Source organism: Shewanella schlegeliana (assembly GCF_016765635.1).
Lineage (GTDB): Bacteria > Pseudomonadota > Gammaproteobacteria > Enterobacterales > Shewanellaceae > Shewanella > Shewanella schlegeliana.
Genome location: NZ_JAESVD010000004.1, coordinates 288,357 through 346,027, shown reverse-complemented (window position 1 = coordinate 346,027; position 57,671 = coordinate 288,357). Strand labels below are relative to the sequence as shown.

Genomic DNA, 57,671 nt, shown 5'->3' with positions numbered 1-57,671 from the left:
TGGGTTTAAAGGCGGTACTTGCCGCGACCCTTGCCAACTTAATGAGTGCAGCACTGGCAGGCATTTTTATTAGTCTGTAATTAAACTGACGTTGCATTTTCTTCAGGATATTCAAGTATAAAAAAGAGCAGCTGAGCTGCTCTTTTTTGATCAATTATTTTTAAAGCGTGCTCAGTGACTAGTGTTTTTGCATCTGGTATTTGCTGATCACATCTTGGGCAACGGCTTGACCCCATTGCTGACCGGCCATCATTGACTCTTGCATGATAAGCGGCTGAACCTTGATGAGCTTCTTACCTGCTGGCGTGTCGTAGAAGCTGTTTAGCGCCTGGACTTCCTCTTCACTCAGGTACTTCTGATAGATAGGCACGGTCATTTCCACTAAATCATCAGGGTTAAACGCAGCCATGTAGTCGCTCCAAAACGTTTCTGGTGCATCAGGGATCAGGTTTTTAAGGGCTGGTAGCATCTGATTCATGGCTTGTATCCCTAGTTCACCCGCGCCAGTTTTATGCATCAGTTGCTTAACACTTTCAGCAGAAGCGGGCTCTGCGAAAGTCGTTGCTGAAAACGATGTTGAAAAAGTTATAAGTGCTAGAAGGGGGAGAGTTGCAAGTTTCATATTGAGCGTCCTGCTATTAATGGAGTCTATTGCTTAGCTATTAGAGTTAGTTATTAGGCTAAGCCACTTTAACTAAAAGCGGGTTAAAAGCTATAAAAAACTGGCTAAGATTTGCTGAGTTATCAAATTGATGATTCTTGTATGTATGCTGACAGCATAGAACAGAGCGTGTCTTAGTCAAAGTAAATAATTCATCCCTATGACCCTGGTTCGATAATTGGATTTTAATCGGTAGAGAGTTAAACTTAATTAAATTCGACAGACTGAAAATGTGGATTATCGATACAGACGTGAAGGCTTGCGATGTCATCAAGGATAATCAGTTGAGTTAGGGCGAGGCCGTTATTGGCATCATCATCTTCACGAACATCAGCGCCAGTATTTGGGCCGTCTTGGTAGGTTAGTTTGATACACTCCCGTTTTTTAGCGTCACGCGTTGTATCTAGGGCGATACCGTTAATGGTTTCACCGCTTTTAAGCTTGAGTGCTATCGGATAGCGATATAAACAGACGATTTCGATATAATCGTATTGATTGCAACTGATCATCTTTTCCCCGCTTCTCCCTCTTTAAGTAAGGCTCACTAAACCTAAGTCGCCTAAACCTAGATTAGCACAGATAATAAATGATAGAGGTGAGCGCTGATGTTTGTTTTATGGCTTCTGTTATAAGGGGCTGCAGTTTTACCTACGACTGAGTTTTATAGTGTCAGAGGCAGAAACAGAGCCAAAGCGGCGCTTTAAGTTTGTGGCAAGTCTATTTGAGTAGGACGATTGCGATATAGATAGCAGGAAGTTCACGCAAGGCTGAGGAGGGGATAAGACTCATGATTGCCTTGCGTGATGGCCACTCACAAAGTAAGTAGCCTAGCAGTCAGAACTAGAAGTAGTAGTTAAGGCTGATGTTGAATAGAGAGTGGAAATCATCATCTTGGTTCTCGATACCAAGACCTTGCTGACCGCCAATCCATACTGCATTCTTACCGTAGATATGGTCTACAAAGATAAAGAAGTCAGACACAGCAATGCTCATACCTGTTGTGTTGATAACAGAGTCATTCAAGTTAGCGTTAACATCGGTATTTGGCGTCAAGTGGCTGTAGTCGTTATACAGAGTAACAGTACCCCAGTCATAACCGATAGATTTAGCGACGTTGGCAGCAAAGATTTGACCTTTAGCTGCAACTTCATAAGCGCCGCCGCCCATCTTCATTGCATACAGACCATCTTTATTCGCTTGATACTGGTCGTAGTCATAATCAACCATCTGTAGCTGTAGCTGGTAACCGCTGTACTGAGCATCTAAGTGCACAGCGTAAGCTGTCGATGTACCGTGGTCATCGTGAACTGCGTCGTATAACTGACCGTATTCTAGTGATGCACCTAGTTGAACAGTTAGCTCGTCAAAGTCTAGAACGTAAGATTGACGAATGTTGAACGTATTGGTTTCTTCGTTGTTGTAGGTATTGTCACCAACAGAACCTGTGAAGCCATCTGCGCCGTAACCACGGGTATCCGATGATGAGTATTCACTGTTCTTGAAGAAGGCCACTTCAGAGGTCCAGTTGCCTGAGCTATAGATAGCCTTAGCACCTAGATCGTATTCATCTTCAAAGCCCATGTAGTAGTTGATACTTTCCCACCAGTTGTGAGAGATGAAGCTCTTATTACCGAATGGCTTGCTGATAACACCACCCTGGAACTGCCAATCTTCAACACCATTGTATGCAGCATAAGCATACTTGATGAAATGGTTGCTTGAAGAGTTCTTGAAAATGTACTTAGCACTTGCTGTCCAGTTTTCAGTGATCTGACTATCGATATCAAGCTCTAATGCGTCAAATGCAAATGTACCGCCATTTGATTTAGAGGCTTCGTTAGCATCATCAACAAAATATTTAACTTTAACCGCACCGCCTAAATCAACAGAAGGTTTGAATTCATCAGCCATTACAACCGTAGGAGCGCCAAGTAACGCACCAATTAATATAGATAATTTTAGCTTTTTCACTTTTTATTCTCGTTTGTATAATCCGACATTGGACTAAGGAGATGAATAATATCTACAATTGAATATTAGATTGTGACGGAATACGCAATCACAGCAGCGACAGTGCTTCGATTGATTAATATTGTGAACTAGATGAGATTTTTGAGGGGAGCTTATTAGTTTTGCTAATGCCACATGCTGCTAAAATAACTATGCGTTCGAGTATAGGATGCCGTGTTTTAGGAAAGGCCCGAGATGCGGGCCTTTGATAGGTATGCTTGTAAGACTAATTAGGCTTTGAAGCGATTCTGCAGGTAATCGAATACCGCACGAATACCGAATGCTTCACCGCCGACGGGTCGACCTGGCAATTTACGCACATTGTAGGCCATGACATCAAAATGGCTCCAGCTGATATCTTTATCGACAAACTCCTCTAAATAAAGCGCCGCCGTAATTGCACCGCCAAATGGCGTCGTGGCGCAGTTAGCAATATCGGCAATATCGCTGCCAGTCAGCGCCATATAGGGCTTGTGTAGTGGCATGCGCCATACAGGATCGTCGACCTTAAGACCCGATGCGGTAAACCCTGCTGCCACCTCATCATCATTACTGAAGAAACCCGGTAGCTCTGTACCTAGCGCGATACGCATTGCGCCCGTGAGTGTAGCAAAGTCGATGACCAGCTCTGGTTTGTCGCTGTTAGCCTCAGTTAGTGCGTCACACAAAACTAAACGCCCCTCTGCGTCTGTGTTGTCGATCTCAACGGTAATGCCTTTGCGTGTGGTGATCACATCGCCCGGTCTAAAGGCGTTAGCCGATACTGCGTTTTCAACCGCTGGTACTAAGACTCGCAGTCTCACAGGCAGTTTGTGGGCCATGATCAACTGAGCAAGACCGATGACGTGCGCCGCGCCGCCCATATCTTTCTTCATTAAGCGCATGCCTGAGCCCGGTTTCAGATCTAGGCCGCCAGAGTCGAAACAGACACCTTTACCGACTAAGGTAAGCTTAGGTGCTGACTCATCACCCCAAGTCAGATCGATTAAGCGCGGCAGGTTTTCACTGGCACGGCCAACCATATGTATGGTGGGGTAGTTTTGATCGAGCAGCTCATCACCAACAATTTGGGTGACGCTTGCACCGAATTCCTGTGACATGGCAATCATGATGTCACCTAAGTGCTGCGGCATCATATCGGCAGCAGGGGTGTTAACCAGATCGCGTACCAATGATACCGAGCGGATAAATTTATTTGCTTCGTCTGCCTGAGCCTGAGTTGGCACCACTAGTACAGGTAACGCTTTTTCGCTCTTCTTATAACGGTCGAACTGATAAGCGCCTAGCCCCCAGCTAAATGCCGCAGTTCTTATCAGCTGCTCATCGCCATTTAGTTGATATTGTCCTGCTGGAAGTTGGTTGACCAAATCACCACAAAGCCAGTAGGAGTCATCGCTATCGCTGACAAAAATCACTTGCTCTAGCTCGCCTTCAGGGCCTGGAATTAAGCTTACGCCTTTGCTTTTAAATTGGGTATTACTGAGCCAGTTTTGAATGCGCGGCGTTTGTTGTTCGCGCCAAGCGGCAAATGTGTCGCTGTTAAAAATAGATAAAGGGATGCCAGAAGCACCAGAGATAATAAGGTTGCTCATGTAAGGACTCTTTTTTGTTATTAAAAGATGAGGATTGCTTAGGGGGTAGAGTATCAGGCAATAGGTATAGGAGAAAGCTAACGGCGGAAATTTAGCAATTCAGTGCTGAGCATTGCTTTTAAGAAACAGCTATTTTATCTGCTCAGAGCTGGCTTGTAATCTTGCTTCGCTGGCAACGCGTCTGATATTAGCTTTACGCTCAGACATATTATTAAACGAGCTAGGCAGCACGTCGACGCCGACAATCTTACCTAGCTTCACAACCAGTGGAATTGTGATTGGCGCAAAGGGCAATACGGCAAACATACCCAGACCTAGGCCTTTTAATAGATCGGCAAATTGCTTGTTCGCTTCAATCAGTTCTTCCTTTGACGCTTGTCTACAGGTATAGCGCTTATAGGCGACTAACATATCTTTAGTCTCCTGCTTCTCTTGAGACAGCGCATCTTTCAACACTAACATGTCGCGCTTTAAACGCAGCCAAAAACGGCGTCTTCCGATACGGATAACGCGAATAGGGGCTTTATGTAAGTGGACATAGATTTTCATGGCGGCGATTGTCGCACAGCTGACACGTTATACCTAATTCACCAAGGGAATAATCGTTAATAAACGTGTCGCCGAGCGTTTTTGAGCAAGGTTGTTGAGGAGTTAACCTGCACGTAGGCTAAGAATGTCAGCCAGTACAATAGGCTCAGGGTAACGACAAAAAGCACTGTCTTTTTGGTCGATGGCATAAATTGACATGCGATCGGCCAGCTCGTTGCCCTCGATGCCAACGTGAGCAGCAACATGCTGAATCGCCAATTTATCCTTTAACGCATCATAGAGTTCATGGGACTGCTGAATGATATCTAAGTTTTTGATATCTCCAGCAACTTGTCGCTTCCAGCCTTTGGCTTTCCAGCCGTAAGCCCAATTAGTGATACAGTTTATCGAGTACTGGGAGTCACTTAAAATCTGCACCGTCAGCCCTTGCTTGAGCGCCTTGTCGGCAATCAGTAGCGCCTGATGCAGGGCATTTAGCTCGGCTGAATTGTTAGTGCCGTTGGCGTTATAAAGGCCGTAATACAGCTCGGCAAGCTGGGCATTATGATAAACCGCGACGCCTGAGCCCGCTTCACCTGGGTTGGGTTCACAGCCACCGTCGGTAAAAATAGATAGATCGCAGCGGTTAAGATCGATATCGACACTGGCTTTGGCGGCTGTTTTGGCTTTCGCGGCACCTGCCGTTGGCTTTTTAGTGCCACTGCTATAACTGGGCGCCTTAGCAAAGGCTGCCTTAGCTTCAGCTTCTGTGGGGAAGGACTTATATTTGGCCTGTGGAAATTTATCGACCTGTTTTTTCGTGTAATCCCAGCTAGTAAAAATGCCGGTTTCACGTCCAGCCCAGACCACGTAATATTTTTTAGCCATGAAGCTTATGTCCTAAATCTAAATTAATCATTGTTTGGCTGCCGCAGGCTCGGGGTAGCCACTAAATTGGGGTTATTGACCTTTTTTACAGTGCGCAAGTAGTTTTACAAAGAACTCGCTGCCTTTACGTTCGGCAAAGGCGATGTTGCGCTCAGGGATCGTTTCCGGCTCATCATAAGTCGATAGGGCTAACTCCATACTGGCCTCGCGAATAATGTGTAGCGTAGGATAAGGAGAGCGATTGGTATAGTTCGCTGCCGAGTCTTGTGGCTCATCCTCAAAGCAGTAGTCTGGATGAAAACTCGCGAGCTGGTATTCACCTTCATAACCTTGTTCAATCAATAGCTCGTTGGCGATATCGACTAAGTCTAAATAGAGATAGAAGCCTTCGAATCCACGAGGCATGATAAACAGAGTCGTTTCAATGTCTGGATTTTCATCGAGATAAACACACTCATCAATCAGTGCCTGCAACACATCTTGCATGCGTGATTCATCGATGACGGCATACCTGATACTGGCGCGCTCAACTTCACGGCGGGCAAAAGGGCAGATGTTATATTTCATAATCACCTGCTTTACCCAGTTTTCGGTTTCTGTTGCGTACGCTTGTAATTCTGGATCCATTAACTGAGTCATGGGCTATCGTCTTTAAAGGATTATGGCGCGATCATAGGTAGGATCGATAGCACAAGCAAGAGTGCCATGGTGACATTGAAGATTTTCTGCTGTTTTGGCTTCTTTAATATTCGCTTTAAGGCAACTCCAAACCCTAGCCAAATAAAGGCGCTGGGGACTGCAACCGCAAAAAAGACGAGAGAGATAGTCATAACTTGAGGGGCTAACGCTTGGCTCATGGTTGTGAAGGTGGCAACAGCGCCAATTCCCATCACCCAAGCTTTGGGATTAACCCATTGAAAGGCGGCGGCTTGTATAAAAGAGAGTGGACTAGCCGTTTCTTTACCATTCATCTTGGTGCTGCTGTTGGCGATAAGCCAAGCCAGATACAGTAAGTAGGCGATCCCGACATACTTAATAATTACATGTAGTAGTGGATAGGCTTGAAACACAGTGCTTAGACCTAATCCTATGGCTAGCACCATGGCTGGAAACCCGATACAGATCCCGCTGAGATGAGGAATGCTTCGCTTTACGCCAAAGTTTACCCCGGAAGACATCAACATGATGTTGTTTGGTCCGGGGGTGATCCCCGATGAGAATGCAAATAATGCGATGGTAAAAATGAGTTCCATAGCCCATAAGTCAACATGAAAACAAGCGCTCATTTTAGCGCGATAAAGCAAATGGGGTAAAACCAATATTTGGATGGATTGAGTGAATTTATTCTCAATGGTTCGACTTTAGGTCTAAGTAATAGCTTTTAGTTATAAGTGGTGAATGCCTAATTACTTCTGCATAGGTATTCACTTTGATTGCGGTCTTAATCTCCACTTTCATAATCTCTGCTCCTAAGTCTCAGTATTTAAGGTGGATCTGTCATTTCTTTGACTCTTGAATGTTAATTCAAATATGTAGTTTTAAGTTAATACGTCAATCTGGTATTGAGTAATTTTTAAGCTTGATTGTGAATATTGTATAAATTATAACTTAACGAGGGTTAACAAGTCGTTAACATTTAGCGCTGTAAAAACTATATGCGGCAGCGTTGGTACAAGCCATCCATATCTCACTTTCCTGCATTAGGTGATTTAAGGACATAGTCGCAAACAATTGGAGTCAAACATGTCAACAGAATCATCTAAGCCACAAACTCAACGAGGTAAGTTTAAAGTTCATGCTTTAGCGCTTGCCTGTTCGGCAGTCCTCTTTCCAGGCGCCGTATTGGCGACCTCTGAGCCAGCACCAACGGCCAAAGAATCATCTAAAGCGGCTCATGGTAAAGAGTTGAAGAGCCGCTTTGAAAAAGGCGCCAATATTCCTGGGCAGCAGAAAGGGACAGAAAAAAATCAACGCCAGCATCCTACCAAGGGGAAGGCTGAAAAAAAGATTGAAGGGCCGACGGGCGCATCCGGTCCCGCCGCTGAGGCCGAAGAAAACATGTGTAGCAGTGAGTTAGCTAGCCTAAGCGGTGAAGCCTTGTTTGATGCCGTTAGACAAGCTGAGATCTCATGTATTTCTGAGTTGTACTCTAGAAATGATGCCGTTTCGGTTGCCGCCTATCAGACAGAGAATGTGGTTGCGGTTGCTAATCGAGCAGCGGCCATCGCAGCAACTTATGACAGCAGCACAGGTTACGAAATGCGTAACTTGTTCTACTTCCTGCGCGGCGCATTTTACATTGAGTTTTACAATGATGATTTAACTTATAGCGATACCCAAGCCGCGGATGCCGTTTATGGTGCGTTAGTTGAGTATTCGAAGAACCCAAAGCTATTTGAAATCACTCATTCTGCAGGTGATACCCTGATGGAGTTCTTCACATCATGGGCGAGCGCCGATCATATTCTTGAAAGCGTGCCAGTGATCACCGATTACTTGCAGATGTTTAATGCAGACTTTTTAGCGAGTAATCGCCATCGCGCCGCGATGACTAGTGCGCTAACCACACTTTACTACGGTAGTTGGGCTGAAGATTACAACAGCAAAGCTATGGAGCATGGTGAGCTGATCGATGCGCTACTGAACATTGCCACTGCTGATTATATTATTAACTCTGACTATCAATATGAGTCCACCGATGCCTTTCATGAGTTTGGTCGCTTCTACGAGTATCAAGCATACTGGGATCTACCGCAAAGCTTGAAAACACGCCTTAATGACGGCGTTGAACTCTATATGAGCAAGTTTGAGCGCATGTCTGCTGAGTGGGCTGACGGTGCTGGCTACCTAGATTATTACAACCCGGGTGAGTGTGAACTGTTCGGCATTTGTGGTTGGGAAGAGGAGCTTGAGCAAACGGCGCTACCCATCAACTATAGCTGTAGCGATACCATCTACATTCGCGCCCAACAGTTAACTAACGATGAGCTCCAGGCGTCTTGTGATCTTATGGGCGGTGAAGAGGTACTGTTCCATGATGTGCTTGCTACGGGTTATCAGCCAGTAGCTGATGACTTGAATGAAAGTCTTGAAGTGAACATCTTCGACAGCTACGACGATTATGCCCAGTACGCTAGCGTGATTTTTGGGATCAATACCAATAATGGCGGCATGTACCTTGAAGGCACGCCATCACAAGAGGGCAATCAGGCACGCTTTATCGCCCATGAAGCTACTTGGACCGATGAGATCTTGGTATGGAACTTAAAGCATGAGTATGTGCATTACCTCGATGGTCGTTTTAATCTTTATGGTGCGTTTAATTATTTCGATATTGATACTGGCAAGTCGGTATGGTGGACAGAAGGTCTAGCCGAATATATCTCGAAGCAAAACCGTAATGACGGTGCTATCGATATGGGGCGCTCACAAGCTTATAGCTTAAGTGAAATTCTCTCTAATACCTATGACAGTGGTTCAGATCGAGTCTATAGCTGGGGTTATTTAGCGGTTCGCTTCCTGTTTGAGAAGCACAGAAGTGATGTCGATGCGTTATTAGTGCTGGCTCGCGGTGGCGATGCTGATGGCTGGTTAGCCTATATCGATAATACCATTGGTCAAAACTATAACAGTGAGTGGAACACTTGGCTGGCGACAGTGACCAGTAACGATGACTCGATTGCTAGCGGTATTTTACCCCCCGTTGATTCTGATGGAGATGGCGTTGTCGATAGCCAAGATGCGTTCCCACATGATCCAACAGAGACGCGTGACACTGACGGTGATGGAGTCGGTGATAACGCCGATGCGTTCCCAAATGATGCCAATGAGACTGTCGATACCGACGGCGATGGTGTGGGTGACAATGGCGATGTGTTCCCAACCGATCCGAGTGAGTGGGCCGATTCTGATGGTGATGGCGTAGGTGATAATGCCGATACCGATGGCCCTGTAGCTCCTGTCGAGCATTGCGGCGCGGTAACGATTACCGACGGTAAGTTAACTCACGATAAAGTTGAGTGTGTTGCAGGAACCGATATCAATTACTTCTACACCTATATTGAAGAAGATAACACGCCGCTTTATATCACGACATCAGGTGGTGAAGGTGATGTTGACCTGTTCTTCAACCAAGAAATTTGGGCCAAGCCATCGGCTTATACCGCTAAAGCGACAGCAGCAGGTAATGACGAACAGCTAAACGTTATCGCTAACCAAGGTTGGGTATACATTAGCCTTGTGGCAACTGCTGAGTATGAAGGGGTTAGTTTAAGTGTGAGCTTAACTGATGGTGCTGATACTGGTACGGCTCCGGTTGCAGTAGAAGATGCGTGTGCGACACAATCTCCTTATAGCTATGGTGGTGTCGAGTTCGGTGAAGCCGTCTGTATTGCAGACGGTCACTCAAGCTACTACTTCTATGTTCCGGCGGGTACTGAAGAGATTAGCGTAGCCAGTGGTCATGGCAGCGGCGATGTGAACCTTTATGGCAATAGCCAAACATGGGCTGGAGTTGACTCGTACGAGGTGAAATCTGAGAGTAGCGGTAACGTAGAGAGTCTAATCATTGCCTCTCCAGCGGAAGGTTGGTACTACATCAGTGCCGATGGTGCCCCCTCGAGTGAAGGTGCAAGCTTAGTGGTCAACATTAAGTAAGCAGCGACGATATACGAACAATCGTTTGATTATTAGCAACTAAAGCCGACTCCGAAAGAGTCGGCTTTTTATTTTGGAGTAAAAATCTACTAACTATCCATAACAAGATAAATTAACCTAAACGGTCGACAGCACACAGTGAGTCAGGTTAGGTTAATGTTTTAAGTGCTACGTTGGAGCTGGATAATAAGAGGGATTTTCAACCTATGATTAAAAAATATGTGTTATTGCTACTAACAGGGCTAACGCTAATGGCTGGCTGCAGTACAACCGATAGTGCTGAAGCTGAGATGGCCTCGACACGTACGACTATGGTGACGACAGGCGATCTTGAACTGCTTAGCCACTCCACAAAAGCCTTTGCCTGGCACCCTAATATGTTTGCGGTTCACGCTAGTGATGAAGTCGATAGCCAAGCGGTGATCAAGCATATGCAAGCAGCGATTGCTCAGGTTATGCAGGCAAAGGGCTATCATTTAGCTACTGCCAATGAGAAACCGAGTGTGTTAGTTGGTTTTGGTGTGGCGCTTGAATCTGAGATGAGTGATAAAGAGATCTTGAAAAGAGCGGGTTTAGTCGCAGGTTTGTCGACCGAAGGCATAGATAAGCACTATGAAAAGGGCTCTGTATTAGTGGCGCTGTTTTCTCCCCATAATCCTATGCCTGTGTGGCGCGTTCTTGCTCAAGGCTTTACGGATCTAGATAATAGCCCTGAGAAGAGAGAACAACGTTTTGAGCGTTTGCTATCCGCTATGCTCAAGCCAGTCCCAGCGATTTAATGTTAAAGTAAACTGGAATAGGCGGATATTTCTCAATATTGCCACCGGATACGTATTGGTACCATTCTAGGTTCATAAGGATAGTAAATGATTTTACGACTCGTTAATGTCGCAGCATTGGCTCTCATCATCTTGGGCTCGTCAGCGGTACAGGCAAGTGATTGGATTCAGATCAGTGAGAAAACGGTTAACTACAAAACGGAAACCGACACTGTTACGCCTAAAAAAGCTGAAAAACAGGTTAGTCATGTAAAGCTTAAATGCGTTCAAGGCACAGTTAATATGCATAAAATCATATTAATTATGGCAGATGGTAATAGGAAAGAGGTCGACAACTTAGGCGTATTGACTAAGGGCTTATCGAGCCGCAGCATTAGCGTCCCCGATGGTGATTTAAAATCCATTGAATTGACCTACGATAGTGTCGGCAGTCAGACATTAGGAGTGGTTGGTGCGACTAAGAAAGGGAAGTTAAAGATAATGGGAAAAACCAGCAACGACGGTTAAATCGTATGTTTATATCACCCCTCATTTTGATATAGAAAGAGAAAGGCCCTGCAATTATTTATCACTAATTGCAGGGCCTTTTAGTTAACACTATGTGTTAAAAGTCATGGAGTTAATAATAGTATTCCGGCTGAGCTTCAGCTTTAAGCTAGCCTTTATCTTAAAAAAGGGCTAATAACTGACACTCACTTCATAAGAGCCAAATTTACGCACATTAATTACTCCTGTATCGAAGATCAGGTACTGGCCTTTTATACCCTTTAAAATACCCGAGACCTCAGGGTTTTTGTCAAAGTTGTGCGAGCTTATCTTGGTTGGAAACTCACTCACTGGATAGTTGATGGTTTGAATCGACTCATCGAGCTGTGATATTGCAAATTCACCGTGTTCGGCGGTGATCTCTTTTAAGCGTTCAGCTATCTGCGGAATGAGCGTTTCAGCCTGCAGTTTAAGATCCAGCTCTTCAGCGTTGCCTTTAAGCATAGTGCGCCAGTTAGTCTTGTCGGCAATCATTTTTGCCAACTCAGTTTCCACTAGGCCTGAAAGTAGGCGGGTTTCAACCTTAAAAATTGGCAGGCCTTGAGTCGCGCCCTGATCTATCCAACGAGTCGGTAGCTGCGTATGGCGTGTAATGCCCACTTTAACTCCAGAGGTATTTGACAGGTAGACATAATGTGGCACGAAGCAGTTTGCTTCACCCCAAGAGGGCTCACGGCAAGTACCAGCGGCGTAGTGGCAGGTCTCCGGCTTCATGATACACATATCGCAGCTCGCCAGTTTTTGCATACATACGTAGCAGTGGCCCTGAGAGTAGCTTTTCTTGGTTTTCTTACCACAGCTACAACAGAAGATTTTTCCAGTATGGGTGAGCGAAATTTGGTGGCCAATGAGTGGGTTGAGATCCAGTAGTTCTTCGCCAACGGGTAGTTGGTATTGCACCACTTGGTTTTCATCCAAGTAGCTGCGCATTTTTCTTAAGGTTCCAAGCATGACATTTCATTTTTTATCGGTGTTTGCACTAGTCTACCAGATTGTTAAACCAGCTTTGGAGTGGTTTTTTCGATTGCTAATGCAGGAATGCTTGATTGAAATGTTGCAAAGTAAATGATGATAGTCATGACTCAGATAATCAAAAGGCAAAGGGAACTCCATATGTTATTGATTATGGGAGCTTGGTCTTTTGGCTTAAGTATAACTCTTTAACAATACTAATCTCACCACGAAGCGCTGCACTGCCACGAAGAACACCAAGGTAAGGATAAACTCCTTAACTGGCTTGAGCTGTTGCTTTTCTTCGTGCCCTCAGTGTCCTTCGTAGTGAGTTGCTTTTGTCCATTTCTGAGACAGTCTAGCTCATCACTCAAAGCATTATTTGTGTTCGACATATATAGCAGTGCTGTGTTCGAACAGCGGCTGCTGGTTTGAGTTCTCTGCAATGCGCCATGCATAGTTGACCCGCTGGTTGCCATCGAAGAAGTTCATATCCAGAGTTAAGCCGCCAGCATGATATTTAACGGCTGCGGCAACACTGCCAAACCAAGTGTTATCTCCAGTGCAGCTTGATCTAACCGTAGTGTCAGGATAAACGTTTAACCTACACTTGCGTTCACCTTCTGGGTGATTCCAGATAGTGTAGATATTGACCCAGCCGACAGTTGGTTGCATATCTAGTACGGTGACATCGTCACTATGCGTTACATAGTATCGCACGCTTGGGTAGGGTATTAGGCGTGACTGCTCTTCTGCCTTACCAGTGATGACATGGTGCATGTCAATTGTATCTGTTTGCTTATGGATCTCATGGGCTGAGATATTCACGTTAGCCACTTGTGGCACATCGGGAATAGGCGTTATTGGCGTATCTTCCTCGTGAGGAGGTGTGTCTCCGCCACAGCCATAAGTACATGGATCCTCAATTGGCAAGCCATTATCGGGTAGAACAGGTGGCTTTTCAGGTGCGGGGACGCTGCGGTCGGGCAGGTTCGCTACTGGTGGTGGGTTATCGATTTTACTGTCACTATTACAGGCTGAGACACCTAATGACAGAAAAAGAATTAAAGAGATGTGGTTAAGTTTCATAGAGAAAGCCTTTTAGCGAATTAAAGTAATAGCACTAATTTACATTGAGAGGGAGATAAACTAAATTGACTAAAGCTTATCTCGTAGATAAGCGCTGTTTATCTTGGGAGGTGTTATGTCATTCGATAAGTTTGATCTCAATCTACTTAAAATCTTTTCTAAGGTGATGGAAACGGGTAGCTATGTGAAGGCGAGTGAAGCGCTAGAGATCTCCCCGCCTGCGGTAAGTATTGCCATGAAGAGACTACAAACATCATTAGATAAAGAGTTCTTTGTTCGAGGGGGCGGGCAGATCCAGTCTACAGCAGCGGCAAAAGCGTTCTATCGAAATATACGCTTAGAATTTTTATCTATAGAAAAAGTGATTAGGTCGTACGGAGAGTTTGAGCCTCATTCATCTAAGGTACACTTTACCTTAAGCAGCCCTGAGGAGTATAACTCTACGTTACTGTCGGCATTTGCAACTGAGGCAAACAGTGGGTTGACCTATAGTTTGAAACAGCAAGCTAGCACCGATGAAGAAGCGATCACTAGCTTACGGACACGAGCAACAGACCTAGTGATTGACAGTGTGATGTTAGCGGACAGTAGCATTGAGAGTGAGCTGCTTTTTGAAGATAGGATCGTCATAATTGCTGCAAATGCTAATCACACCATAGGTGAATCATTAACTCTTGAGCAATACCAACAATTGCCACAATCTGTGTTGAGTATGCGGCGAAATGGTAAGTTGGCTCTGGATATGTTTCGTGAAGATGAGTTCGAAATACAAAGAAATATTAGCCATGAAGCTGGCTCCTTGATGGCAAATATATTGATCGTGAGTCAAACTATGCTGTTCGGCCATGTGCCACTTAGGTTGGCTTTACGTTATCAAGACCAACTCTCATTAAAAATCATCGAACCGCCAATCAAGTTAAAGTCTGTGCCGATTATTATGCAGTGGCATAAATCAAACTCGATAGACCCTAGTCATATTTGGTTGCGTAATAGAATAAAGCAGATACTTAATAGCGTAAATTGACATTACACTTAAGAGTGATAGATAACAGAAAAGTAATTATAAATACCACAGTGGCATGAGTTGGGGTATTATCCTGCGCCACTGAGCACCCCTTCATCTATTTACTGTTATATCACCGATTTAGAGTGCTTTTATTTGAGGGGCCTCAAGGGGAAAGATGTTTTTAAATGGGCGCTTATCCTTTTAGCGTTCTTTTGTTCGATTATCGCTGACTGTTGTCGCCAGTAAAACGTTATTAGTACACAGAATGAGACAAACTATTCAAAACCTTGGGCGACTAAACACAGTCATCCTCATTACTGCTATATCGGCTTTTACCTCTGTTTTGATCACTTTTTTGGCGTTCTATCTTAGGCAGAATAGTGGCATTACCAGTATCGCTCTTTTTTTAGCAACCCTTATCCCTTTGACCGTAACACCTTTAGTTTCATGGCATCTTATTGGGCTGCTGATGAACATCGATAAGCTTGAAAAAGAGATGAGGTTATTGGCATCGCTTGATCCTTTGACCGATGTTCTCAATCGAAGAGCCTTTTTTCAAGATGCCGCACAACATATTCATCGTGCCGAGCAGGAGCGAAGAGTGGTATCTGTGATTGCGTTAGATCTGGATAGGTTTAAGGTGGTTAACGATAGGTATGGGCACAGTGCGGGTGACTTAGTGCTCAGACATTTCGCGGCAACGATTAAAGCCAACTGTAGAACAACGGATCTAATTGGTCGTTTAGGTGGTGAGGAGTTTGCTTTGTTGCTGCCAAATACATCGGCAGCGGCCGCCTATGCTCTCGCCCAGAGACTGTACCTGACACTAAGGCAGTCAGTTATTAGGCACGAACACTCAAAAATCGGCTATACCGTTAGTGTTGGGGTTATATCACTGGTTCCACGAGAAGCGGACACTATTGAGACCTTGCTCAATAAAGCCGATCGGTCACTCTATCTGGCAAAAGAAACGGGGCGAAACTGTACGGTGGTCTTTGATGGTTAAAGTGGCTAAGCTTTTATAGCCGTTGAATAAAAGAGCCTATTGAGTTTGGCTACTTTAGCCTTATCTCACCTGCGTCGGCCTAGGACTGTTAACGCTAGCCAAACTCAATACTCAGTCTGGCTAGCATTAAACTTAAGACGATAGATTATCGAGCACGACATCATCACCTATGCCGTGAAGGGCTTGAGTTAACCGCTCTTCATCCTGACTATCTTGCATGCTGACATTAAAATCGGCTCTAAAGAGTGCGATCCCAGTGTGGCTAGCGCTCTCATAGCGGGTGCTCATATGCTCAATGTTGATTCCTAGCGCGCTTATTTTATTCGATATCTCATGTACTAGCCCTGGTCTGTCATAAGCGACTAAGGAATAGCTCACATGCTTATTTTTAGTTTGAAGCTTACTGGTCTTAGCGTAGGTTAACGAGAGATCCTCTAATAACTCTAGGGTCTCGAGTAGCTCATCCCACTGAGCAGCGGGTACTTCTAAGAGCAGGATCGCGGCAAAAATCCCATCGATATGGCGTAGCTCGGAATCTAACCAATTTCCTCCGTGACGACTGACCGCATGGGCTATCTGTTCAACTAATCCCTCTCTGTCCTTTGCCTGTAAGGTAACTAGATATCTTAACATTTGATATTACTCCATTATTTATCATGCCAATTGGATTGGATTTGCTAGGTCATATAAGGGGTTTGCGTCTAATATAGCCAACATTTAAATCTGACAGCTAGTAAGTCAACCTTTGTAACACTAATGTCATTTTTGCGTCATATAATGGCACCACATTAAAATACGCGTGCTTGGAATTCGTTCTAGGAAAACTCACTAAACCTTAGTGTTAGCATAATCGTTAATACAATCCCAGTTAAACTTTAACTGGCTAAAGAATAATCGAGGTTCTTAATGGAAACTCAGGTCTCTCAGCCTGGAACTGCTGCAAAAAGCCTATTGATCAATAATGGTTCTACACGTAGAGCTATCAAGGATAAGGCTGCCCAAATTGGGGTGACAGTGGGCGGAACCATGGTGTTTGTTGCGCTGATCTTGATCTTCTTTTATCTACTGTATGTGATTAAGCCTATCTTCGATAGCGCAGAAGTTACGCCGGTTATTAGTGCTGAATTTCATGACACCATGCCTGCACTCATGGTGGGCACTGATGAGCAGAACGCGATTATGTACCGAGTATCACAGTTGGGTAAGGTCGATTTTTATGATACTCAAACCTCTCAGTTATTAAGAACCGAGCAGATCAACACGCCTGCGGGTGTTCATGTCGTTAGTAGTGCGTCGGCGGTAGCCAGCGAGCAACGCTTTGCGCTTGGTCTAAGTAATGGTGAAGTGATTGTCGCAGGTGTTGAGTTTGGCGTCACTTATCCAGATAACCAAAGGTTAATTACGCCAAAGTTACGTTTCCCTAACGGTAACCAAGCATTAATGGTCGATCCTCAAGGGCGCGCTTTGAATCATTTAGTATTTGATTACAGCAGCGACAAAATGAGTTTCGTCTATCAAACCGACGATAAAGTTTGGCACCTGTCTCGCCAAGAGGGCGAGGAAAACATGATGACCGAAGAGGTGGAGTGGCTTGCTTACAGCAGCATTATTCCAGACTCACCGGTTAACGTTCAGCAGCAATTGATGACACCTGATCAGCGCCAGTTAATTTTAAGTTCTGATAACAAGTTATTTATCTACGATATCCGTGACGCAGAGGAGGTGAACTTAAGTCAGGTTCTGCCTCTGTCCCGCGCCCAAGCCAAGGTAACCAATGTCAGTCTTTTAGCGGGTGCAAGTTCATTACTTGTTAGCTATGACTCAGGCTTAGTGCAGCAATACTTTCAGGTCAATGGCGAGCATGGTCGGCAATATCAAGAGATCCGCAACTTTAAGCTAGATGGTGATATTCAAAGCGTCGCTTCGGAGTTTTATCGTAAAACCTTCGTGACAATTACCAGTGAGGGTGAGCTGAGCCTGCTGTATACCACCAGTGAAAAAGAGCTGTTTTCAGAGAATATGGGATTAACAAACCCTGGTACGGTTGGTTTTAGCCCGCGCTCAAATGCCTTGGTCGTCGAAGCCGATGGTAAACTTAATCTATTTAGCGTCTCCAATACTCACCCTGAAGTGTCGTGGAGTGCGATGTGGCAGAAGGTGTGGTACGAAGGTTATCCTGAGCCTAAGTATGTGTGGCAGTCGACGTCTGGTTCAGATGATTTCGAAGCTAAGCTGAGTCTGATGCCACTTGCGTTTGGTACCATGAAAGCAGCCCTTTATGCCATGTTGTTTGCCACCCCGCTGGCAATAGCTGGCGCCGTGTATACCGCTTATTTTATGTCGCCTAAGGTCCGCGCCATCGTTAAGCCGACTATCGAGATCATGGAGGCGCTGCCAACGGTGATTCTGGGTTTCTTAGCCGGTCTTTGGCTAGCACCACTGATAGAAGATAACTTGCCAGGGATCATGACCCTACTGGTGTTACTGCCTGTCTCGATTCTGACCACTGCATTTGCTTGGTACAAGTTGCCAGGAAAGTGGAAGCAGCGTCTACCGGATACCTATCAAGAGTTGATGTTGCTACCTGTGATAGTCTTCGTTGGTTGGTTCTCGTTTGCGATTAGCCCAACGCTTGAGCTTGCACTATTTGATGGTGATACACGTATGTTTATTACCAACGAACTCGGCATTACTTTTGACCAGCGTAACGCTTTGGTTGTGGGCATTGCCATGGGCTTTGCGGTTATTCCTACCATCTTCTCTATTGCTGAAGATGCGGTGTTTTCAGTGCCGCGTCATCTTTCAAACGGTAGCTTGGCACTGGGTGCTACGACGTGGCAGACCCTAACCCGTGTGGTGCTGCTAACGGCAAGTCCGGGGATTTTCTCTGCGGTGATGATGGGGCTTGGCCGCGCGGTGGGGGAGACCATGATTGTACTCATGGCGACAGGTAATACTGCGATTATGGAGTGGAGCGTGTTCGAAGGTATGCGAACGCTCGCTGCAAACATTGCAGTAGAGATGCCAGAGTCGGCTATCGGCAGCTCCCATTACCGAGTGTTGTTCTTGGCCGCCTTCGTGCTATTTATCTTCACCTTCCTCTTCAATACGATTGCAGAGGTGGTTAGGCAGCGCCTACGTGAACGTTACAGCTCGCTGTAAAGCCGATAGTTATGGATGATAAGAAAATGACGTTAACTATGGATTCTTCAAACATGAGTTTCATCAATACCAGTTCACCAGCCACCATAAGAGGTTCTGTTAATGGGTAAGTGGTTTAAATCTGGCTCTCCTTGGATTTGGATGACCAGCGGTGCGGTAAGCGTGTGTTTGATTGCGGTGCTAGGGCTGTTGTTACTGATTGCCTGGCGCGGCCTGAGTTACTTTTGGCCTGCCGACATCTATCAATGGGAGATGAAGAATCAACAGGGCGAACGTTATACCTTAATTGGTGAGGTTTACGATAAGGAGGAGGTGCCGACTGAGCGCTTGTTAGCTGCGGGACATAAGTTTGATACCCAAGTCGGTGAAACGGTGACGCGCTACCTTATTAAAACGGGTAACCGTGAGTTTGTTAGCCTAGATTTTCGCTGGATTTTGGCAACCAATATTATTTCACGAAGTCAGCCAAAAAATATTGCCGTTATCGAGCGCAGTAAAAATGGTGACTTCTATGGTTACCCTGTAGCGATCATCGAAGATGGCGTGCGTTTAACATCGCAAAATATTGAAGCGGATTTTCAGGCCTATATTGAACGCGCAGTCGAGCTTAACGATAGGGCATTAGCGCTACAAAAAGGTGCTATTGGCTCGATTAACTATGAGCTTGAAAACCTGCGTTTAAAGTCTCGTCGTTACGAGTTAGATAACGCGTTAACTGAGAGCCGTAAGACTGAAATAGAAGCAGAACGCGCCAAATTAAATGCAGAATATCAGTTGGTCGAAAAAGAGTTTTTCGCACTAAAGAACGAGGCGGCAAGAGACTCGGTCATTATCCGCGATATGCGCGGCGAAGAGGTGGTATTAAAGTTAGATACACTTTTGGATGTGACCTATGCCAACCGCCTAAGTTTGTTAGGTAAAGTCGGTCAATGGTTTATTGGTGTAGGTAAATTTGTCAGTGATGACCCACGTGAAGCCAATACCGAAGGGGGAGTATTTCCTGCGATTTTCGGTACCGTTTTTATGGTGATGCTGATGGCGGTTATCGTGACACCATTTGGGGTTGTCGCGGCTATCTATCTACACGAATATGCTAAGAAAGGCCCGGTCACTAAGATGATCCGTATCGCGGTGATCAACTTAGCGGGTGTCCCGTCGATTGTTTACGGTGTGTTCGGTCTAGGCTTCTTCGTCTATATGTTTGGTGGCACCTTAGATCAGCTCTTCTACCCTGAAGCATTACCTGCACCAACGTTTGGCTCGCCTGGTGTAATTTGGTCAGCTTTGACCCTAGCCATTTTGACTTTACCGGTAGTGATTGTATCAACGGAGGAGGGATTGAGCCGTATTCCAAGTTCGGTTCGTCAAGGTAGTTTGGCATTGGGGGCAACCAAAGCCGAAACCTTATGGCGCATTATCATTCCTATGGCGAGTCCAGCAATTATGACCGGTTTGATTTTAGCGGTTGCGCGTGCAGCGGGTGAGGTTGCGCCCTTGATGTTGGTTGGCGTGGTAAAGCTTGCGCCGACACTGCCAATTGACATGAACTTCCCATTTGTGCACCTAGAACGTAAGTTCATGCACTTAGGTTTTCACATCTATGATGTAGGCTTTCAAAGTCCTAATGTAGAAGCGGCGCGCCCCTTGGTATACGCCACTTCATTTCTTTTGGTCTCGGTAATTGTGGCGCTTAATTTAACTGCCATTGGTGTACGAAACCACTTACGCGAAAAATATCGTTCGCTTGAGCATTAATTGACGATTATCCTAAGCAGTAGGAAAGAACATGATTTCAATAGATCAATCGGTAATGAAGACGGATATGCTAGACCTAGAAAATTTAACCAGCGAAGAAACAGCGTTAGAGATCCGTAACTTAGATCTTAAATATGGTGACAAACAGGCACTATTTGATGTGTCGATGAAGATCCCTAAGAAAAAGGTCACCGCATTTATTGGCCCAAGCGGTTGTGGTAAATCGACATTGCTGCGCTGCATTAACCGTATGAATGATTTAGTCGATAACTGTCACATCGATGGTGAGATATTGCTTCACGGTCAGAATATTTACGACAAAAGAGTCGATGTTGCAGCACTGCGTCGTAACGTAGGCATGGTGTTTCAGCGCCCAAACCCTTTCCCTAAGTCTATCTATGAGAATGTGGTCTACGGTTTGCGCCTTCAAGGTGTGAATAATCGTCGTGAACTCGATGATGCAGCAGAGCGTTCACTGCGCGGCGCCGCGATTTGGGATGAGGTTAAGGACAGGCTACATGATAATGCCTTCGGCTTATCGGGTGGTCAGCAGCAGCGTTTGGTGATTGCTCGTGCCATTGCGATTGAGCCTGAAGTACTGTTACTTGATGAACCCACCTCGGCGCTGGATCCTATCTCAACATTGACTATTGAAGAGTTAATTACCGAACTTAAATCAAAATATACCGTGGTCATTGTGACCCATAACATGCAGCAGGCTGCACGTGTGTCGGATCAGACGGCATTTATGTATATGGGTGAGCTGATTGAATATGCCGATACCAACACCATCTTTACCACACCTCGGCAGAAGAAGACCGAAGATTACATTACTGGCCGTTACGGTTAATAGAGATAGGATCGACAATGATGGAAAACATAAATTTAAATAGACATATCTCTGGTCAGTTTAACGCTGAGCTTGATGACATTCGTAACCGTGTATTGGCTATGGGCGGCTTGGTTGAACGTCAGCTTGAGCAGTCACTCGATGCCTTAAGTGCGTTGGATGCCGAACTTGCCCAAAAGGTGATTGAGGGCGATCACAAGGTTAATGGCATGGAAGTGGCTATTGACGAAGAGTGTACGCGCATCATAGCCAAGCGTCAGCCTGCGGCGAGTGATTTACGCTTAGTATTGGCTATCTCTAAGACGATTACTGATCTTGAACGTATTGGCGATGCCTGTGTAAAGATTGCTAAGGCGGCGATGGATAAGCGCTCTAAGAATCAGCAGCCATTGTTGGTGAGTATCGAAAATATGGGACGTCATGCTACGCGTACCTTACATGCAACCCTCGATGCATTGGCGCGTATGGATGCCGATGTCGCGTTAGAGCTTCATAAAGAAGACGCTAAGTTGGATAAAGAGTATGAAGGCATTATTCGACAGTTGATGACCTATATGATGGCGGATCCGCGCTCGATTCCAGAAGTACTTGATGTGCTTTGGGCTGCTCGTGCCGTTGAGCGCGTTGGAGACCGTTGTCAGAATATTTGTGAGTACATTATTTACTATGTTAAGGGTAAAGATGTACGCCATATCTCCTATGAAGAGATGGAAAAAGATCTAAAGCGTTAGTTTATTTAGAACTTCTGTTTTTTATTTGTTTAAATGTTAAAAAAATGGCGTCGAGATGGAGTTCACACTTTTTACTAAATGTTGATTTAAGTTATACAAAAAAGCAGCGATAAGCTGCTTTTTTTGTTTTTTGGATCTAGACGAAAACAATAACTCGGGAAATAATGTATAGTGCAAGTGAAAATTGTGTTGTTATAACCTGTGAGCTAAATCCTATTAAATAGCTGAACCAAGCCGACATTCGGCGTTCCGGTGTTGGGCTATTCAATGTGATTTATGTGCCTTTCAGTGTAAGTAAGTGCTTATCTTTTATTAGCTTGAGATACATAAGCCTAAGCCATTATTTACCATGATGGGTGTTAGATGTTAATTAATCAAAAGTCTCATCTATATTCAAGATAAGCCTCTAGGTTTTATAAACATTCTTAAGGTGAGTATCATTAACGGGTTTAACTATAAAAAAATAACCCCGTCAGTGTATTCTTATTATTAACTGATACACCGCTAATTTGTGGCTTGCCGACCTAGGCAGGGCTAGAATTATTGTGTGTACTTCATTGATCGCGGTAACTATATGTCGATAAAATCGAGTATTAATCCACCTGTATTTTTCTCCTCGGTAATTTTAATTACCTTAATGGTGTTTGTTTGTGCTGTTTGGCCCACTCAATCACAAGATATTTTCAAAACGGCGCAATCCTGGTTTGAGCTTAAAGCTGGTTGGCTTTACATCTTAGGTGTGGCTGTCTTTCTCATTTTTATCATCTTCGTGATGGTTAGCCGTTTTGGTGATATCAAGCTAGGCCCTGATCACGCTGAACCCGACTACACCTATAAGAGCTGGATCGCTATGCTGTTCTCTGCAGGCATGGGTATTGGTTTGATGTTCTTCGGTGTGGCTGAACCTGTGATGCACTACATGGCTCCACCTGATGCCGATCCTTTGACCATTCAGGCGGCAAAAGATGCCATGAAGATCACCTTCTTCCACTGGGGTATTCATGCATGGGCTATCTATGCTGTGGTTGCCTTGAGCTTGGCGTATTTCTCTTATCGCCATAAGCTACCCCTACTACCAAGAAGTGCCTTGTATCCATTAATCGGTGAAAAGATCTATGGCCCAATTGGTCATGCCGTCGATACGTTTGCGGTTCTCGGCACCATGTTTGGTGTTGCGACATCGCTAGGCTTTGGTGTATTCCAGCTTAACTCTGGATTGAACTACCTGTTAGATGTGCCTGTTAGTGCAACGGTACAAGTTTGTTTGATTATCGGTGTCTGTGGTATTGCCACAATATCGGTATTTTCAGGCCTAGATAATGGGGTTAAGCGTCTAAGTGAGCTTAACCTGATCCTTGCGGTGTTGTTGTTAGTATTTGTCTTAATATTTGGTCCTACCGTTGAACTGCTACAAGCTTTCGTACAGAACACCGGTGCCTATTTAAGTGATATCGTTGGTAAGACGTTTAACCTATACGCGTACGAGCAAAAGAACGATTGGATAGGTGGTTGGACGCTACTTTATTGGGGGTGGTGGATCTCATGGTCTCCATTCGTCGGTACCTTTATCGCTCGAGTTTCTCGTGGTCGTACAATTCGTGAATTCCTCGTCGGCGTATTATTTGTTCCGTCAGCACTAACCTTCCTTTGGATGACAGGCTTTGGTAACAGCGCTATCGATGTGATCTCTAATGGTGGAACCTATCTTTCTGATGCCGTTTCAGAAGATGTTTCAGTAGCACTGTTCGTGTTCTTTGAGCATATGCCATTCTCGACACTGTTTTCGACAATTGCACTGTGTTTGGTAGTGACTTTCTTTGTGACCTCATCTGACTCAGGTTCATTGGTAATCGATAACCTAACGTCGGGTGGTGATCATGATGCGCCAGTATGGCAGCGTATTTTCTGGGCTCTAATGCAAGGTGTTGTGGCGTCAGTATTGTTATTAGCGGGTGGCTTACAGGCGCTACAGACGGCGGCAATTGCCAGTGCGTTACCTTTCTTGATTGTTATGCTACTGATGTGTTTTGGTCTGTATATTGCGCTAAAGGATGACTGGTTAAAGATCAACAGCGTACAATCACACAATACTAGCGTGCAGTTCACTAAGACTAACGTAAGCTGGGAGTCGCATATTGACGTATTGTTGTCTCACCCAAGTCAGCAAGAAGCACAGGACTTCCTTGATAAAGTGGCGCAGCCTGCTTTATCGAAAGTGTGTGAGAGCTTCTTAAGTCGCTCGATTTCGGCAGAGATCTTAAACTTCGATAATCGCATTCGTTTCGTGGTCCACAGCGAAGAGCACAATGACTTTGTGTATGGCCTGCGTATTCGTGCCTATACCATCTCTAATCCGTTAGAAAGTGATGTTAGCAATGGTGATGGTGACAGTGATAACGAATACTACCGCGTCGAAGTTTTCCTAGAGCATGGCGGTCAGCACTATGATGTGATGGGCTTTACTCAAGAACAGATTCTGGCGGATGTGGTAACACAGTATGAGAAGTACTTACACTACTTACATCTATCAAGTTCAGAGTATTTAGGCAGCGAAACTAACTCTTAGCCTGTTAGATTAGCGAGCAATTTGCGGTGAAACTTCCCTAGAGTCAGTGATACAATTGGCTCTAGGTAACAAACTTTAATGAGAAAGATCATGTCGACCAATCAAGGGCAGAGTAAGTTAGATAAAGTACTGGCAGAGGCCAGAGAGTACAAAGCTAAGCGTGAGGGCGGTTATCGCGAACAGGCACTTAAGCTTTACCCCTGGGTATGTGGCCGCTGTACTCGTGAATTTAACAATGCCAACCTAAGAGAGTTGACGGTGCATCATCGTGATCATAACCACGATAATAATCCATCAGATGGCTCGAACTGGGAACTGTTGTGCCTTTACTGTCATGACAATGAACACTCAAAGTTTGAAGAGCTGATTCAATATGGTTCAACCACTGAAACAAAAGTAGAAGCGGCGACTTATAATCCGTTTGCCGATTTGAAAAGCATGATGAAGAAGTAATACCCCAAGCTTCTTATAAAAAGCGAATAAAAAAGAGCCGCATTAGCGGCTCTTTTTGTATCTAGTTGACTTCGTCTGACTCTGAAGGCTTTAGCCTTTGTTCAGCTTCTATCCATTTTTCTCGACTTAAAATGGCACTGTTTTCCCTGCCCTGCATCAGTGATTTTCGTTCTGCGAGCTTTAGCCAGATCTGCTTTTTTTGCTCATCACTGGCATTACTCCAACCGACGATCTCATCGATATGGCGATAACACCCCATACAATAATCTTCATCATTAAGGCCACAATGGGCCACACAAGGGGATTGTTTCATAAGGTGGCTATCTTATTGTTGTTCGAATTTGCGGCAGATTTTAAGTTAGCTAGAATTAGCTGACAAGCGAAACCATATTACCGAGCGGAATGTGTGTATCCCGAACCCGTTAGGGCAGACTCATAATTCCGGCTAATGAGCCATAGTTGATATGGCTATAGGTATTGTTTAAATCTGATGCTAAAATTATCAACCAATATTTTTTATTCAAATATTCAATGAATTGTGTGTTTTCTGGAGGAGTTATGAAGACGCTGTTTCGCTTTTGTATAGTGACTGTAGTCGCGATACTAACCAGTGCTTGTTCACTGCTCGAGGTTAAACTGGAAAGTGGTATCGAGCCACTGCCCAAAGACCAGCTTAATATGCGGGTACTGAGCCGAGACTTTAGTACCGTTTTCTACAGTCAAGTCGAAAGCGCTGCGGATCTGATTGAGCGTAATACTGATAGTATTGCGATTCAATCAAATACCTTAATGTGGAAGATTAATGCTGAGCAGAACCTGCAGCATACTATTTTCCAAGCTTCACCAACGGCGGCAATGGTCGATACGTGGGTGTTTACCGAGCAGATGGCGCAGTTCTTTGAAAGTGGTGCAGGTAAGAACCTATTTGCCGAACAGCAGCAGGTCGCTATCGATACCAGCATTAAATTGCGTGATCAGTTTGAGCGTACTATCAAGAAGTTTGGTGCTGCCAACTTTGACAAGAACCAAGAGTTTGTGAAGCAATATGTGGCTAAGAATCCAATTAAGGATATGGCCTTTGCTCGTGAGTCAGCCTTTACCGAGTGGCTTGAATTTCATCAAATTAGTGAGTTTGATGCTGTTACCACCTTCGGTACTGTACCGGAAGTGATGAGTGATATCTCAGATAGAATGGCGATGATTGCTGAGCAAATGCCTAAGATTTTAGGCTGGAAGGCGGAGCTTTATGCACTGCACTCAAATATTAACGCCGATGAAATTCAGCGCACCTTGATGAGTATCAGCGACACTTCGGCCAAGTTTCAGCAGTTAATGGCACAGAGCCCTGAGATGATGCAGACCTTAGCGGTCGATATGCGAAGAGAGTTAAGTCCGCTCTTAGAGCAGCTTAGCATTGACACCGATGACAAGCTTAGACAGCTGTCGGTTGAGCGCCAAGCATTAGAGCTGATGGTGAAAAATGAACGTATGGCACTGGAGGCGATGGTCACCAGAGAGCGCGCCGCAGCGGCTGTCGATTTGGAGCAGTTATCTCAGCATACGGTAGAGGTGGTGTTCCAAGAGATCACTAAGACGCTAAAGAGCCTTATCTTATACTTCGTGCTCTTCTTAGTGGTGGTATTCTTCGCACCGCTTGGCCTAGGTGTCTGGCTAGGTAAGCGTATGCAAATTAAGAAGCAAGCTGCGGTAAGCATCAGCAGCGAGCAAAAAGCCTAAACGAATATAGACCATGACATGTTAAACTAGCGGGCACCTATCAAGGTGCCCGTTTTTTTCGTGGCTTTAATAGCACTATGCTGTAACCGTAAATGACTAAAAGATGACTTTAACTTCAGAACAAACCTCGAGCTTGAGCGCAGCGCAGCGCCTTAAACAGATAGACGCAATGTTGACCCAAAGTCAGCCGTTGTGGCGTAGCCGCAGCTTTGAGTGTGAGCAGCTGCCGTGGAGCGATGCTTTTCCCAATTTGGCCGCTACGGTCTGGCAGCTTAGTGATGACTCACTAGAGCAGATTGATGCATGCCAAAATAACCTTAATGAAGCATTGTTGCCTGCGTTGGCTGCAGATCTCGATGCTCAAGGTCTGCAGTGGCCCTTAGCGTTATTGTCTCTTTCGGCTATTGGTGAGTCAGCTAAAAATGAAGCGGTGCCTGAGTCAGCCTCAGAGTCTCCAATGTTGCTGTCGTTAGAGGATGAACCGCATTTTAGCGCCCATATTAAAGGGCGTAAGTGGCAGCAGATAAATGCCTTTGTGGCGAAGCTGCCTCGTGATAACACCTCGGTGCTGGAGTGGTGTGCGGGGAAAGGCCATTTAGGCCGCCTGATTGCCAAAGCGCATCAACGTGAGGTAGTAAGTCTTGAGTGGCAGCAAAGCCTCTGTGACGCCGGAGAGCTGTTCGCGGCTAAGTGGAAGCTGCCGCAAACCTTTATTTGCGCCGATGCGTTTGCAGGGCAAAGTGAGCAGTTACATACAGAGCAGCTCGCGGTGGCGTTACATGCCTGTGGCGATCTACACGTGACATTACTAAAACATGCTAGTCATGCTGGTACCAAGCAACTGGTGATCTCTCCTTGTTGTTACCACTTAATTCAGGCTAAGCATTATCTGCCGCTATCAAGCGTGGCTAAGGCTAGTGCGCTTATCTTAAGCCGTGCCGATCTGCAGCTTCCGTTGCAGCAAAGTGTTATTGCTAACGATAAGCACAAGGCATATCGACTGCAGGAGATGGCATGGCGTCTAGGTTTCGATGCGTTGCAGCGTAAGGTACGCGGTTGTGATGAATATCTTCCTGTGCCCGCGATTAAGCAGAGCCAGTTAAATGCGAGCTTTGAAGATTTTTGTCATTGGGCTGCCGATGCTAAAGGCGTGAGTTTACCGCTCAATATAGATTGGCAAGAATATCTGCTTATCGGCGAGCAACGTCAGCGTTTAACGAGGCGCATCGATTTAGTGGCGCACCTTTTTAGAGCGTTACTGGAGCAGTGGCTGCTGCTAGATAGAGTCTGTTTTCTTGAGGAGCAAGGTTACCGGGTTAAGCTGAGTGAATTTTGTTCAAACAGTATTACGCCGCGAAATGCACTAATTCATGCATTTAAATAGAAAATATGAGTCAGCTTAATTTAATCTTCCCGTAACAAATTGTTTATTAAGTTGTAATTAAGTTAGCTGTGATTGAATCCGTGACCAGAGTAACACCATTTTCTAAGTCAAGCCGATGATAGGTTGGATTAAAACGCCTCAGCAATGAGGTTTTTTATTGAATCATCGGCTTTTTCTTGCTCAAATGGCTGGTTAATAATAAATAATTATCTCGATAGGCCGTCAATCGGCCAATCTTGTGAGCGACTAAAAGCAGTTTCATGAAATATTCCCGCGTTTTTATTAATAGTATGGCCTACGAGCTGGCGCCTGAAGTTGTGTCGACTTCGGAGTTAGAGTCTCGTTTAGCGCCTTTATACCAAAAGTTTCGTATTCCGATGGGGCAACTTGCTACCTTAACAGGGATCCATGAAAGACGCTGGTGGCCTAAAGGACATCGTTTATCCGATGGCGCCTTAGCGGCGGCTCATAAAGCTATCGATGAAACAGGCGTACAGATCAGCGATTTAGGCGCCGTAGTCTATACTGGCGTTTGCCGAGATCAACACGAGCCTGCGACGGCATGTCGTATTGCGGCTAAGCTTGGTGTTTCTAAAGATACCGCCATTTACGATATCAGTAATGCCTGCCTAGGTGTGTTATCGGGTATTTTAGATATCGCCAACCGTATCGAGCTTGGTCAGATTAAAGCGGGTCTAGTAGTGTCATGCGAATCTGCACGTCATATCGTCGATATCACTATCGATAAGATGCTGGCCGAACCGACGATGCAAAACTATGCTCAGTCGTTAGCGACCCTAACTGGTGGCTCAGGTGCAGTGGCAGTTTTGCTAACCGACGGTAGCTTAAATCTCAAGGGCAATCGAGAGCATCAGCTACTGGGTGCCAGTCACCTATCCGCTCCCGAACATTATGACTTGTGTCAATGGGGCCTAGAAGAAGCGGGTCCACAACTATACCGTGAGTTTATGCGTACTAATGGTGTGGCCTTGTTAAAAGAGGGCGTTGAGCTTGCGCGTCATACTTGGAGTCACTTCCTTGAACAGCGCAACTGGCTGGTGGAGCAGGTCGACAAAGTGATCTGTCATCAGGTGGGCGCATCGAACCGTCGTAACGTGTTAAGCGCACTGAATATCCCCGAAGAGAAAGAGTTTCCAACCTATAAGCTGCTTGGCAATATGGGCACGGTTTCACTGCCTGTTACAGCTGCAATGGCCCACGATCAAGGTTTCTTGAAACGTGGTGATCAAGTGAGCTTCTTAGGCATAGGCAGTGGTTTAAACTGCATGATGTTGGGGCTTAAGTGGTAATGCTAATTAGCCTACGCTTGTCGGCGTAGGCTTTTTAATGTTCTCAACCCACACAGTTACACGTTAAAAGATAAGAATGATAGGACACGTCATGCTAGACACCCTGCACCCGTTTAAGCGCAATTATTTAGATAGAAATGGTAACAAGCTTCAATACGTGAATGAAGGCCAAGGCGAGCCTGTGGTTATGGTTCACGGTAACCCTAGCTGGTCTTTTTATTACCGTAATCTCATTAGCGCCCTTAGCGATAAGCATCAATGTATTGTGCCTGATCATATTGGCTGTGGTTTATCTGATAAGCCCGATGACAGCGGTTATGACTATACCCTAAAGAATCGTATCGATGATTTGGAAGCCTTACTCGAACACTTAGATGTGAAAGAGAACATCACCCTAGTGGTACATGACTGGGGCGGCATGATAGGTATGGGTTATGCGGCCCGTTACCCTGAACGCATAAAGCGTTTAGTGATCCTCAATACCTGTGCATTTCATCTTCCTGCCAGTAAGCCGTTTCCATGGGCGTTATCTATCTGTCGTAATACCATGCTGGGTACATTCTTAGTACGTGGCTTTAACGCTTTTTCATCGGCGGCATCCTATGTGGGCGTGAAGCGTAAGCCTATGCACAAAGATATTCGCGAAGCCTATGTTGCGCCGTTTAACTCTTGGGCAAACCGTATCTCTACATTACGTTTTGTGCAGGATATTCCGTTAAAGCCGGGCGACCGTAACTATGAACTGGTGTCAGATATCGCGGCGAGTCTAAGCCAATTTCAAGATATACCGACAGTGATCTGTTGGGGCCTGCAAGACTTTGTCTTCGATAAGCACTTTCTGACTGAGTGGAAGCAGAGAATGCCCCACGCCGAAGTGCATGAGTTTAGCGATTGTGGTCACTATATTCTTGAAGATGCCAGCGATGAGGTGATTGCTCACATTAAAGCCTTTATGACCAAAAGTGATAAGCCAACTGCTACAGAATCGGTGGCGTAAACTTGATGGTCTGTCAGTTGATTGAAAACAGTGACGGCGCAAATTTGTGCCGTCATTTAGTTAGTGCCGCCAAGACTATCCCTGACTCACTTGCCGTTGCCGTACAGCAAGCCAATGGCAAATCGACAACGGCTTTACGCTACCAAGAGATGGACTTTCAGACCCTTAATACTAAAAGCGATGAGCTGGCTAGCGCGCTTATCAGCCATGGTTTAACGCCTGGCATGAAAGCGGTATTGATGGTCACTCCTAGCATCGATTTTTTCTGCTTAACCTTCGCACTCTTTAAGGCAGGCATAGTGCCTATCTTGGTCGACCCAGGTATGGGCGTTAAAAACCTTAAGCAGTGTTTTATTGAGGCAAAGCCTGACGCCTTTATCGGGATCCCCAAAGCCCATATCGCCAGACGGCTCTTTGGCTGGGGCAAACCTACGGTTAAGCACTTAATCAATGTGGGGGGCAGTGCGCTCGCTCAGGCATTGACTGGCGCAATTAGCCTAGAGACCCTATTGAAAGCGAACAGGTCGCAAACCACTGTTCCATTTAAGATGCAGTGGCTCGATAAAGATGCCATGGCGGCAATTTTATTTACCAGTGGCAGTACAGGCACCCCCAAGGGCGTAGTCTATTCCCATAAGATGTTTGAGGCGCAAATCACCGCGCTTAAACATGATTATGCTATTAAGCCGGGCGAGCGTGACTTAGCCACTTTCCCACTTTTTTCACTGTTTGGCCCAGCTTTAGGCATGGCATCTATCGTGCCCGATATGGACGCGAGTAAGCCGATTACCGCCAACCCTGAGTTTATTTTTGCCGCTATCGAAAAATACCAGTGCAGCAATATGTTTGTGAACCCTGCGTTGATAGAGCGTCTCGGGGCGGCGGGGGAAGCAAGGCAGCATAAACTGACGAGTATCCAGCGGGTGATCTCCGCCGGTGCGCCAGCGACCATCTCATCGATTAAACGCTTCAGTCAGATGCTTAATGAGGATGTAGAAGTCCTCAATTCTTACGGCGCGACAGAATCTTTACCCTTAAGTAAAATTGGCAGTAAGGCAATGTTTGATACAACCGCTGTGACTGATAACGGCGGTGGAATTTGTGTAGGTAAAGCCATTGATGGAGTGGATATTGCTATCATCGATATCGATGAGCAACCTATCAGCACTTGGGATGACAGCTTAGCCCTACCCGTTAATACAATCGGTGAAATTGTCGTTAAAGGCCCTATGGTGAGTCGCAGTTATTATCAGCGAGATAGCGCGACTAGAGTGGCCAAAATTAACGATGGTAGCCAAATACGCCACCGTATGGGCGACTTAGGTTATCTAGATAGTGATGGCTTACTGTGGATGTGCGGCCGTAAGGCTCACCGCGTCGATGCGGATGCTTCACCTACAACTAATAACCCAGCTAAACGTTATTACTCTATTCCCTGTGAGCGAATCTTTAATACCCATAGCGATGTGAAACGTAGCGCCTTAGTGGGCGTAAAAGTGGCGGGCAAGGTGACGCCACTTATCTGTATCGAGCTTAAACAGTCTGTTGCTTGCTCGCTCTCAAGTCAGCTTTACAGTGAACTAAGGGCGATTGCCGATCAGCATGCGCAGACTCAAGGTATAGAGCGTTTCCTCATTCATCCCGATTTTCCAGTCGATATTCGTCATAACGCTAAGATTTTCCGTGAAAAGTTAGCCGTTTGGGCGCAAAAGCAGATCAAGGAGTAGTTCACTTTGTCATTAGCTAACAAGAATCACGCTCCTATGCTTGCAGATTTTTTACCCCAAGAGCAGGCCGCGCTGTTGGCCTTGAAGCAAAAGGTCAATCACGCCTTTGTGACCGGAGCGGGCGGCTTTTTAGGTAAAGCTATCTGTGAACGGCTATTAGCCGCTGGGATAAAGGTGACAGGCTTTGCACGTGGCCAATACTCCGAGTTAAGCGCCATGGGCGTAGAGATGGTCAAAGGGGATATTGCCGATGAGCAAGCTCTACTTGATGCGATGCAAGGCTGTGATGTTGTGTTTCATGTGGCATCCAAAGCGGGTGTGTGGGGCAGTAAGCAGAGCTATTTTTCCCCCAATATTGATGGCGCGCGTCATATCATCGCTGCCTGTAAAAAGTGCAGTATCGAGCGTTTAGTCTATACCAGTACACCGAGCGTTACCTTTGCAGGGGTAGATGAGGTGGGCAATGATGAGTCAGCGCCCTATGCTAAGCAGTTTCTCAATTTCTATGGTGAGTCAAAGGCGATTGCCGAGCAGATGATGCTTAGCGCCAATGGCGATAAACTCAGTAATGGTAAATCTCTTGGCACCACAGCGCTGCGGCCGCATCTTATCTGGGGGCCAAGCGATCCTCATCTGGTACCAAGGGTGCTAGAGCGCGCTGAAGCTGGCAGACTAAAGCTAGTAGGAAGGGAAGATAAACTAGTCGATACCATCTATGTGGGTAATGCTGCCTACGCCCATGTATTGGCTGCGCTTAAGCTTTGCTGCGAAGATGCGAGTCGTGCAGCTTGTGCGGGTAAAGCTTACTATTTGAGTAATGATGAACCCATTACGATGGCGGCCATGCTCAATAAAATTCTTGCCTGCAAAAATCGACCACCAGTAACTAAGCGAGTCCCCAGCAATCTTGCCTATGTGGCAGGGTGCATTCTGGAGTCGATATATAGCGTATTGGGTAAACAAGACGAGCCTATCATGACCCGCTTTGTGGCAAGGCAGCTTTCGACGAGCCACTATTTCGACATTAGTGCGGCTAAGCGGGATCTAGATTACCAAGCGTTGGTGAGTATTGACGAGGGGATGGAGCGGCTAAAGGCGTCTTTACAATAAGCAAAGTTGGGTTGATACTGACTAAGATATAAAAAAGCAGCAATACTATTGCTGCTTTTTTATATCTATAGATTAATTTTGTTCTCAAGTGACTGATATAAAGATATATTGCTCTTTAGATATCAGGGATAAATCACCATGAAGTTTCTTTGCTTATGATTAGCATAATCGACTTGTTGTACTGACTTGTCATGAAAGTGAATAGGCTAATAAGTGATAAGAGACTCATTAAGCTCAAGGAGGCGTTATGAAGGTATTTTCACTATTTTTAAGCCAGGTGTTGTTAGCCTTTTTTATCGTTTGCTTGCCTTTGAAAGCGGCAGAGAATCCCTTTATTGGTAGCTGGCAGTTGGTGTCAGGTAAGTATCTAGATGGTAAAGGCCAGTGGGTTGAATATAGCGATCTAAAGCTCAGCGCAATCAAAGTCATCTCCGCGAACCATTTTAGTTTCACCACAATGAAAAATGTAGGTAGTGACGCTAAGCCAACGTTAGAATTTTGGGCCGCTGCAACGGGTGATTATGAATATACAGTGACAGATTATACCGAATATCCATATTTAAACTCATTCGGCGTTAATGCGGGGGAGTCTTTTACTTTCACCTATACCATAGAAGGTAAGGAGTGGCGTACCCAGCGCACCGAAGACGGTGTGTTAAAAGAGCAGGAACATTGGACGAAGCTGGACTAGATTGTAGTAAACCTAAGGTTAACTTTTAAGGGGATATGATGAGCAAGAAAGCTGATAGAGATATCGAAAAGGGTTATAGCAATGCCGAGTTTGCTGCCAAGCTAAGGCGCCTTGCTGACTCGCTAGAGACGGGTGAAAAGTTTGAGATTCAAATCGCAGGTGAGCGAGTGTATGTACCTGTGCGTGCGACATACAGTGTTGAACATGAACGGAGCGACTCAGAGGAAGAGATTGAGTTTCAGATCAAATGGTCGCACGAATAAGTGACAAGTGATTGAGTTAGGGATTTCGCTGAGCATTGAATTAGGCATAGGCGACAAGTGTTAATGTTATCCTTGTTGTGTCTATGCCTTTTTAGCTTAGTAAAATACTAGAGCACTACCTCTTTACCAAATGCCTCATGGTAGGCAATCATAAAGTCTTCTCTGATTAACTGCTCTAAATGAACGGCTTGTTCAGTAGGACAGAAAATCATAATGTGAACAAATTGCTCGCCATTAATACCGCTACTAATATGGATGTGGGGCTCAGAGCCAGGTAAATCCACGCCAGCATGCTTTTCGATAACGCCATTATAGCGTTTAGCAACTTCAATGAAATCTTCACAGTGAGCTTCAATCTTCTCGTGTAACTCGGGGAACAGTGGGTAGAGGTTTACGAATTCCACAACAGTGATAAAAAAGTCGTGGTAGACATACCGCTTCATGAAGTTGAGGTTTTTAACTGCATAACTAAAGAACATACTGTTAGGCAGGGTCGCCGTTTTCCCTGTGAAGTGATACTGGCCATGGTGCAGGTCAATCTCTTGAATAACCGTCGCCATTAGGTTGTGTTCAATCACCTCACCACATATTTTTCCTACTTCAATCCAGTCACCAATGACAAATGAGCGTGAGCTGGCTCTTTGAATCGAACCAGTAAAACAGAGAATAATCTCTTTCGAAGCGACAACAAAAGCGATGGCAATAGCGGTCACGGAGAGGGCAAACTTATTGATCTCTGTCTGCCACAGCATAAACAAGATCACTATGATTAAGATAAATGTGCCATTCTTGGTTCGTGACATCCATTTACGTTGAACTTCAGTTAAAAACGCCACATCACCGCGAATTTGAGAGATCACTAAGCGCTTAATCATTGAAATTAAAACAATGATTAATACCGTTAGCAAAAGCTTATGGGTTAATAAAAAGTCCACTGCGATGGTTAGTTTATCCACGAAACCCTCTTTAAATAGCACCTAAAGTGTATGTTCTATAGTCGAATAAATCAGCTTAACTAAGTGATTTAACCGCTTTTACTTATGATGAAGTCACTCTACGGTTATCATAGGTAAAAAACAAGCCAGCTAATACTGGACAGATTACTTGATTGAGATTGATTTAAACTTAATTGAGCTGATTCTACATTTTTAATTGCTTGATAAGAGATTTGGCTAGCTTTTTATCGAACTCGTAGCGAAGGAATAAAGCCATCATGAGTGCTATATCGTCAACCGCTATACTTTATTCTTTACGCAATTGTCCCTATGCCATTCGGGCAAGATTGGCTGTCTATGTTTCGGGTCAAACAGTGCTGCTACGTGAGTTGCGTTTAGATAACAAGCCGGTCGAGTTGTTAGAGGCCTCACCAAAGGGAACCGTGCCAGTATTGGTGCAGCCCAGCGGGGAGGTTATTGAGCTGAGTCTAGATATCATGCTATGGGCGCTTAGTCGTAGGGATCCTGCTAATTACCTTTTTGCTGATAAGTCTGATAGGCATCAGGAGATGCTAAGCTTGATTGACCTGTTTGATAAGGAGTTCAAAACCTGTCTGGAAAGCTACCGTAGTGCTAAGCGCTATCATGATGCCGACCTGTTCACTCGCAGAGCAGACTGTGAACGATTTTTACAGATACTTGAGTTAAGGCTGCTTGAGCATCAATACCTAGTTTCAGATACCCCCAGTCTTGCCGATCTCGCAATCATTCCTTTTATTCGTCAATTTTCTCGCGTTGAACGCCAATGGTACAGACAGTCTCCCTACCCAAAGGTTAGGGGTTGGTTGAGTGGCTATTTACAGAGTCGAATGTTCAGTAAAGTCATGATGAAATTCCCTATATGGTCTGGGTGTAATGACCAAGTTATCTTTAAAGTTGATTAACCACTAATTTAGTAAGTCGGTATGTTCATCTTCTGTTATTCTTCGCTGTAGGGCTCTGTGGTGTTAAACAATAATTTACTGAAAAATAGGCTCAAAGGCGTATCATAAATTGATCAGTTAAATTTTGCAGATATGGGTAAACCAAGATTTTCGGGGGAAAGTCGATGAGTGAAAAGCAAGATAGTAATATTGAAACGGTATCTATTTATCAAGTGTGGGACAAACCGGTGCGCATTTTCCACTGGATTAATCTGGTGTTGATCACTGCGTTAATGTTTGTCGGGTTAATCATGTTATTTAAAGCTGAACTCGGCATTAGCGGCTTAGCGGCGAAGATTAAACTTAAAGAGCTGCATATTGTAATTGGCTACCTTTTCGTGATTAATCTGCTTGTACGTTTATTATGGGGCGTTATCGGCAGTGGTTATGCCAAGTTATCCCATATATGGCCTAGTTTTAAGGCGGCAAGTGATTATCAACAAGCATTGAAGGCGGGTAAGAATCCGCAGTATCTAGGGCATAACCCGTTGGGGAAATTGGCCGTTAGCGCAATATTTGCATTGTTAATTGTTATTGGAGCTACGGGATTGTTGCGTGCTGGTACGGATGTTTTCTATCCTCCTTTTGGGGCGGCAGTTACCGAGTACATTGCAGCTGATGGCGTCGACCCCGCCTCGCTAAAACCCTATGATGATACCGGAGTTGACCAACAAAAAGTCGCTCAGATGAAACCTTATAAAAGCGTCACAGGTAAGGTGCATCTTTATGGCGCTTATCTACTGATGCTAGTGGTACTCATTCATATTATCGGTGTGATTATTGCGGAGCTTAAGCATCAGCCCGGTATTATCTCGGCTATGTTTTCTGGTAAGAAACGACTTAAAGACAAACCAGTAGATGAGTAAAGATTTTTAGCATGAAGCTGTGGCCGCTGTGGCGGCACATATAAAAAGCCCACGTTTAGTGGGCTTTTTAGTTATCGCTTACTGGCAAAATTAGCTTGCTTGAAATTCTGGTCGGTAGCTTTGCGGCAGTTCGAACACTTTATCCTCACCGGTAACTGGGCAGACAAAGCTTAAGTGGCAGGAGGTAAGCTGCAGATTCGGCGTCTGGTCGCTGCCATTACCATGCTGTCTGTCGCCGACAACAGGGTGGCCAATACTTGCCATATGGATACGAATTTGGTGTTTACGGCCTGACTCGATTTTAACCTGCACTTTAGACTGATTTAGCTCGTTGCTGTACTCTAAGCGCTCGGCGTGTGATAGCGCCGACTTGTTATCTACATCGGTATCTATGGTGACTTTTCCGTCCGGGAACTTGCCTTCCACTATCACCTGATAAAATTTATCGAGCGCCCGGGTTTCAAACAGCTTGGCGATGGCGGCTGTGACTTTTTTATTATGACCCAACACGATAAGTCCGGTTGCGGCTAAGTCTAGTCGGTGAATAAGGTAGGCATTACGAGCCGGATTTAAGTGGGTCTCGATATAACGATTAATGGTGGTGTGGTCGCTCCACTTCGAGCCCTGACAACGCATGCCAAAAGGTTTGTACCAGATACTGTACTGCTCTTGGTCAAATAGTAGCTCTGCATCGGTTACCACTTCATCTAATACCGCTTGGTTGTAGTAAAGATGTAGCTCATCACCGACCTTAAGCGCCTTCTTAGCGCGGCGGAGACGATTAGTTTGCTTGCCATGACTGTGCCAAACCGCCCCTTTTTGCATCGCTTGCTTAATCATTTGCTTGGATAAGCCGGTTTCCTCTGCGAGCAGACTTGCCGCATCAATCTCGGTAGACTGGACTTTGATATGGGTTTCTATTTTTAACGGGCTCATGATTAACAGTTCGCTGCATGGGGTTATTTAGCAAGCCGGTAATTTTACACGATTAGCACACGTTTGGCTCATGCTTACGGATAACTTAATGCAGGCTAGGAGAATTCATGTTGATCAGTGCAACTCCGATGACGATCAAAATCATGCCAAAGATAGTATCAAGGTTTGGCATCTTTCCCATAAAAATACCTAGCATGGTGATTAATACGATTCCTGCACCACACCAAATTGCGTAGGCAACGTGAGTAGGAATGCTGTTAGTGGCCAAGGATAAAAAGTAAAACGCAGCACCATAGCCAACACCGCAGCCAATGGAGGGCAGTAATCGACTAACCCCCATAGTAACGGGTAGCAAACTAGTGGCAATTACCTCAGAAACAATGGCTAAGCTTAAGTAAAAATAGCTATTCATATCGGGCCTATAAGTTAAAAAAAGCGCTCGTGATCAGATGAACAGAGCGCGAAAATGGGCAAAAGAAAGACTAAATTAACTTTCGAAGTCATTGTGCCGTTGAATGTTTTACTAGGCATCACTAACGGTTTTGGTAAAGCTTACTGAGCGATAGCATTTAATATTACGGCCAAGAGATGAGTTAACTTTATTATGAAAATTTAATGCAAATTGTCTTGTTCAAGCTAACTGCTAGGCTTAGTGTTTAATTAGGTTTAATTCTCGTAATGTGTCGCGCTTGGTTCAAAATTCTTTAGCGGCCATTACCTCATTGAAAGTAAATGGAGCGAGTTATGGATACCCAATTAGCATTGAGAGTCAAACACTGGATGGCTGCCGATCCCGACTCCGCGATGCGACAGGAGCTACAAGCCCTTTTAGACTCTGATGATAGCACTGAGCTTGAGGCGCGCTTTTCTGGACGACTCGCCTTCGGTACGGCGGGGTTACGCGGTGTCGTGGGCGCGGGGCCGACTCGAATGAATCGATTAGTTATTCAGCAAACTTCTGCGGGTTTAGCTTCTTATCTAAAAGCACAAATTAGTGACGTAGTAAGCCGTGGCGTAGTGATTGGTTATGACGGTCGCCATGATTCGAAGCAATTCGCCTATGACGCCGCCAGTGTATTAACGGCTATGGGAATTAAAGTCTATCTCACAGGCAATGTGGCGGCAACGCCGCTGGTGGCCTTTGGTATGCTTCACCTTGGCTGCGCAGCGGGTGTTGTGGTCACTGCCAGTCATAATCCGCCGCAATATAACGGCTACAAGGTATATTGGGACAATGGTGCTCAGATCATTCCTCCACACGATAGTGGTATCGCGGCTTGTATCGACAAAGCCGCGACCGAGGCGATTCCATTATTGGAGATCCAGCAAGCCAAGGCCTCAGGCTTGCTAGTTATGCTAGAGGATGATTTTTATGATGCTTATCGCCAAGGCGTGAAGCAAGCAGCAGTATTACAAAATTATACTCAGCCAGAGTCTGTCAGTTTGGCCTACACGGCCATGCACGGCGTGGGTAACGAGATGGCGCTTAATGTGCTGAAAGATGCGGGGTTCACACAAGTTTATTCAGTTGCCGAGCAGGCGCTGCCCGACGGGGATTTCCCTACGGTGAATTTCCCTAACCCTGAAGAAGAGGGGGCGATGGATATGGTGATCGCCGAGGCCAAAAAGTATAACGCTATGCTGGCCTGTGCAAATGATCCCGATGCCGACCGTTTCGCCGTTGCGGTGCGCACGGCTTCAGGGGATTATCAGATGCTCACAGGCGACCAAGTTGGTGTGTTATTAGGTCATTACCTATTGACCCATGCCAGTGATACTCAGCGATTAACCTGCACCACGATTGTGTCATCGAGTTTATTATCAAGAGTCGCCCAGAGCCTTAATGCGACTTGCTTAACGACTTTGACCGGTTTTAAGTGGCTAACTAATGTGGGGATGAGTGAAGAAACAGACGAAAACGGCTTCCTGTTTGCCTACGAAGAGGCGCTCGGTTACACCGTTGGTTCTATGGTGTGGGATAAAGATGGTTTATCGGCACTGGTTGCATTTGCCCAATTAACTGCAGAGCTTGCCAGCCAGGGGCAGACAATATGGGATCGTCTTGAAGCCATCTATCGTCAGCATGGTTTCCACCTCAACGCTCAGGTAAGCATTGCATTGAAACCGACGACGCCAAATATTGGTGCCTATCTGCGTGAGCATCCTCCCGTTGAGATAGCGGGTCATAAGGTGGTTTCGACTGATGATATCAGTATTGGTAAGCGCTACTTCTTTGATGGCAGTAAAGATGGCTCAGAAGAAAATATCGCACTACCCGCCAGTGATGTATTGATTTATCGCCTTGAAAATGGCGCCCGAGTCATCGTCAGGCCATCGGGCACTGAGCCAAAGATAAAGTGCTACTACGAGGTGGTCGAAGCGATGAGCGATGAAGACACATTAGCAAGTGCCCAACAGCGAGCGGAGGCTGAAATGGTGCGCTTCATTGAGGCGCATCAGGCGGCGTTGCCGAAGTAGTAAAAATAGTATTTTGTTTATTAAAATATGAAGCCACCAGTTAGGTGGCTTCTTTATGTTTTTGAACAGCTGTAAAAATTAGTGAGTTTTTGAATGAAGCTCAATTAGATTTTTGTCAGAAGAGGAGAGGCATAAAGGTTTGGCATTATCGTCTCATGGTTATCAGTCAACAGCAGTAATCTTTTATGCGGTATTTTTATGCAGTATTTATTCGATTAAATGAAGCGACTTGTTGCTTTAGCATTTGGCTTTTGAGTTCGGTAAGCAGCATAGTGAACAAGCCGATAACTGCAATAGCGGATACGAGTGCTTGTGTTGAGTCAGATGTGGATATTTGGGCAATAAAAAGCATTGCTCCATAAAACATACCGTTTTTGACATCCTGTGTATTCACGATGAATCGATTGTTGGCAAAATCATTTTCGATATAGACAGGAGTAGCCAATCCGCCAAGTTTTACTTTGAGTTTGCAGTCTTGTTCTTCCACTTGATAGTCTTGGGCTTTTAGCTCATCTTTTAGCTCATCTTTTAACTTATTTTTTAGCGTATTTTCTAGTTTCGTCATCCTTTTCACCTTCTCTATCCTTGCCTATCAATAGGTTAGCAGACTTATTAATCGTGCTTCGCGCTCTTTTTTAACGGGATTTTGGGTGTGCATGAACAAGGAGTCAATTGAGAACTTTTCAATGATGTTCTCACTTGGGACTGTTATATAAAGCGGTTCATTACAGCAAGGCTCGATAAAGAGAAAAGTTAGTCGAGCCTTACCGTCATGAGAAGTTAGCTTTGTGCTAGCGTGAGCAATTGAGGTAAATACAGGGTTTCTTGCGAGGCTATCTGTGCCTGCTCTGTAAGAACTTGTTGTAAAATCTCTTTTGTTGTCAGTGGGTTGGCTAACACTACCCGAAATACCACAGCTTTGATGTTCATCAGCTGGTGGCTTTCAGGGTTGATACGGGTACGTGATACAAACGAGGATCCTTGTTCACGCTGAGTTTTTTGTACAAATTTAGTCAAGCCATCTAATAGCTGATTAAACTTGGTTAGCGCCTCTGTATCACCAATTTCACGAGCTTTGGCCATCGCAAGCTGTACTGATTGCGGCACATAGCGATAGGTGAGCAGACAAAGTTCTGGCTGAGAGACCAGCTCAAAATCGCTTTCTGCCGTGATTAAGTCGGCGAAATAACGGGCCTTTTCAAGGCTGTTATTGATTAAAATCTCATAACCTTCTCGGCCAATCACCTTAAGACAAGCATGCACTAGCATCGCCATACCTGGGCGCGAACCTTCGAGAGTCTGACTGCCTAAGTCTTTCGATCCTTGGCGCAAAATATACTCTGCATGGTGCTTGATGGCATTCGCAAAGGTGGGATCTTTAAATAGCACCATACCTGCGCCCATAGGCACATACATCTGCTTGTGAGCATCGATGGTGACGGAGTCGGCTCGCTCAACCCCCGTTAGTAGGTGACGATACTTATTTGATAATAAGCTCGCGCCGCCCCAAGCCGCATCCACATGAAAGTGACAGTTAAGCTCAGCGGCTAAATCGGCAAGTTCATTGAGCGGGTCGATATTGCCGGTTTCTGTGGTGCCCGCGACGCCCACGATTGCCATCACACGAATGTTATCTTGCTCAAGTTGCTTAGCGAGAGCTCGCATCTTAGTGACATCGACCTTGTTATCGTCTGATGTGGGAACTTGAATAATGTTTTCCCGGCCAATACCTAATAGGTCAGCAGTTTTAGCGAGCGAGTAGTGGCCACGCTCAGAGACTAAAATTGCTAAATCATCATAGCCGTAGTGGCGCAGCCCTTTGAGCAGCCCTTGTTTGGCGATACCTTTAAAGTCACCATCTGCTTTAAGTAGTTGATTACGCGCCGTCCACAAGGCGGTGATGTTGGCGACTGTACCACCTGAGCAAAACGCCCCCAAGGAGACATTGGCACTGTGCATCCAGCTTTGATAAAAGGCTTCATTCTCGTTATATACAAGATGGTGCATCATGCCTAGTACTTGGCGTTCCAGTGGCGTAAAGGCCTTCGATGTCTCGATTTTTACCAGATTCTGGTTCAGTCCTACCATCATCTTAGACAAGGGTAATACAAAGTAAGGCAGGGCAGAGGTCATATGACCGATAAAGCTAGGCGCAGAGGTATGCACCGAATGAGCAACTAATGTTTGCATCATATTATCGGCGTAGTCAGAGACAAATTGCGGCGCCGATGGGATCTGGTATTGTTGAAAATCCAGTTCAACTTCAGAAAGTGGCTTCTCGACAGCCACCACGCTTTCTTGTAAAAAACCCATTAGGTTCTGTGAGATATTTTGTTCAATCACACTAAGGGTAGAGTCTGGGGCTTCTGGAACCGTAAAAATTCGCAGTAATGCCTCTTCTGAAGCGGTGGCTTTTCTTGCTGTCATGGGGCTAAATTTCTCTACTAATCACGCTGTTTTCTTAACTGAACTGCCTATCGAAACAGATGGTCAAAACGGACGCTCAAAATGGACGGTCACTTTACTTTATGCTTTATAGTGCATCAAGTAGAAAAATAATAGCGGTGGCTTTATCACACTAATGAGGAGAGCGTCAGAGTGGTTTTAGTATTAAAGTCTGGCAGATTAGTGAGCGAAAAAGGCGCCGTTAAGCGCCTTTTTGAGTTTTAAAAATGCAGAGATGTTCTATTTGGCGGGTGAGAGCGCATATAGCGCAGCGATATTTTTAGCTGTGCTGTAGAGGTTATGTTTAGCGCTGGCAAGCACCTCTACAAGCGGCAATGCTCTAGGGGTAATAGAGAACAGCGCATCTATGCCATGCTCAAGTAGCACGTTGGCATCATCGCTTACGCAACCTGCGATGGCAATCACAGGCAGGCCCTGAGCTTTAGCGACACCGGCAACACCCATCGGCGTTTTACCGTGTAGGGTTTGGCTGTCGAGGCGGCCTTCACCAGTAATCACTAAGTCGGCGTTCTCAAGCAAACCTGCTAAGTTAACCGTTTCCATCACGATATCGATACCGGGTTTGAGCTGGGCATTTAGAAAGGTCATCACACCGAGGCCCATGCCGCCTGCAGCTCCTGCGCCAGCAAGATCTCGGTTATCTTCAATGCCTGAGCTGGCAATGACATCGGCGAAATGGGCTAATGCGCTGTCAAGCTGCTGCACCATTGCGGTTGTCGCCCCTTTTTGTGGTCCAAAAATAGCCGAGGCCCCTTTATCTCCACAGAGTGGGTTATTCACATCACAGGCGACTTCGAAGCTGCACTCTTTGATCAATGGATGTAGATCGTTTAACTCGAGTTTGGCTAATTGCTTCAGTGCTGCGCCGCCAACGGAAAGGGTCTTTCCTTGATTGTCGAGCAAGTGGGCACCAATTGCTTGAGCCATACCCGCGCCGCCATCATTGGTGGCACTGCCACCAAGGCCGATGATGATATGTTTGATCCCACGGTTGAGGGCATCGACAATCAGCTCGCCAGTGCCGTAACTGGTGGTAATAAGCGGATTACGCTTGTCTTGGGCAACCAAATGAAGGCCAGACGCTGCGGCCATCTCAATCACGGCCGTTTTTTTATCTCCTTGATAGCCAGCACCCAAGATGCCATAAAAGGCTTCAACTTTATTGCCTAATGGACCCGTGACATTGAGGGTAACAATGCTGCCATCGGTGGCATCAACCATTGACTGCACAGTGCCTTCTCCACCATCTGCTACGGGCACTTTAACGTACTGTGCGTTTGGCAAGACAGTGCGAAATCCACGCTCAATCTCATTTGCCACTTCCATTGCGGTCAGGCTTTCTTTGAAAGAGTCGGGGGCTATCACAATTTTCATGCAGTATTCCTATAGATCGAGTCATGCTAAAAAGGGGGGAATGGATCTGTAATGATTCAAGTGTGCTTTCTTGTTTCTACAGTAGGCAAGCCTAAACCGACTCGCCTACTTGAATCGACCAATCAGCGTTAAAGTAACACTAAGCTTAGTAGGTAAACTAAAGCCATAGCCGTAACACCTTGAATTAGTGTTGCCATAGTTTGGGCTTTGTAAGCTTGGTTAACGCTCATACGGCTAAACTGAGTCACTACCCAGAAGAAGCTGTCGTTTGCATGAGATACCGTCATTGCGCCAGCACCAATCGCCATGACCGTTAGTACACGGCCCATGTCACTTGCAAGACCGATATCGCCTAGCATAGGTGCAACCAGTGCAGAGGTCGCAACTAAGGCAACGGTTGATGAACCTTGAGCCGATTTAAGTGCTGCAGCCACCACGAATGGCATAAAGATCCCAATACCTAGTGCCGACAGTGACTCACCTAAGAAGGTACCTATGTCTGTGGCTTTTAGTACCGCGCCAAACGCACCGCCCGCACCTGTAATAAGCAAAATAGGGGCTGCAACCACTAAGCCTTGGCTAATACGGTCACTAAACTCTTTAATTTTGTCCTTGCCCTTTAATAAAGACAGTGACAGGAATAGACCAATCATCAATGCATTAACTGGCTGACCTAAGAAGGCCAAGATATCGAATAGCATGCCATCGCCAAGTGGCGCCGATGGGAAGTTGGCAATCGAGCCTAAACAGATCATTAAAATGGGGACAAAAATCGGAGCAAATGCACGAGTCGGGCTAGGAAGCTCACCGTAAGCTTGCTTAAGCTTGTCGAAATCATCTTGGTGACTCAAAAGCTCTTCAGCGCCTTCACCGTCTGGCTGGGTATTAGCGAAGCGGTTAGCCCACAGCGTACCGGCCAATGCGGCAACGGCAGCAACGAAGATACCGACGAAAATCACTAAACCAAGATTTGACTCTAGGCCTAGGTTACCCGCAGCCGCGATAGGGCCCGGCGTTGGCGGCACAAAAGTGTGAGTGGCATATAGACCCGTTGCAAGAGCGACACTCATAGACACGCTCGACACCTTCATGCGGTTAGCCATCGATTGCTTGAGCGAGTTTAAGATCACAAAGCCTGAGTCACAAAATACTGGGATCGACACGATATAACCGATAATCGACATGGTCAGTGTTGGGAAGCGTTTGCCCAAGACTTTAATGACCACATCGGCCATGGTAATGGCTGCGCCGCTTTTTTCTAAAATTGTACCTATGATGGTACCTAATACGATAACTAGACCAATGTAGCCCAAGATCCCGCCAAAACCAGAGGTGATGGTTTTAGCGATATCGGCGCTCGGTAGACCATAGGCAAATGCGGCAAGAAACGATGCCAGAATAAGGGTTAAAAACGGATGAAGCTTAAATTTAGCGGTGGCAATGACGATAAATGCAATCACGGCCAACAAGATCAGTACTAGGCTCATAGGGGTCCCTATTTGGGTATTTTTTTATATGTAAGGTTTTTTTGTTTTGCCAAATTGGGACAACTGAGAGATCCAGCGCACCAAGGGTTTTCAGGCCGAAATATTATGCTGTGCTCTCAAGGTAATTTCTTTGGTGAAGTTCACTAATTTTACGCCTGATGGAAAAGTTTTGTTGTGCAGGTGCACAACGCTTCGGCTGGTGCTGCCTGTTGAAGGAGTTTGATTGAATAGAGGATAACTTTTAGCAGTCGCTATGCTTGACCGTAATTACCGGTTGGGTGCTGCCAATAGGGTTTTCGTAGCGAATATGGCAGTTAAAGCTGACGCTTTTATCGTTCAGGTCTTCTGAGAAAAAGATGTAAATGTGGTTATTAGCCGTAGACTTGTCGATAAAGAAAGGCGCTGCATGCGGGTCTTGTTGAATCGTTGTGAGTGAAACAGAGTCGATATCGAGCCATGCCCGGACTTGGCGATTAAGCTCATCGAAGCTGTCGTTGCCATCGACTGCTGGGTAGCCGTTATAAAGCGGAATAGATACTCCCGCATGTACAATACTACCAAAGCCGTTACTTTCACCCTCAATAACCGCTTTGCTGTGGACTAAATCCAAGCCGCTTTTCATCGCTGCAGCAATGCCGTCTAGGGTGGCCACCTTAGTGTCAGTTTTAAGATCGACAAACTTAGGTAGGGCGATAACGGCGAGGATCCCTAGCACAATAATCACTACGACCATTTCGATTAGGGTGAAGCCGCGTTTACCTGTTGAGATTAAGGTCATCATACACCTATTCGATTAAGGTTGTTTTAGCATCACCTGGCCAATATATAGCTGCAGTAATCCATCCAGTTGGTTGAGATTTGCACCGGTGATCTGCTGGATCCTATCGAGGCGATAGCGTAGCGTATTTCGGTGGATAAATAGTACATTAGCACATTGCTGTAGATCACCAAAATGTTGTAGGTAAGCGGTTAGCGTTTTGACTAACTGGCCATTTTTATCGGCGCTAAGAAGAGCCTGATAAGGACAGAGTAACTCCTTACCACGCCAACTATCTTTTAAAGCGGATAGTAGCACTAACAGGGAAAAATCTTCGTATAGATACTTACTCTGCTCCGGTTGCATCTGTTGGCCAATCGTTAGGGTTTCCAGTGCAGTTTGATAGGAGCGGTTAAGATCTTCTGGAGCAGGAAAAAAATGTCCAAGAGAGATTTTTAGTCGACTAACAAATTCTTTAGGCAATCTTGCAAGTAGCTGGTCGATACGCTCACTTTCAAGTTCAGGATCCCAAGTTTTACCATCCAAGAACGCAGGCTTTAAAATAACCAACTCGGTCATCGAGCTCATCGCGACCAAGTTGCCACGAGAGGGCGTCTCTAGCAGATGCATGACCTGCTTTAACATCGAGTTAGCTGCTGTTTCCTCTTCGCTAGCTTGCACCTTTATCACTGCGACAACTCTCGGTAAATTAAGATCTATCTCCAACTGGGATGCCCAATTTCGCTGATGAGGAGTAAATGGCCCCTTAGATTTAATTAACTCAATGATCAGTTCTTCTTTTTGACGGTACTGCCACTGAGCTTGCTCTAAGGTGTTGGCTTGCTCGACGATAATCTCGGCGGTCATCTTGAGTAGCTCACCATAACTACGCAGCTTTTCTGGCTCGCCTGTGATGCCTATTACGCCAATTATCTTGCCTTTATAGTGTAGTGGCAGATTGATGCCAGGTTTTACCCCTTGCAGTGTACCTGTACTGTGCGTACTGATCTCTACGGTGCGTTTTTGACTGATAGCTAACAATGCACCTTCGTGAATAGCGCCAATACGGTGAGGTTCACCCGAGCCTAGGATCACCCCATGATTATTCATCACATTAATATTATGACCAATGATCTTCATGGTACGCTTTACAATTTGCCGAGCTAAATAACCATCCAGAAAATACACTTTATCCTCACTAACGACTAAGACTGATGATGGAGACTGCTTTTTACTAAGAGTACTTTTTATTGAACTGCTTCTAATAAGCTGTTTTTATTAAGCTTAAGTACAGTGCCTTAAAGTGAAGATGTGTGGCATTACTTTTTTAGCTAACTGTGAGCTTGATACATATTTTGCGAGTCGTTTATGCTGAGTTTATCAAGGATGCAACACGCCTTTGCAACTGAGGGATAATTTGTTGTTCAAACTCTGGGTGGCGCTTAAGCCAGATGTTATTTCTTGGACTTGGGTGAGGCATCACCAAGGTATTTGGCCATAACACCTGCCAGTTTGCCACAGATTGGCTAACACTGAGCCTCTGCTGTAGATGCCACTCGATGGCATATTTGCCGACTAATAGCGTCAGTTCAATATGCTCAAGTTGATCCAATACCTGCTGGCGCCATTTATTGGCACATTCTGGTCGGGGTGGTTTGTCACCGCTCTGCTTATCGGTTGTGGTGTAACTGCCTGGGTAACAAAATCCCATAGGAACGATGGCGAACAGCTCTGGGTCATAGAACTGTTCGCGAGTCACCCCAAGCCAAGTTCGCAGGCGCTCACCACTGGCATCATCGAAGGGGCGTCCCTTGTGATGTGTTTTTTGCCCTGGAGCTTGGCCTGCGATCAGAATTTTAGCCTGTTTGTCTAACTGAATAATGGGTTTAGCCCCAAGAGGTAGAAACTCCTTGCAGAGCTGACATTGAGCTATTTCAGCTTTTAGGGTGATGAAGCTGTTTTCATTAGACATGGGCTACCCGTTTGTTATTTCTGCTGTGCGTTAGCTGTACTGTAAAATTTGGTAAGCCCAGTAGCCTAAGTAACCATATCCAATAGCAAGAGCTGAAAGGCTTAAGAACTTCACTTTAATATCGGCTTGGCTAATTAAGGCAACATGGGCACAGGCGATACCAAAAATGGCAATCGGCGCGACGTAATACGCACCGATTAATAGTGCGATAGCTGCGAGTGCGATAATTAGTGCACTGCGTTTCCCCGGTGCTTTCGTGGCAGATAGATTAAGTTGAAGTGGCAATAAACTAAGACCAATACTGACAATGATGACGCCGATATTCATCGAGATAGCGCCAGCGGTATCGAAGTAAATCAGCGCAATAAACAGCGCAATAATGGCTGGGATAGTCGCAATTAGAGCATGCATCTTAGCGAAATTACGGCTGTTATATTTGCCGGTAAAATAAAATAGCCCATTGAGTAGCAGGTTGAATAGGCTAAAACCGCCTAAGGTGATGGCAAGCAGTAATACATTAGTGGTGTCAGATTGCATGGCGAATGCGGGTAACGGCGCAACTAAACTGCAGAGTAAAGCGACTTTATAAATAGATGTTGAGCGAGTCATGTAAATTCTTAAGATTGAGATGATGCAAGTAAGATCCCCTAAAGTAGCAATAAGTTCAAGATGAATAGAGAGTAAGTCCTTTTTTAGTGCGAGTTTTTAGCTTTGTGGTGAGCGAGTTCACTTATTTCTTATTATGTCGTTTGGCTATCGATTGAACTTTAGACAATAAAAAAGCCCGCAATGAGCGGGCTTTTCGTGTATTACAACTAGTTTCTACAAGCGATAACTCATGCTTAGTATGATCAGATGTGTGTTGTGGGTTATAGGTTGGTTGTTGCTAGCCTATAACCCGATCACATCCATTACTACAAACGGTAGCTCACGCTTAGCATGATCAAGTGTGCATTGTAGTCGTGGCTATTGCTGCCAAAACTTAACACATTCGAGATGCTATCAGGCGCGATGTCATTTGCTGCATCATTGTCTTTATAGTTTTCCATCTTATAGTCTAAGCGCAGATCCATCTTTTCTGTCGCTTTGTATAAGGCGTAAACGTTAACATTATGCACTTTAGCGTAATAATCACCGTAGTCACCAGTAATGCCCTGAGTGACTTGGGTATTACTGTTAGAGTCTGAGTAAGTGTAATCAACACCTAGACGAAGCTTTTGCTCCATTAGATTGTTGTAGCTAAAGCCTGCACCGATAATATCGAATTGATCTTCAACCGTACCATACCAGTTTGGTGCGCCTAGGTTAGTGCTACCCGCTTGATCTGAATCGATGTTCTGACGGTTATAAAACGCCGTAACAGTCATGTCATCATTGATTAGGTAACTAACACTGGCGTCATAACTCATATCTTTCGATTCAGTTAGGCCAATTTGTGTCTCGTTATAATCATCAAGTGCGTAACGAGCACCAAAGTCTAGCGTTAGGCTGTCGATTGGACTGTGAGTCACGCGGGCTTCGATTTGCGTACGCTTTCTATCGGCAAGATTGTATCTGCGCAGTAGGTCGTTTGATTCGCTTGAAGTCCATTCAGACGCTTGGTACTTAGAACCGTCACGTTGACCATAGCTACCCTTGATCCACATGTTCCAGTTAGCAAACGCGCTGAGCTGGTACTTAGCCCAAAGTGTGCTTTCGTCAGTGGTTTCACGATCAGAATAGCTACGCTCATCTTTACGGTAGTCAAAGCCACCTTCAAGCTTATGGCCGCGTGCTAGACGATAGTCTGCACCCAGCTTTGCTTTGTGGGTGGTGATATCATAAGGTGTATTGTAAGCCGCTTGACCTGTTGTAGAGTCGATGCTGATCTGCGTCCACTCTTCAACATTGGTCTTGTTATCACGGTCGCTATAATCATAGCTTGCGTTTAAGCGTAGCTGACGACTAATACGAGAAACAACCTTAAGAGTTGCACCTTGAGTATCGACTCGCCCATCTAGCGACTCACTTGGCATTTGGTAGCCGTAACCCGATGTGTTGAAGTCTTGATCTTGAGTCATCTGGCCCAAATAGACACGACCATTCATCACGGTACTGCCTGCAACATATTGACCAAGAACTGAAACGGTATGCGCTTCGTTATCAGGGTCTAAAGACATGTAGCCAGTTGTTTGAGCACCAAAGGTTGGGCTGAACGCATTTTCAAAAGACAGCTCACTATACTCATTCTTGAAGGTTGAGCCGTTATAGTTAACTGAAGTAAACCAGTTGTCACCAGAGAAGCGAACGCCCGCTTCAAGGGTATCAGTGGTGTAATCAACAGGCTCAGCAATCATCATTGATTGATTATAGAAACTGCCAGAGGCTTGCTTAAGGCCCGTTTTGTCTTCGCGTTGGTAATTAACGTAGGTGCTCCATAATGACTCACCTTGGTATTCGAAGCCTAGACCTGCGCGTTTACGCTGTAGTGATAGCTCAAGTGGGTTAAGACTAGAGTACAACTCAGTCATATCTTGAGTGCTACCAGCATGAACCCAATCACCTGGTAGGGTAAGGTCATCACCACCAATACCAAGATAAGGACTCATTGCTTTATCGGTTTTGTAAGTCGTAATCTGGCGGTAATTTAGGTTCAAATTGTATTGACCCGCTTTACCTGCATCGATTTCGGCGCTGCCATTTTCCATGCCTAGATTGTCAGCTTCGATAGTCGCTTGATAGCCATTTTCGCCGGTGTATTTTACATCGGCGTCTACTTTACCGACAAAACCGCCTTCGGTTGCAAAGGCATTTGCAGAGCGAATATCATCGCTGTCGCTATAACCCGCACCAATACCAACAGTACCATTAGCGCCTTTTTCGACTTTACAGTTTTTACAAACCCACTTGTCGAATTTTACTTTTTCTGTGTTCGCATTTTGAATGCCATAACCATCAGCAGCGATAGCTGCGCCAGACATCATTCCGGCGTTGGTAAGCAAAGCGAGCGTGACTAAATTTAATTTGAATTTCATCTTCTCGTCTCCCTTAGCGCTGCAGTAGCTTGCCAGATGGATGGTTAGAACCATGGATCTGGTTATGACAGTTCAAACAGCTACGGCCGCCAGTCATGGCATTACCGCCGACAGTTGAACCTTGAGCTGTGTTGCCAAACAGAGCTTGACCGCTGTGCGCAGATGAGTGGCACTGTTGACAAAGCTGTGGAGCTCGAGTTTTAAGCATACCTTCGTTAACGCTTCCGTGTGGGTTGTGGCATGTCACACAGTCTTCAGTAACGGGTGCATGCTCCCACAGTTTTGGGCCGCGCTTCTCCGCATGGCATGAGTAGCAGGTTTCGTTAACGTTAGGCTTAACAAGATCGGCTTCGCTCATAGTGCCGTGTGGATTATGACAATCACTACACACCATTTGCGCCCACTTCATTGGATGGCTTGAACGCTTGTTCATGTCAGCTTTTTGCTGAGTATGACAGCTAGTACAAACTTCCATTTCAGTGTTCTTAGAAAGAACTGGATCTTTTGCCGTGTGCACTGAGTGACAAGAAGCACAAGCTACATCTGCATTGTCATGGTGTCCACCATTCCAATCCATACGCTTGTCGTCTTTATGACAGCTCATACAAACACTATTTTGTAGCTCTGGTGCCAGAGTTGAATCTGGACCAAATGCGATCATCGGCTCGTTACCGCCGCGGTTATGTTTACCCATAGGACCATGACACGCTTCACATTGAAGGCCAGCCATTGGGCTCTTGCTTGAGTCAACTGAACCGTGAACACCTTTGAACAGGTCCATCACTTTTTCAGACTTGCGGTGACACATAAGGCAAGAGTCAGCACCTTTAGGTGAGTACTTACCTTCGGCAAATTTCTGATCCAGTGTTGCTTCGACTTCATCAGGGGTCATCTTAGCGTCCCACTTAGAAGCCGTAGCCGTCTGAGCGAAACCAAGTGACAGTACCGCCGTCGCCATCAAGGCTGGTAGTAGGGTTTTTAATCTTTTAGTGATCTTCATAATAGCTTCCTAAACTTGCACAATTTTGAAGAGAAAGTGGGGGAGAGGCCTCCCCCGTTTTCAACACTCTTTAACTCAGGCCGTGATAACTTGAGTTATATAAGAGCTGCGCAAATTACATCTTCACCGCAGTGTGATCGTTTGGCGTTGGCTCGTGGCAGAAGAAACAAGTTTCTAGCTGCGCAGCATCACTGGCAAGTGCTTTGTCAACATTAACCAATGCGCCTTGGCCTTCAGCGTGAGCCGCAAATTTAGCTTCTGATTCAGGGCTATATACGTGACATGACATACATGTGGCTGCGATAGGCGTTGTGTAAGAACCGCCTGCAGTCGCTAGCGCGCCTTTTTGCTTGAATGCATCAAGGTTTAGGTCGTTATGACACTGGTCACAGTTCATGCCTGCAATCGCTGCATAATCACCAGAGCTATGTACTTTATGAAGTTTTAGCTCTAACGCGCCCATGTTAGCTCCGCCAGCATAAGTACCATCTGGAGTGTGACAAGCAACACAGCCGTCAACGCCTACAATGGTCTTACCGTCAACGATTTGAGCTAACTGCTCGCTCATTACGAAGCCTGGGTGGTGAGAACCCTTATGAATTTCGAAGGTGTCGCCGTGACAGCTAACGCAAGTGTCGAAGTTAACAGAGTCAACATGACGCATGCTTGGTGCTTCGCCAGAGAAGGTTGCGAATGCAAGATCAGCTTTCATACCTGTGTAGAATGCGTCTAGCAGGTAACCTTTTTCGTCTAGGTTGCCTTCAACAGCGACTTTGTCACAGTCAACAAATTCCCCGTTTTCAGAACACATAGATAAGCCAGAGAAAGTAAATGCTGTATCAGCATCGTCAGTACCAAATGTTAGTGGCTTAGTGGTGTAGACGATGTTGCCTTCTTCATTAATTGCTGCAGTAGCATCTAGCTTACCGTTAAGCACTAGGTTTAGGCTGTCTTTACCGTAATAGCCTAACTGAACGTTGTTTGGACCGACGTTAGTTGTCGCTTCAACGCGCTGTAGTTTTGGTAGAAGAGTGGTTGCGTTAACCGCTTCGCCGTTAGCGTCGATTAGAGATACAGTCACTGTTGCAGTCTTATCTTCATTAACAACTAACGTAGTATTCATGCCGTAAGTATCGATAAGCGCTTTAGTTTGGGTAAAGCCTTCAGTGTGGATCTCTTCAGTCCAGCTCGCGTTATGACACGCGATACAGTTTGAGTTGTCAGCTTGTTGAGAGTGGCCTTGACCCGCTTTGAAGTCGATGTTTACGTGACAGCTAGTACAGGTTTCCATCGTTGGAACGCGTGACCAGTTACCCCATTCGCCTAGCTCATCGCTGCCTTCTGTAGGCTCAACGTGACAGGTTGTACACTTGTCTTGAACGATAGCGTTAGCAGTATCTGCGCTCTTATCCATATTTCTGCCGTACATCTTAGCGTTGTTGTGTACGTTATGGATCAAGTGGTTGTATGCAACTTGTGGCTTGCCTTTACTATCTGCCATCTCTTGGGTATGACATGCTGCGCAAGTTTCTGAAGAAGTATAACCGTGGTAGATTTTCTTACCTTCAGCGTGGCATGAGTTACAGCTTGCAGTTGCTACGACATCTTTGGTGTATGTTGCTTCATAGCCTTCACCTGAGAAATCTTGCGACAGTTCGGTGCGCGGCACGGCTGTTTCGCCATCGGCTAGTGTCGAAGCACTGGCTATGATGTTATAACGCTGAGTTAGCTCAGAGTTGTAACCTTCAACTGGAATGGTGAAGCTATAGTTACCATTCTTTTGGTCAACAAATTCTTTTTGTGAACCAATGTATTGCCATTCTGCACTGTTACCCGCACCCGTAGCGCCTTGTGGGATAAGTTGTACCACTTTTTTCACTTCAAGCGCAGTTAAACCTACAACAGGTAGGTCTTCTTCGTTTGTCGCAAAAACATTGATTGTCGGAACACCGTCGGCATAAGTGACATCGGTGACTTTTAGATTAAGTACATTGATTACATCGGCAGCTGGACCACCTGGCTTGCCGTTGTTACCGTCGTTACCATCATCGCCACCACAGCCTGTTAGGGCCATAGAGACAGCACCTGCTGCTAGAAGCAGCGCAATTTTAGATTTGTTTGTATTCATCATTTTTTCCCTGCATAGGTTTGGCACTGTCTTAGGCGTGTGGCTCGATTTAGTGAAGCCGACTGTAATTTTTTAATTGCCGCTTAAGTCAATGCTGGAAATAAGATTCCCCAATGAAAGGCTAACGTAATGTAGGGTTAAAATCTGCATAACAGGTGTCAAGATGTGACTTGGATCTGCCTATTTCTAAAGAGGTATGAGGGGGAGGGGCAAAACGTTGTAAAAGTTAAAAATATCGAACTTATATACGTGATATATGTAATAAAAGTTTTCAGAGGCTGTTGGTCGTGATTTTTAAGTGATGTTCCAAATAAAAAGGGAGGCTAAGCCTCCCTTTTTGTATTACACGTCAACTATGAGCATTGCTATTAGTAGCTGCTGCCCCAATTTGAGTGTGCTTCTAGTAGAGAAGCGTCTTTATGACAAGTAGAACAAGTCTCTTGTACATCAAGCTTTTCGTACTCAGAGGCTGGGATACCTAGTGTTGATAAAGGTGAACCCTCTTGAACTAAGATACCGCCCATAGACTTGATGTGTGAAGCCGCAGAGCTATCTAGCGCGTATGGCGCTTGGTGACAGCTTACACAAGCTGCTGTTTGTGGAGACACAACAAGCTGCTCATCGGTATAGACTGGCTTGCCTTCAGAATCAACACCATCCTGAACCTTACCAAATGCAACAGGTGCTGCATCACCTTTGATCTTACTTAGCGAGAAGCCATCTTCACCGTGACACGCTTGACACTCAGCCTTCTTGAAGAACATGTCTCCACCGCTGTCGTACAAGTAGTGCTTGCTGTGAACGATATAAGCTAAGTTAGAGCTTGATGTCTTTCTATCGCGAGTTCCGTTGTGACAAGTTGCACAGCCATCCATATCGTTGCTGAAGCGGTGCTTGATGTCAGTCGTGTGACACTGTTGACAATCAGTCATTGCAGCGTGTTGTACACGTGGAGACTTTTCAACTTTAGTGCCATCTACTTCGAAGTAGAAAGTATCAGATACTGCATATGGGCCTGAGTTAGAAATTGAACCATCGGCAGCCTTTTCACAGTCTGCTACAGCGCCTTTACCGTCAAAACAAACGTGTAGCTGGCTGCTTAGCGCGGCTTTAACACCGGCAGTTTCCATTACTTCAGCAACTTTATAGTCTGCATCAGTAAAGGTCACATCGATAGAGCCTTCAGCACCCGCTGCAAACTTGTCGTAGCCAACTTTTTGGTAGTTAACAACGAAATCATCATCTACTACACCATTGAATACGATAGCACTTGTAAATCCACCATACTTGTATGGGCTAGGGTCGATCTGTGCAAGAGTGACTGTTGCGTCGCCATTGGTCACAGTCATGTTAGCAGTGACTGTCTTAGAGGCTGCGTCATAGCTCATGCTGTTAAAGGTGACTTTAGTAACAGCAGCTTGTGCATTGTCGTTTTCAGCATAGTGACCACGCTCTGCACCACGGTAACCGTCTGGGTCGTTGTGGCAGCTTACACAGTTCTTTTTGCTATCAGCGATTTGGTTATTTTCGCTGTCCCAGTGCCAGCTTGGTACTGCGTATGGGTTGTTGTGACAGTTCATACACGTTGCTGTATCGATATCGCCTTTCCAAGCGTCAGCCATAGCTAGATTTTCATCTGGCTGGTGACAAGTTAGACAGTTTGAAGCCGACTGTGGGTAGATACCATTATAGTAAGAGTGGCTGTGAATATCGTGAGCCATACCTTTGATTGAACCATCGAACTGGTATGGTTCGCCAACAGCGTTGCCTTCTTCATCTTTGTCTTGCTTCATGTAAGTGTTGTAGTCAGCATGACAGAAAGTACAAGACTCAAGAGTAACGTGTTTGCCACCGTGCAGCGCTAACGCACCATCTTGACCTGGGCGGTGACAAGATTGACATGTTTCGTTGGCGATTACAGCTTTTGGCTTGTCTTGAGCTGTGTCAGAACTTGGCTGCCAGTAGAAGAAGGTATTGTTTACAAGGGTTGAACCTGCATCATTTGCAGATTTAACGCCTAAATAGATGCCGCTTGTTGCTTCTGCATCAAACGCATATTTATCTAAAGTATCAACAGCTTTGTTTAATACTAACGTATAGCTACCGTCACCGTTATCAGTTAGACAGTCTTCGCAGTTTTTACCTTGGAAGTATGATGAGCCTGTGTAGTGCCCTTCACCTTTATCTTTGTTGAAATAGCTCAACCAGATTTCGCGAGGTGAACCTTCAATATCAGTAGTGCCGACTTCGTCTTCATTACCCATACGGCCGAAAGAAACTGCACCAATATCATTTTGCTGTAAACCAAATACTGCTGCGCCGTTAGCATCAGCTAGATTGAAGTTTACGGTTAGGAAACCATCTTCACTCACACTCGCTGAAGTAATGTCAGCTTTTACTTGTGATACTTCACCGATTGGCTTGCCAACTGGACCTGGCTTACCATCTTCACCGTTTTTACCATCATCACCACTACAGCCCGTAACTGCTAGTGATAGCAATCCGGCTGTAAGCAATGCTTTTGAAGCAGCGCTTAGATTAAATTTGTTCATCATTTTATGTCCCTGCAATAGTTTTTAATCATCACTAACTGCAGGTCTTTTATGAGAATTATTCTCACCTCGCTGCAATTAGTGTGTGGAATTTTATTTCCAACTCTAAGGCTAACTAAGAGGGAGATATTTAGCAGGTGTTTTAACCCCTTTATGTGATTAAGGTCAGACTATTTCTTTAGGGGTAGGGCGAAAAGTGTGTTTTTAGGACTAATTTAATTATCGATTAAGAATTACTCGCAGACACAAGGTTACTTGTTGCACAGTTGTTGCTG

At 45.4% G+C, this 57,671-nt stretch carries 50 protein-coding genes (1 of these 50 only partly in view); 23 read left to right on the top strand and 27 right to left on the bottom strand.

Features of this window, described 5'->3' with window-relative positions:
• Positions 1–80, top strand: the 3' end of a protein-coding gene (locus JMA39_RS09225; RefSeq protein ID WP_202721582.1) for a NupC/NupG family nucleoside CNT transporter. Its footprint begins 1,129 nt before the window's first position; 80 of the gene's 1,209 nt are visible here — the last part of the coding sequence; its start codon lies beyond the left edge, outside the window; it ends in the stop codon at positions 78–80.
• A 98-nt stretch (positions 81–178) separates the two neighbouring features.
• Here the strand turns inward: JMA39_RS09225 and JMA39_RS09220 are convergent, their stop codons facing one another.
• The 8 genes from JMA39_RS09220 to JMA39_RS09185 all read right to left on the bottom strand — a co-directional run bounded on the left by JMA39_RS09220 (position 179) and on the right by JMA39_RS09185 (position 6,932).
• Positions 179–622 (bottom strand): DUF2059 domain-containing protein, encoded by a 444-nt coding sequence (locus tag JMA39_RS09220; protein WP_202721581.1) that lies wholly within the window; start codon positions 620–622, stop codon positions 179–181.
• Positions 623–867: 245 nt separating this feature from the next.
• The gene (locus JMA39_RS09215) at positions 868–1,170 is read right to left on the bottom strand and encodes a Rho-binding antiterminator (protein ID WP_202721580.1); all 303 of its coding nucleotides are present in this window, start codon (positions 1,168–1,170) and stop codon (positions 868–870) included.
• A 331-nt stretch (positions 1,171–1,501) separates the two neighbouring features.
• Entirely contained in the window at positions 1,502–2,632 is a 1,131-nt protein-coding gene (locus tag JMA39_RS09210) for a hypothetical protein (RefSeq protein ID WP_244999880.1), read from the bottom strand.
• Between the two features lie 269 nt (positions 2,633–2,901).
• On the bottom strand, positions 2,902–4,263 hold the full coding sequence (locus tag JMA39_RS09205; protein WP_202721579.1) for a leucyl aminopeptidase family protein: 1,362 nt from the start codon (positions 4,261–4,263) through the stop codon (positions 2,902–2,904).
• Positions 4,264–4,392: 129 nt separating this feature from the next.
• The gene (locus JMA39_RS09200) at positions 4,393–4,812 is read right to left on the bottom strand and encodes a hypothetical protein (protein WP_202721578.1); all 420 of its coding nucleotides are present in this window, start codon (positions 4,810–4,812) and stop codon (positions 4,393–4,395) included.
• Positions 4,813–4,914: 102 nt separating this feature from the next.
• Positions 4,915–5,679, bottom strand: coding sequence for a ribonuclease H family protein (locus JMA39_RS09195; RefSeq protein ID WP_202721577.1), 765 nt, complete (start codon positions 5,677–5,679; stop codon positions 4,915–4,917).
• 72 nt (positions 5,680–5,751) lie between these two features.
• Complete coding sequence (locus JMA39_RS09190; protein WP_202721576.1) at positions 5,752–6,318, bottom strand: DUF1415 domain-containing protein; 567 nt, start codon at positions 6,316–6,318, stop codon at positions 5,752–5,754.
• Positions 6,319–6,338: 20 nt separating this feature from the next.
• Positions 6,339–6,932 carry a LysE family translocator gene (locus JMA39_RS09185; protein ID WP_202721575.1) on the bottom strand — a complete coding sequence of 198 codons (594 nt, stop codon included), beginning with the start codon at positions 6,930–6,932 and terminating at the stop codon, positions 6,339–6,341.
• A gap of 490 nt (positions 6,933–7,422) precedes the next feature.
• Here JMA39_RS09185 and JMA39_RS09180 point away from each other — a divergent pair, with 490 nt between their 5' ends.
• From JMA39_RS09180 to JMA39_RS09170, 3 genes are all read left to right on the top strand, one after another.
• Positions 7,423–10,335 (top strand): M9 family metallopeptidase, encoded by a 2,913-nt coding sequence (locus JMA39_RS09180; RefSeq protein WP_202721574.1) that lies wholly within the window; start codon positions 7,423–7,425, stop codon positions 10,333–10,335.
• A 206-nt stretch (positions 10,336–10,541) separates the two neighbouring features.
• Positions 10,542–11,114: a DUF4136 domain-containing protein gene (locus tag JMA39_RS09175; protein ID WP_202721573.1), complete on the top strand. Its 573-nt coding sequence runs from the start codon at positions 10,542–10,544 to the stop codon at positions 11,112–11,114.
• An 87-nt stretch (positions 11,115–11,201) separates the two neighbouring features.
• Positions 11,202–11,621: a hypothetical protein gene (locus tag JMA39_RS09170; protein WP_202721572.1), complete on the top strand. Its 420-nt coding sequence runs from the start codon at positions 11,202–11,204 to the stop codon at positions 11,619–11,621.
• Between the two features lie 171 nt (positions 11,622–11,792).
• On the opposite strand, the gene JMA39_RS09165 is transcribed toward JMA39_RS09170, so the two are convergent.
• Positions 11,793–12,611 (bottom strand): DUF2797 domain-containing protein, encoded by an 819-nt coding sequence (locus JMA39_RS09165; RefSeq protein WP_202721571.1) that lies wholly within the window; start codon positions 12,609–12,611, stop codon positions 11,793–11,795.
• Positions 12,612–12,989: 378 nt separating this feature from the next.
• A complete protein-coding gene (locus tag JMA39_RS09160; RefSeq protein WP_202721570.1) occupies positions 12,990–13,700 on the bottom strand; it encodes a hypothetical protein in 711 nt (236 codons plus the stop codon).
• 115 nt (positions 13,701–13,815) lie between these two features.
• On the opposite strand from JMA39_RS09160, the gene JMA39_RS09155 reads away from it, so the two are divergent.
• A complete protein-coding gene (locus JMA39_RS09155) occupies positions 13,816–14,724 on the top strand; it encodes a LysR family transcriptional regulator (RefSeq protein WP_202721569.1) in 909 nt (302 codons plus the stop codon).
• A 247-nt stretch (positions 14,725–14,971) separates the two neighbouring features.
• A complete protein-coding gene (locus JMA39_RS09150; RefSeq protein WP_202721568.1) occupies positions 14,972–15,712 on the top strand; it encodes a GGDEF domain-containing protein in 741 nt (246 codons plus the stop codon).
• A gap of 132 nt (positions 15,713–15,844) precedes the next feature.
• Here the strand turns inward: JMA39_RS09150 and JMA39_RS09145 are convergent, their stop codons facing one another.
• On the bottom strand, positions 15,845–16,345 hold the full coding sequence (locus JMA39_RS09145) for a glycine cleavage system protein R (protein WP_202721567.1): 501 nt from the start codon (positions 16,343–16,345) through the stop codon (positions 15,845–15,847).
• A 273-nt stretch (positions 16,346–16,618) separates the two neighbouring features.
• Between JMA39_RS09145 and JMA39_RS09140 the strand changes: the two genes are divergently transcribed.
• The 6 genes from JMA39_RS09140 (at position 16,619) to JMA39_RS09115 (ending at position 25,229) form a co-directional block, all read left to right on the top strand.
• Positions 16,619–18,874, top strand: coding sequence for an ABC transporter permease subunit (locus tag JMA39_RS09140; RefSeq protein ID WP_202721566.1), 2,256 nt, complete (start codon positions 16,619–16,621; stop codon positions 18,872–18,874).
• Between the two features lie 102 nt (positions 18,875–18,976).
• Positions 18,977–20,629 (top strand): phosphate ABC transporter permease PstA, encoded by a 1,653-nt coding sequence (gene pstA / locus JMA39_RS09135; RefSeq protein ID WP_202721565.1) that lies wholly within the window; start codon positions 18,977–18,979, stop codon positions 20,627–20,629.
• A gap of 31 nt (positions 20,630–20,660) precedes the next feature.
• Positions 20,661–21,479: a phosphate ABC transporter ATP-binding protein PstB gene (gene pstB / locus JMA39_RS09130; RefSeq protein ID WP_202721564.1), complete on the top strand. Its 819-nt coding sequence runs from the start codon at positions 20,661–20,663 to the stop codon at positions 21,477–21,479.
• A 20-nt stretch (positions 21,480–21,499) separates the two neighbouring features.
• Entirely contained in the window at positions 21,500–22,210 is a 711-nt protein-coding gene (gene phoU, locus JMA39_RS09125; protein WP_202721652.1) for a phosphate signaling complex protein PhoU, read from the top strand.
• A gap of 574 nt (positions 22,211–22,784) precedes the next feature.
• Positions 22,785–24,776 (top strand): BCCT family transporter, encoded by a 1,992-nt coding sequence (locus tag JMA39_RS09120; RefSeq protein ID WP_202721651.1) that lies wholly within the window; start codon positions 22,785–22,787, stop codon positions 24,774–24,776.
• A gap of 90 nt (positions 24,777–24,866) precedes the next feature.
• The gene (locus JMA39_RS09115) at positions 24,867–25,229 is read left to right on the top strand and encodes a YajD family HNH nuclease (protein WP_202721563.1); all 363 of its coding nucleotides are present in this window, start codon (positions 24,867–24,869) and stop codon (positions 25,227–25,229) included.
• 61 nt (positions 25,230–25,290) lie between these two features.
• Here the strand turns inward: JMA39_RS09115 and JMA39_RS09110 are convergent, their stop codons facing one another.
• A complete protein-coding gene (locus JMA39_RS09110) occupies positions 25,291–25,542 on the bottom strand; it encodes a DUF1289 domain-containing protein (protein ID WP_202721562.1) in 252 nt (83 codons plus the stop codon).
• 245 nt (positions 25,543–25,787) lie between these two features.
• Here JMA39_RS09110 and JMA39_RS09105 point away from each other — a divergent pair, with 245 nt between their 5' ends.
• From JMA39_RS09105 to JMA39_RS09070, 8 genes are all read left to right on the top strand, one after another.
• Positions 25,788–26,966, top strand: a complete 1,179-nt coding sequence (locus JMA39_RS09105) for a chemotaxis protein (RefSeq protein WP_202721561.1) — start codon at positions 25,788–25,790, stop codon at positions 26,964–26,966.
• A 103-nt stretch (positions 26,967–27,069) separates the two neighbouring features.
• The gene (locus JMA39_RS09100; RefSeq protein ID WP_202721560.1) at positions 27,070–28,350 is read left to right on the top strand and encodes a methyltransferase; all 1,281 of its coding nucleotides are present in this window, start codon (positions 27,070–27,072) and stop codon (positions 28,348–28,350) included.
• Between the two features lie 260 nt (positions 28,351–28,610).
• On the top strand, positions 28,611–29,660 hold the full coding sequence (locus JMA39_RS09095; protein ID WP_202721559.1) for a 3-oxoacyl-ACP synthase III: 1,050 nt from the start codon (positions 28,611–28,613) through the stop codon (positions 29,658–29,660).
• A gap of 91 nt (positions 29,661–29,751) precedes the next feature.
• Positions 29,752–30,657 carry an alpha/beta fold hydrolase gene (locus tag JMA39_RS09090; protein WP_202721558.1) on the top strand — a complete coding sequence of 302 codons (906 nt, stop codon included), beginning with the start codon at positions 29,752–29,754 and terminating at the stop codon, positions 30,655–30,657.
• A gap of 5 nt (positions 30,658–30,662) precedes the next feature.
• On the top strand, positions 30,663–32,384 hold the full coding sequence (oleC, locus tag JMA39_RS09085) for an olefin beta-lactone synthetase (protein ID WP_202721650.1): 1,722 nt from the start codon (positions 30,663–30,665) through the stop codon (positions 32,382–32,384).
• Between the two features lie 36 nt (positions 32,385–32,420).
• Positions 32,421–33,494: a 2-alkyl-3-oxoalkanoate reductase gene (gene oleD / locus JMA39_RS09080; protein ID WP_202721649.1), complete on the top strand. Its 1,074-nt coding sequence runs from the start codon at positions 32,421–32,423 to the stop codon at positions 33,492–33,494.
• Positions 33,495–33,741: 247 nt separating this feature from the next.
• Complete coding sequence (locus tag JMA39_RS09075) at positions 33,742–34,185, top strand: hypothetical protein (protein ID WP_202721557.1); 444 nt, start codon at positions 33,742–33,744, stop codon at positions 34,183–34,185.
• Between the two features lie 38 nt (positions 34,186–34,223).
• Complete coding sequence (locus JMA39_RS09070; RefSeq protein ID WP_202721556.1) at positions 34,224–34,448, top strand: amphi-Trp domain-containing protein; 225 nt, start codon at positions 34,224–34,226, stop codon at positions 34,446–34,448.
• A 107-nt stretch (positions 34,449–34,555) separates the two neighbouring features.
• Here JMA39_RS09070 and JMA39_RS09065 read toward each other — a convergent pair whose 3' ends face one another.
• Positions 34,556–35,404, bottom strand: coding sequence for a mechanosensitive ion channel family protein (locus JMA39_RS09065; RefSeq protein WP_202721555.1), 849 nt, complete (start codon positions 35,402–35,404; stop codon positions 34,556–34,558).
• 257 nt (positions 35,405–35,661) lie between these two features.
• Between JMA39_RS09065 and JMA39_RS09060 the strand changes: the two genes are divergently transcribed.
• Together JMA39_RS09060 and JMA39_RS09055 are read left to right on the top strand one after the other, a co-directional pair.
• A complete protein-coding gene (locus tag JMA39_RS09060; protein WP_202721554.1) occupies positions 35,662–36,327 on the top strand; it encodes a glutathione S-transferase in 666 nt (221 codons plus the stop codon).
• 164 nt (positions 36,328–36,491) lie between these two features.
• The gene (locus JMA39_RS09055; protein WP_202721553.1) at positions 36,492–37,232 is read left to right on the top strand and encodes a cytochrome b/b6 domain-containing protein; all 741 of its coding nucleotides are present in this window, start codon (positions 36,492–36,494) and stop codon (positions 37,230–37,232) included.
• A 90-nt stretch (positions 37,233–37,322) separates the two neighbouring features.
• Here JMA39_RS09055 and JMA39_RS09050 read toward each other — a convergent pair whose 3' ends face one another.
• Together JMA39_RS09050 and JMA39_RS09045 are read right to left on the bottom strand one after the other, a co-directional pair.
• Positions 37,323–38,168, bottom strand: coding sequence for a pseudouridine synthase family protein (locus JMA39_RS09050; RefSeq protein WP_202721552.1), 846 nt, complete (start codon positions 38,166–38,168; stop codon positions 37,323–37,325).
• 85 nt (positions 38,169–38,253) lie between these two features.
• Positions 38,254–38,580, bottom strand: coding sequence for a DMT family transporter (locus JMA39_RS09045; RefSeq protein ID WP_202721551.1), 327 nt, complete (start codon positions 38,578–38,580; stop codon positions 38,254–38,256).
• A gap of 332 nt (positions 38,581–38,912) precedes the next feature.
• Between JMA39_RS09045 and JMA39_RS09040 the strand changes: the two genes are divergently transcribed.
• Positions 38,913–40,646, top strand: a complete 1,734-nt coding sequence (locus JMA39_RS09040; RefSeq protein WP_202721550.1) for a phospho-sugar mutase — start codon at positions 38,913–38,915, stop codon at positions 40,644–40,646.
• 196 nt (positions 40,647–40,842) lie between these two features.
• Here JMA39_RS09040 and JMA39_RS09035 read toward each other — a convergent pair whose 3' ends face one another.
• The 12 genes from JMA39_RS09035 to JMA39_RS08980 form a co-directional block, all read right to left on the bottom strand.
• On the bottom strand, positions 40,843–41,211 hold the full coding sequence (locus JMA39_RS09035) for a hypothetical protein (protein WP_202721549.1): 369 nt from the start codon (positions 41,209–41,211) through the stop codon (positions 40,843–40,845).
• A gap of 215 nt (positions 41,212–41,426) precedes the next feature.
• A complete protein-coding gene (panP, locus tag JMA39_RS09030) occupies positions 41,427–43,073 on the bottom strand; it encodes a pyridoxal-dependent aspartate 1-decarboxylase PanP (protein WP_202721548.1) in 1,647 nt (548 codons plus the stop codon).
• Positions 43,074–43,331: 258 nt separating this feature from the next.
• Positions 43,332–44,486, bottom strand: a complete 1,155-nt coding sequence (locus JMA39_RS09025) for a glycerate kinase (protein ID WP_202721547.1) — start codon at positions 44,484–44,486, stop codon at positions 43,332–43,334.
• A 128-nt stretch (positions 44,487–44,614) separates the two neighbouring features.
• Complete coding sequence (locus JMA39_RS09020; RefSeq protein ID WP_202721546.1) at positions 44,615–45,973, bottom strand: GntP family permease; 1,359 nt, start codon at positions 45,971–45,973, stop codon at positions 44,615–44,617.
• A gap of 241 nt (positions 45,974–46,214) precedes the next feature.
• Positions 46,215–46,754: a pilus assembly FimT family protein gene (locus JMA39_RS09015; RefSeq protein WP_331253372.1), complete on the bottom strand. Its 540-nt coding sequence runs from the start codon at positions 46,752–46,754 to the stop codon at positions 46,215–46,217.
• Between the two features lie 12 nt (positions 46,755–46,766).
• On the bottom strand, positions 46,767–47,918 hold the full coding sequence (locus JMA39_RS09010; RefSeq protein WP_202721545.1) for a sugar diacid recognition domain-containing protein: 1,152 nt from the start codon (positions 47,916–47,918) through the stop codon (positions 46,767–46,769).
• A gap of 178 nt (positions 47,919–48,096) precedes the next feature.
• On the bottom strand, positions 48,097–48,702 hold the full coding sequence (locus tag JMA39_RS09005) for a uracil-DNA glycosylase family protein (RefSeq protein ID WP_202721544.1): 606 nt from the start codon (positions 48,700–48,702) through the stop codon (positions 48,097–48,099).
• A gap of 30 nt (positions 48,703–48,732) precedes the next feature.
• Positions 48,733–49,311 (bottom strand): hypothetical protein, encoded by a 579-nt coding sequence (locus JMA39_RS09000; protein ID WP_202721543.1) that lies wholly within the window; start codon positions 49,309–49,311, stop codon positions 48,733–48,735.
• A 305-nt stretch (positions 49,312–49,616) separates the two neighbouring features.
• Positions 49,617–51,716, bottom strand: a complete 2,100-nt coding sequence (locus JMA39_RS08995) for an MtrB/PioB family decaheme-associated outer membrane protein (protein ID WP_202721542.1) — start codon at positions 51,714–51,716, stop codon at positions 49,617–49,619.
• Positions 51,717–51,729: 13 nt separating this feature from the next.
• Entirely contained in the window at positions 51,730–52,716 is a 987-nt protein-coding gene (locus tag JMA39_RS08990; RefSeq protein ID WP_202721541.1) for a DmsE family decaheme c-type cytochrome, read from the bottom strand.
• 115 nt (positions 52,717–52,831) lie between these two features.
• The gene (locus JMA39_RS08985) at positions 52,832–54,847 is read right to left on the bottom strand and encodes an OmcA/MtrC family decaheme c-type cytochrome (RefSeq protein ID WP_202721540.1); all 2,016 of its coding nucleotides are present in this window, start codon (positions 54,845–54,847) and stop codon (positions 52,832–52,834) included.
• Positions 54,848–55,212: 365 nt separating this feature from the next.
• The gene (locus JMA39_RS08980; protein ID WP_202721539.1) at positions 55,213–57,399 is read right to left on the bottom strand and encodes an OmcA/MtrC family decaheme c-type cytochrome; all 2,187 of its coding nucleotides are present in this window, start codon (positions 57,397–57,399) and stop codon (positions 55,213–55,215) included.
• Positions 57,400–57,671 lie beyond the last annotated feature (272 nt).

Bases quoted from the DNA above. Each gene is read 5' to 3' on its own strand.
- JMA39_RS09075 (WP_202721557.1), top strand. From the start codon at position 33,742: ATGAAGGTATTTTCACTATTTTTAAGCCAGGTGTTGTTAGCCTTTTTT.
- JMA39_RS09110 (WP_202721562.1), bottom strand. From the start codon at position 25,542: ATGAAACAATCCCCTTGTGTGGCCCATTGTGGCCTTAATGATGAAGAT.
- JMA39_RS09180 (WP_202721574.1), top strand. From the start codon at position 7,423: ATGTCAACAGAATCATCTAAGCCACAAACTCAACGAGGTAAGTTTAAA.
- panP (WP_202721548.1), bottom strand. From the start codon at position 43,073: ATGACAGCAAGAAAAGCCACCGCTTCAGAAGAGGCATTACTGCGAATT.
- JMA39_RS09095 (WP_202721559.1), top strand. From the start codon at position 28,611: ATGAAATATTCCCGCGTTTTTATTAATAGTATGGCCTACGAGCTGGCG.
- JMA39_RS09115 (WP_202721563.1), top strand. From the start codon at position 24,867: ATGTCGACCAATCAAGGGCAGAGTAAGTTAGATAAAGTACTGGCAGAG.
- JMA39_RS09035 (WP_202721549.1), bottom strand. From the start codon at position 41,211: ATGACGAAACTAGAAAATACGCTAAAAAATAAGTTAAAAGATGAGCTA.
- JMA39_RS09150 (WP_202721568.1), top strand. From the start codon at position 14,972: ATGAGACAAACTATTCAAAACCTTGGGCGACTAAACACAGTCATCCTC.
- JMA39_RS09145 (WP_202721567.1), bottom strand. From the start codon at position 16,345: ATGTTAAGATATCTAGTTACCTTACAGGCAAAGGACAGAGAGGGATTA.
- JMA39_RS09215 (WP_202721580.1), bottom strand. From the start codon at position 1,170: ATGATCAGTTGCAATCAATACGATTATATCGAAATCGTCTGTTTATAT.
- JMA39_RS09060 (WP_202721554.1), top strand. From the start codon at position 35,662: ATGAGTGCTATATCGTCAACCGCTATACTTTATTCTTTACGCAATTGT.
- JMA39_RS09040 (WP_202721550.1), top strand. From the start codon at position 38,913: ATGGATACCCAATTAGCATTGAGAGTCAAACACTGGATGGCTGCCGAT.
- JMA39_RS09185 (WP_202721575.1), bottom strand. From the start codon at position 6,932: ATGGAACTCATTTTTACCATCGCATTATTTGCATTCTCATCGGGGATC.
- JMA39_RS09090 (WP_202721558.1), top strand. From the start codon at position 29,752: ATGCTAGACACCCTGCACCCGTTTAAGCGCAATTATTTAGATAGAAAT.
- JMA39_RS09025 (WP_202721547.1), bottom strand. From the start codon at position 44,486: ATGAAAATTGTGATAGCCCCCGACTCTTTCAAAGAAAGCCTGACCGCA.
- JMA39_RS09175 (WP_202721573.1), top strand. From the start codon at position 10,542: ATGATTAAAAAATATGTGTTATTGCTACTAACAGGGCTAACGCTAATG.
- JMA39_RS09140 (WP_202721566.1), top strand. From the start codon at position 16,619: ATGGAAACTCAGGTCTCTCAGCCTGGAACTGCTGCAAAAAGCCTATTG.
- JMA39_RS08985 (WP_202721540.1), bottom strand. From the start codon at position 54,847: ATGATGAATACAAACAAATCTAAAATTGCGCTGCTTCTAGCAGCAGGT.
- JMA39_RS08995 (WP_202721542.1), bottom strand. From the start codon at position 51,716: ATGAAATTCAAATTAAATTTAGTCACGCTCGCTTTGCTTACCAACGCC.
- JMA39_RS09020 (WP_202721546.1), bottom strand. From the start codon at position 45,973: ATGAGCCTAGTACTGATCTTGTTGGCCGTGATTGCATTTATCGTCATT.
- JMA39_RS09000 (WP_202721543.1), bottom strand. From the start codon at position 49,311: ATGACTCGCTCAACATCTATTTATAAAGTCGCTTTACTCTGCAGTTTA.
- JMA39_RS08990 (WP_202721541.1), bottom strand. From the start codon at position 52,716: ATGAAGATCACTAAAAGATTAAAAACCCTACTACCAGCCTTGATGGCG.
- JMA39_RS09190 (WP_202721576.1), bottom strand. From the start codon at position 6,318: ATGACTCAGTTAATGGATCCAGAATTACAAGCGTACGCAACAGAAACC.
- JMA39_RS09105 (WP_202721561.1), top strand. From the start codon at position 25,788: ATGAAGACGCTGTTTCGCTTTTGTATAGTGACTGTAGTCGCGATACTA.
- JMA39_RS09160 (WP_202721570.1), bottom strand. From the start codon at position 13,700: ATGAAACTTAACCACATCTCTTTAATTCTTTTTCTGTCATTAGGTGTC.
- JMA39_RS09070 (WP_202721556.1), top strand. From the start codon at position 34,224: ATGAGCAAGAAAGCTGATAGAGATATCGAAAAGGGTTATAGCAATGCC.
- JMA39_RS09045 (WP_202721551.1), bottom strand. From the start codon at position 38,580: ATGAATAGCTATTTTTACTTAAGCTTAGCCATTGTTTCTGAGGTAATT.
- JMA39_RS09200 (WP_202721578.1), bottom strand. From the start codon at position 4,812: ATGAAAATCTATGTCCACTTACATAAAGCCCCTATTCGCGTTATCCGT.
- JMA39_RS09005 (WP_202721544.1), bottom strand. From the start codon at position 48,702: ATGTCTAATGAAAACAGCTTCATCACCCTAAAAGCTGAAATAGCTCAA.
- JMA39_RS09050 (WP_202721552.1), bottom strand. From the start codon at position 38,168: ATGAGCCCGTTAAAAATAGAAACCCATATCAAAGTCCAGTCTACCGAG.
- JMA39_RS09015 (WP_331253372.1), bottom strand. From the start codon at position 46,754: ATGATGACCTTAATCTCAACAGGTAAACGCGGCTTCACCCTAATCGAA.
- JMA39_RS09195 (WP_202721577.1), bottom strand. From the start codon at position 5,679: ATGGCTAAAAAATATTACGTGGTCTGGGCTGGACGTGAAACCGGCATT.
- JMA39_RS09165 (WP_202721571.1), bottom strand. From the start codon at position 12,611: ATGCTTGGAACCTTAAGAAAAATGCGCAGCTACTTGGATGAAAACCAA.
- oleD (WP_202721649.1), top strand. From the start codon at position 32,421: ATGCTTGCAGATTTTTTACCCCAAGAGCAGGCCGCGCTGTTGGCCTTG.
- JMA39_RS08980 (WP_202721539.1), bottom strand. From the start codon at position 57,399: ATGATGAACAAATTTAATCTAAGCGCTGCTTCAAAAGCATTGCTTACA.
- JMA39_RS09155 (WP_202721569.1), top strand. From the start codon at position 13,816: ATGTCATTCGATAAGTTTGATCTCAATCTACTTAAAATCTTTTCTAAG.
- phoU (WP_202721652.1), top strand. From the start codon at position 21,500: ATGGAAAACATAAATTTAAATAGACATATCTCTGGTCAGTTTAACGCT.
- pstA (WP_202721565.1), top strand. From the start codon at position 18,977: ATGGGTAAGTGGTTTAAATCTGGCTCTCCTTGGATTTGGATGACCAGC.
- JMA39_RS09170 (WP_202721572.1), top strand. From the start codon at position 11,202: ATGATTTTACGACTCGTTAATGTCGCAGCATTGGCTCTCATCATCTTG.
- JMA39_RS09220 (WP_202721581.1), bottom strand. From the start codon at position 622: ATGAAACTTGCAACTCTCCCCCTTCTAGCACTTATAACTTTTTCAACA.
- JMA39_RS09205 (WP_202721579.1), bottom strand. From the start codon at position 4,263: ATGAGCAACCTTATTATCTCTGGTGCTTCTGGCATCCCTTTATCTATT.
- JMA39_RS09120 (WP_202721651.1), top strand. From the start codon at position 22,785: ATGTCGATAAAATCGAGTATTAATCCACCTGTATTTTTCTCCTCGGTA.
- pstB (WP_202721564.1), top strand. From the start codon at position 20,661: ATGATTTCAATAGATCAATCGGTAATGAAGACGGATATGCTAGACCTA.
- JMA39_RS09055 (WP_202721553.1), top strand. From the start codon at position 36,492: ATGAGTGAAAAGCAAGATAGTAATATTGAAACGGTATCTATTTATCAA.
- oleC (WP_202721650.1), top strand. From the start codon at position 30,663: ATGGTCTGTCAGTTGATTGAAAACAGTGACGGCGCAAATTTGTGCCGT.
- JMA39_RS09100 (WP_202721560.1), top strand. From the start codon at position 27,070: ATGACTTTAACTTCAGAACAAACCTCGAGCTTGAGCGCAGCGCAGCGC.